The following is a 46,403-nucleotide window of genomic DNA, read 5'->3' on the forward strand; positions in this document are numbered from 1 at the left end:
CGTGCGCGGGCTGTGGCAGGACGACCCGTCGATGATCGTGCACCCCGAGGTCGGCAAGTGGCTGATCGGACTCGGCGGGAGGTTTGGGCCGGGTCGACGGGGCGACCGTAGAGTTCGGCGTCGTGAGCACCGACGCCCCCGAGCAGGCCCTGACCGACGGGGACGAGCGGGTGCAGCTCTCGCGCACCGCCGACGGGCGGGCCGTCCCCTCGGCCCAGGCGCGAGCCGGCGCGCGCGGCCGGCTGCGGGTCGAGGACCCGTTCGTGGGCTGGAGCGCCGCCGTCGGGCTCGGCCTGGTCGCGCTGTTCCTGCGGCTGTGGCGCCTGGGCACGCCCTCGGAGTTCCAGTTCGACGAGACCTACTACGCCAAGGACGCGTGGTCGCTGGTCAACAACGGCTACGTGCGCGGCTACGTGGAGGGCGCCGACCAGCAGATCCTCGACGGCACCGTGCGCGGGCTGTGGCAGGACGACCCGTCGATGATCGTGCACCCCGAGGTCGGCAAGTGGCTGATCGGACTCGGCGAGCGGCTCGTCGGGATGGACCCCACCGGCTGGCGGGTCTCCTCGGCCGTCGTCGGGGCGCTGATGGTCGTGGTGATGGCGCGCCTGGGCCGCCGCCTGACCGGCTCGACCGGCCTCGGCCTGGTCGCCGGCCTGCTGCTGATGCTCGACGGGCTGCACTTCGTGCTCTCGCGCCTCGCCCTGCTCGACATCTTCCTGGCCTTCTTCGTGCTCTGCGCGGTGGCCTGCCTGGTCGCCGACCGCGACTGGTACCGCGCCCGGATGGCGCGGCTGCAGACCACCGCCGTGACCGACCCCGCCTCATGGGGCCCGGTGCGCGGCCTGCTGTGGCGTCCCTGGCTGCTGACCAGCGGCGTGTGCTGGGGCCTGGCCATCGGCACCAAGTGGACCGCGCTCTACCCGCTGGCGGCCTTCGGCGTGCTGGTCTGGCTCTGGAGCGCCGGCGCGCGCCGCTCCTTCGGCGTACGACGCCCGGTGCTGCGCTCGGTGCTGGCCGACGGGCTGCCGGCCTTCGGCCACCTGGTGCTCGTGGCGTTCGCCGTCTACGTGGCCACGTGGACCGGCTGGATGGTGCACGCCGGCGACTACGAGCGCTCGCTCTCCTCGACGCAGTACACCCAGTTCGCCGGCGAGGGCGAGTGCCAGGACGAGTCGTTCGTGGCCAGCGACCCCGACACCGGCGCGCGCTGGCCGACCGCCGACGAGGCCGACGCGTCGGGCCCAGGCGAGGTGGTGCAGTCGCTGCGCTCGCTGTGGGCCTACCACCAGGACGTCTACGTCTTCCACACCCACTTCCTCAGCTGCTCGACGCACACCTACCAGTCGGACCCGCTCGGCTGGCCGCTGCTCTCGCGACCGGTCGGGGTCGCCGCCGACACCGGCATCCAGCCCGGCACCCGCGGGTGCGAAGCGCCCGAGGGCAGCGACTGCCTGCGCCAGGTGCTGCTGCTGGGCACCCCCGTGCTGTGGTGGGGCTCGAGCCTGGCGCTGCTCGCGGCCGTCGCGCTGTGGGTCGGGGTGCGCGACTGGCGCTACGGCGTGCCGGTCGTCGGCGCGCTGTCGACCTGGCTGCCCTGGCTGCTCTACGCCGACCGGCCGATCTTCCTCTTCTACGCCGCCGCGATGCTGCCGTTCATGGTGCTGGCCACGACCCTGCTGATCGGCAGGATCGTCGGCCCCTCCCGCGAGCCCAGCACCCGCCGCACGGTCGGCGTGGTGGCGGCGGGCTCGTTCGTGGTGCTGGTGCTGCTCAACTTCGCGTGGTTCTGGCCGATCTGGACCAACGAGCTGCTCACCCACTCGCAGTGGCTCGACCGGATCTGGTTCAGCCGCTGGATCTAGCCCTTCGCCCCCTGCGCCGCGGCGCACTCGTTGGCGAAGCGCACCACGTCGTAGGCGCTGTAGTGCGACGGGTCGTCGTGGGGGCCCTGCACGGTGCGCACCGAGACGTCGGCACCGAAGCCCTGCAGCGCCGCCGAGAGCCGACCGGTGTTGGCGTCGTAGGGCACGTAGGGGTCGTAGGGGCTGGCCACGAAGCGGAAGGTGGTGCCCGTCTGCGCCAGCCTGTACGCCGTGTCGACGGGGTTGCGCTCGCGCGGGTAGGGCCCGCCGCCGTAGGCCTTGCGGATGAACCCGTCGGCGCCGGGCACGTTGCCCATCGTGGACATGTCGACGGCCGCCTTCACGCCGTACCAGCACGGCGGCGCCTCGGCGCCGTGCAGCAGCGCGTTGAGCGAGGTGGTGCCGCCCATCGACGTGCCGAGGTACATCGTCACCTCGGCGCCGCCCTGGCGCTCGGCCCACTCCCAGACCCGGTCGGCGTCGTCGGTGGAGGCGGGGTTGCCCCAGGCCTCGCGGTGGAACATCGAGGAGGCCACCACCCAGCCGTCGCGGCGCAGCGCGTCGAGCCAGGGGCCCTCCATCTTGTCGTTGACGTTGCCGCCCTGGCCGTGGAAGAAGACGACGACGCCCTTGGGGTCGTTGGTGGGCGGCAGGTTGACCCGCACCTTCTGACCGGCGAGGTTGTCCTCGACCTTCTCGGCCGGGTGCTCGCCGCTCGCACCGGTGGTGCCCAGCACCAGGCCCACCGCGAGCAGCGCCGCGAGCACGACCTGGGTCAGCCTCTTGACCACGTCTCCCCCTCCTGCGGCCCCCTCCGGGCCGTTCCCACCAGACAACGAGCACGCCCGCCGGGGGTGACGCCCCGGTGATCGTGTCGCAATCGTGACCGCTGGTCGACCTCGCTGCCACACCGGCCCACTAGACAGGGTGCCGTGCCCCGTCCCCCCCGCCGCGCGCTCGTCGGCGTCGCCCTCGTCGTGCTCCTGGGGCTGGGCGGGCTGGGGGCCTGCCGCGACGACGCGAGCGAGCCCGACGACGAGTCGGGGGCACCCTTCACGCTGCCGGTGGGCTCGCCGCGCTACGACCACCGGGCACCGGCCTGGGCGGTCGGGCCGACCCTGCACGTGGGCGAGGTGACGATGGAGCTCGACCCGGCCCCCACCGCGTTCGTGGTGACCCGCTGGGGCGTGCACTACCTGGCCGAGGGGTCGTTGTGGTGGAGCGACGGCGGCGCTGCCGAGCGGGTGGCGAGGGTGGGCACGGACGAGCTGAGCCTCTCGGCCGACGGGCGCCACCTCGGGCTGCTGGACGCCGCGCGCGGACGCCAGGACCAGTTCGGCACCCACCTGGCCGTGCCGGTGGTCCTCGATGCCCGCACCGGCGAGCAGGTGCTGCGCGAGCCGGCGCCGGTGGAGGAGCTCGGCGACCTCGCGGACCTCTACGAGGACGCCGAGACGGGCTTCCTCGGCTTCGCCGACGACGCGGCGTACGCCGCCGATCCGGTCGCCGGCGGCACCCTGCGGCTGCCGCTCGACGGCTCCGAGCCCGAGCTGGTGCGCCCCGAGCGGGCCCTGGCCCTGGCCGGCGAGCGCGGCACCCCGGTGCGGCTGCGCGAGACCGCCGACGGCCGGCTGCGGGTGGCCCGGCCGCGCGAGCAGTCCACCGCGCAGGGCTGGCTCTCACCCGGCAGTGACGCGGTCGTCGCGGCCGAGCGCACCACCGGGGTCTGGTACGACGCCGTCGACGGCACCGCGCACGAGGTCGAGACCGGCGACCGGTTCTTCTACATGGGCGGCTGGGTCGACGACCGCACGTTCTACGGCGCGGCCAGCGCGAGGGGCAGCGCGCTGGGGCCCTCGGGACGCACCGTGGTGGTCGCCTGCACCCTGGGCGAGCGCCGCTGCGAGTCGGTGGGCACCGAGTTCGCGCTGCCGGAGCGTCCCCAGCTGCTCTTCGGCACGGGGCGCCCGGCCGGGCAGTGACGGCCCGCCCCCATGCCTCCGGGGCGGCTCAGGCGCTGTCGCCCAACCCTGCGCGAGCCGGCGAGCGTGGCGGCTGCGGCACCTGGTGGCCCAGCTCGCCGCCGACGCGCCCGCCGTGCGGCCGGCCGTGGTCGGCGAACTCCTCACGGGAGTAGACGAGGTGGTGCTCGCCGAGGTCGAGGCGGCTCCCGGTGCGCAGCAGCACCGGCTCGGTGACCGGGGCGCCGTGCACGCGGCTGAGGCCGGCGACCGCGTGGACGCAGAACTCGTCGCGCTCGTCGTGCACGACGCGGGCGTGCACCGGCTCGAGGCCGGGGAGCACGATGTCGCACGACTCGTCGGAGCCGATCGTCTGCGTCTCCTCGAGCCAGAACACCGGCTGGCGCTCGCCGGCCCAGACCTGCTCGCGCACCAGCACCAGGCGGGGGCTGCCGCCGCCGGCGGGGTCGTGGGTGGTGCTGACGCGGCGCCGGGCCTGCGGGTGCATCGTGGGGAACGGGGGCCACAAGGTGGCGGGCGGGCTCAGCTCGAGGCCGGGCAGCACGGGGCCGCGACCGGCCGCGCGCGAGCGGGCCGAGGTCCAGGCGCCCTTGAGGCTGCCCAGCCGGATGTGGCGCGAGCGGGTCACCCGGCGCTGCCACCAGGGGGCCCGCACCGCACCGAGGGTGACCAGGTGCGTCTCGCCCCGCACGACCCGCAGCACGATGTCGCGCGCGGCCAGCTCGCCGGCGACGCGACGGATGAGCGGGGCGTCGCCGGCCCCGGCGAACGCGCCGGGGTCGTCGACGTCGAGGGTGAGCCGGCTGCCGGCGCCGGTGAGGTGGCCGTGCAGGTCGTCCCTGCCCTCACGACCCAGGCTGAAGTGCAGGTCGGCGGAGACCTGGGTGGCCACGGGTCCTACCGTCCTTCGGCGGGCGCCGTGGGCTCGCCGCGGTCGGTGGTGGTGATGGTCAGGCGTCCGTCGACCTTCCAGGTGGCGCGGGGGGCGCGGGCCCCGGTGTCGCGGGGGACCTCGACGGTGATGTCCTCGAACGCGTAGTGGATGGCCGCCTCGCGACCGGTCAGGAACGTCCACATCCGGCGGCCGAGGTCGGTCCAGTCGACCACCTCGTCGTTGCGCGAGCCGTCCACGGCCTGGGTGCTGGTGTCTGCTGTCGGCGCCATGTCTCCTCCTTCATAGTGAAACAACTTGTTGAGGTTTTCTCTCTAGAGTTGAACACAGCTTGGACGCCGGCACAAGGGGTCGGCGGGCAGGAACCCGTCGCAGGCGCGACGGACCCGCCGCCCCCGCCTCGACGGCGGGGTGCGGCGGGTCCGTGGACGGCCGGGGCGTGCAGCCCGAGGTCAGCGGGCCTGCTCGGCCTCCAGCGCCTCGGTCAGCAGCGCGACCAGCGCCTCGAGCTGGACGTCGGCCGACGAGCCGACCTCCTCGTCGGAGCCGTCGAGCGCCGTGGCGGCCAGGCCGGCCTTGGAGTCGATGAGCTCGGCGATCTTGGTGTCGAGGGTCTGCGCGGCGATCACGCGCCACGCGGTGACCGGCAGCTCCTGGCCGATGCGGTGGATGCGGTCGATCGCCTGGGTCTGCTCGGCGTCGGTCCACGACAGCTCGGCCAGCACCAGGTTGGAGGCCACCTGCAGGTTGAGCCCCACGCCCGCTGCCGAGAGCGAGCAGACCACCACGGCGACGTCGGGGTCCTCCTGGAAGGCCTTGATGGCGGCCTCCCGGGCCTTGGGGGTCTGGTCGCCGCGGATCGAGGTGTAGCGCAGCTCGCGGCGCGCGAAGGTCTCCTCGGCCACGTCCATCACGTCGACGTGCTTGGCGAAGAAGACGACCTTGCCGACGCTGCGTGCCAGCTGGGCGGCGTAGTCGGCGGCCAGGCCCGCCTTGGCCTGGCCGATGCGGCGCATCATCGAGAAGACGTTCTCGCCGTTCTTGGCGCCGGCGGTGTCCTCGCGCTCCCACGTCGCGACGCGGCGTACGAGCTCGTGGTCGATGCCGTCGACGGTCACGCCGGAGGTGCGGGTCTCGAGCGCGGAGTGGTAGCGCGCGACCAGGCGGCGGGCCAGCTCGCGCTCGGCGTCGCGGATCGAGCGGCCCAGGGCGTCGTCGAGCTCGACGGGCAGGTCGGCGACCCGGCGGGCCGGGATGTCGGCGGCCACGTCGACCTTGCGGCGGCGCACGATGCCCATGTCGATGACCTTGGCGCGGGCGGCCCCGTAGAAGGCCGGCTCGGCCGGGGTCAGCCCGGTCTCCTCGAGCGCGTCCATCAGCGTGCCGAGCGGCTTGCGGTCGTCGATCCAGCCCAGGAACTGCCAGATCGCGCGGAAGTCCTCGAGGTCGTTGATCAGCGGCGTGCCGGTCAGCGCCATCAGCAGCGGGTGGGCGGTGCGCGAGCGGATCCGCTCGGAGAGCTGCAGCACGTGCTGGCTGCGCTGCGAGGTCTTGTTCTTGATGAAGTGCGCCTCGTCGACGACCATCCCCTTGAAGCCGAGGTCGCCGAGCCAGCCGACGTGGCGGTCGAGCACCTCGTAGTTGACCACCACGATGTCGGCGAAGCCGTCGATGTCGCTGCCGTCGCCGTGGATCACGGTGACCGGGCGGTGGGGGGTCCACAGGCCGGCCTCGCGCGCCCAGTTGGTCTTGACGACGTTGGGCACCACGCACAGCAGCGGGTAGGCGTCGGCGGCCTGCGCGGCCAGCAGCGCCTGCGCCGTCTTGCCCAGGCCCGGCTCGTCGGCGAGCAGGAAGCTGCGGTGCCCGGCGGCGGCCGAGGCGACCAGCTGAGCCTGGTGGGGCATCAGCTGCATGCCGTCGGGGGCCCGGAAGGCCGACGGGTCGGGCAGCGGCATGCACGCCGGGGCACCGCCGCCGGCGTACTCGAAGGAGCGGAAGAGCGGGCCGAGGAGCTCCCAGCCGGCCAGGCGACCGGTGCGCGGCCGGGTGGCGTCGGCGACCCCGAAGTCGGGCACCAGGAAGGGGTTGGCCAGCTGGCGCGAGACCACCGACGGCGGCACGACGCGCCGGTCGACCGGGGCGTCGGCACCCGGCTCGGGGGTCGGGGCGGGCTTCTCGACCTCGACCTCGAGGCCGGCCGCGCGCTGCATCTCCGCCTTCAGCTCCCGCGCGGAGTGCGAGAAGTCGGCGTCCTCGGCGAGCAGCGCGAGCATGCTGGTCTCGCGCGTGGAGGTCTTGGCCAGGATCGTCGCGACCCCGTCGAGGCGCTTGAGCTGGGCGGCCTTCTGGCCCTCCGAGGTCTCCTCGTCGGCCTTGATCCGCGCCCGCTCCTCGCGCACGAGATGGGCCACCACCTGGAACTTGGTGCGCACCGAGGGTCGTACGGCGCCGCGCTGGACCGCGCCCTCGACCTCGCGCACGGCCTTGGCCAGCACGGGGATGATGCCCTCGTTGTCGAGATCGCGGGTACGCCGCTGCGCGCGGGGCGCCGTGCGGGCGCCGCCGGACCGGCGCTGGCCTCGTTGAGCCACAAGCTCCTCCTCTGGAGTGACACCGGTGCACTCGCGCGGCGGGGCTGCTCACCACCGTCCGCGGACCCGTGCACCCGGGCGTGCACCGCCTCGTGGAGCCTGCTGGCGCACACGAGGACGACGCGTCCAGCACGTCCCGACGGCGACGGCGGACCGATCGGCGGGACCGAGGAACCTCGGGTCCGGGGCCCGCGACGACGGGATCGGTGCTGGTCGTGCCCGGACACGCGTCCAGGCACGCATCCACCGTACCGCGCCGCCGCGCCTTGCGGCGCATCGCCGTGCGGTGCGTCACCTGTACAGGTGAGGCCGCCCGCTCAACCGGGGAAGTGGGCGGTGACGCTGCCGAGCCCGCTGATCTCGGCGACCACGGTGGAACCGGGGCCCACCGGCCGCATCGGCCCCAGGGCCCCGGAGAGCACCACCTGCCCGGCGCGCAGCGGCTCCCCGAAGAGACGCGCCTGGTGGGCCAGCCACGCCACCGCCCGCAGCGGGTCGCCCAGGCAGGCCGCGCCGGTGCCGGTGGAGACCTCGACGTCGTCGATGCGCATCGACATCGTCACGTCCACGGGCTCGACCTCGGCCAGGGTGCACCGGCGCGAGCCCAGCACGTAGAGGCCCGAGGAGGCGTTGTCGGCGACGGTGTCGGCGAAGGAGATGTCCCAGTCGCGGATCCGCGAGTCGACGATCTCGATCGCGGCCACGGCGTGGTCGACCGCGGCCCGGACCTGCGCGAGGTCGAGGGGGCCGTCGTCGAGGTCCTCCGCGAGCACGAACGCCACCTCGGCCTCGACCCTGGGCTGCAGGAGACGGCCGGCCGGCACGCGGGCGCCGTCCTCGAGGCCCATGTCGTCGAAGAGCACGCCGAAGTCGGGCTGGTCGACCCCCAGCTGGGTCTGCACCGCCTCGGAGGTGGCCCCGATCTTGCGGCCCACCACGCGGGCGCCCGCCGCGGCCCGGCTGGCGTTGAGGTGCCCCTGCACGAGGTAGGCCGCCGCCACGTCGGTGCGGCCGATCAGGTCGCGCACCGGCTCGCAGGGCGTGGTGGTGGCCAGCGCCCGCACCAGCCGCTCGCCGGCCGCGGCCACGGTCGCCGCGTCGGCCTGCGAGCGCGGGCGCTCGACCCGGCCCGCGGGCACGTCGTACGCGTCGGGGCTCATGCGCCGTAGACCTTCTCGGGCGCGGGCGCCTGGGCGAGCAGCGCGCGCAGCCGCTCCCCCACCTCGTCGGTCCGCCACCGTCGACCCAGGTCGTCGGCCGGGCCGTGGGTCCAGCCGTTCTCGACGGTGACCTTGCCACCCTCGATCTCGATGACACGACCGGTGACGTCGCCGGCATCCTCGGAGGCCAGCCACGCGACCACCGGCGAGTTGTCGCCCGGCTCGGGCATCGCGGAGGTGTCGAAGGCACCCTCGGTCATCCGGGTCCGGGCGACCGGCGCGATGGCGTTGACGGTGACGCCGTACCTGCCCATCTCGGCGGCCGCGACCAGGGTCATCCCGGCGATGCCGGCCTTGGCGGCGGAGTAGGTCGTCTGGCCGATCGAGCCCTGCAGGCCGGCGCCCGACGAGGTGTTGACGACCCGCGCGGCGCGCTGGCGGCCCTCCTTGGCCTCGGCACGCCAGTAGGCCCCCGCGTGGCGCAGCGGCGCGAAGTGGCCCTTGAGGTGCACCCGCACGACCGCGTCCCACTCCTCCTCGGAGGTGTTGACCAGCATCCGGTCGCGCACGAAGCCGGCGTTGTTGACCAGGACGTCGAGGCCGCCGAAGGTGTCGACGGCCTGGCGCACCATCGCCTCGGCCTGCGCGAAGTCGGCGACGTCGGCGCCGTTGGCGACCGCCCGGCCGCCGGCGGCCTCGATCTCGGCGACCACCTGGTCGGCCGGGCTCGCACCCTCGCCCTCGCCCGCCAGCGAGACCCCGAAGTCGTTGACGACCACCGCGGCGCCCTGGGCGGCGAGCTCGAGGGCGTGCGCGCGGCCGATGCCGCGGCCCGCTCCGGTCACGATGGCGACGCGGCCGTCGAGGATCTTGGTCACGGGTGCTCCTGGGGTCTGGGGGATCGGGCTGTTCGAGCGTGGGTCAGGTGTCGTGGGCGGCGCTGAGGAACACCGGCGGCTCGCCGCCGCCGTGGCAGGCCACGCTGGCGCCGCTGACGTAGGAGGCCAGGTCGGAGCCGAGGAACAGCGCGACCGAGGCGACCTCGTCAGGCCGGGCCATCCGGCCCAGCGGGATGGTGGCCTCGATGGCCGCCACCTGGGCGTCGCCGCCGTAGTGGTCGCCGGTCAGCTCGGTGCGGCACAGCCCGACGTTGATGCTGTTGAGCCGCACCCTGGGCGCCCACTCGATGGCCAGCGACGCGGTGAGCGAGTCGAGGGCGGCCTTCGCGGCGCCGTAGACGGCCGAGCCGGGCGAGGGCCGCAGCGCGCTGATCGAGGAGATGTTGACGATCGCGCCGCCGTGGTCCTGGCCCTGCATCACCGCGTTGGCGGCCTGCGCGACGAGCAGCGGCCCCGAGAAGTTGAGGTCCAGCACCTTGGCGTGGAAGCGCGGAGAGGCGTCGGCGGCCAGGGCGTACGGCGCCCCGCCGGCGTTGTTGACCGCCACGTCGAGGCGGCCCTCGGTGGCCGCGACGTCGTCGACCATCGCGGCGACCGCGTCGGGGTCGCGCACGTCGCAGGTGACGTGGCGGGTGCCGGTCAGCGGCTCGGCCCCGGAGCGGGCGCAGGTGACCACCCGGGCGCCGGCGGCGACGTACGCCGCGGCGATGGCGCGACCGATGCCGCGGCTGCCGCCGGTGACCAGGACGACCCGGTCGCTCAGGTCGACGGTGACGCTCATGGGGAGTCCTTCGGTCAGGGACGGGGCGGACCAAGCAAGTGTTAGGGTACCAAGCAAATGCTAGGTCGTCTGCAGGAGAGGCACTCCATGGGCACCACCTCCGAGCTCCGTGACGACGGCGTCCGCGTCGTCACGATGGAGCACCCACCGGTCAACGCACTGACGGTGCAGGGCTGGTACGACGTCGCCGCGGCCCTCGACGAAGCGAGCCGCGACATGGACACGCACGTGGTGGTGCTGCGCGCCGAGGGCCGCGGCTTCAACGCCGGCGTCGACATCAAGGAGATGCAGCACACCACCGGGTTCGACGCGCTCATCGGCGCCAACAAGGGCTGCTACGCGGCCTTCAAGGCCGTCTACGAGTGCGCGGTGCCGGTCGTGGCGGCCGTCCACGGCCACTGCCTCGGTGGCGGGGTCGGCCTGGTCGGCAACGCCGACTGCATCGTGGCCAGCGAGGACGCCTACTTCGGCGTCCCCGAGGTCGACCAGGGGGCGCTCGGCGCCGCGACCCACATGGCGCGGCTCGTGCCGCAGCACCTGATGCGCACCCTCTACTTCACCGCCCGCACCATCAAGGCCGCCGACCTCGTGCAGTTCGGCTCGGTCCTCGAGGTCGTGCCGCGCGACGAGCTCGACGAGGCCGCTCTCGCCGTGGCCGGTGAGATCGCGGCGAAGGACACCCGGGTCGTCCGGGCTGCCAAGGAGGCCCTCAACGGCATCGACCCCGTCGACGTCAACAAGAGCTACCGGTTCGAGCAGGGCTTCACGATGGAGCTCAACCTCGCCGGGGTGGCCGACGAGCTCCGCGACGGGTTCGCGGGCACCGACAAGGCAGGGAGGGCGCGCCGGTGAGCCCGCACCGCAGAGAGCCCCGCGACAAGCGGATGAGCATCGACGAGGTGGTCGCCCAGCTGCGCGACGGCATGACCATCGGCATCGGCGGCTGGGGGCCGCGGCGCAAGCCGATGGCCCTGGTCCGCGCGATCCTGCGCTCGGACCTCACAGACCTCACGATCGTCAGCTACGGCGGCGCCGACGTCGGCCTGCTGCTGCGCGCCGGCAAGGTGCGCAGGCTGGTCTACGCGTTCGTCTCCCTCGACACCGTGCCGCTCGAGCCCAGCTTCCAGCGCGCCCGCCAGGGCAAGGAGATCGCGGAGGTCGTCGAGCTCGACGAGGGCATGTTCCAGACCGGGCTGCGCGCCGCCGCGCAACGGCTGCCGTTCCTGCCGATGCGCGCCGGGCTCGGCTCCGACGTGCTGGTCAACAACCCCGACATCCGCACCGTCACCAGCCCGTACGCCGACGCCGACGGCGTGCGCGAGGACCTGGTGGCCGTCCCTGCGCTGCACCTCGACGTCGCCCTGGTCCACCTCAACCGGGCCGACAAGCACGGCAACGCGACGTACCTGGGGCCCGACCCGTACTTCGACGACCTGTTCTGCCTGGCCGCCGACCGGGCGTACGTGTCGGTCGAGCAGGTCATCGACACCGCCGGCCTGACCGTCGACACCCCGGTCCAGCGGCTGCTGCTGAGCCGGATGATGGTCAGCGGCGTCGTCGAGACGCCGAACGGCGCCCACTTCACCACGTGCACCCCCGACTACGAGCGGGACGAGAGGTTCCAGAAGGCGTACGTCGCCGCGGCGTCCGGCTCCGACGAGGAGTGGGCCGCCTTCGAGCAGCGCTTCCTCGCCGGTGACGAGGACGCCTACCAGGCCGCCGTGCGGGCCTTCGCCCAGGAGGAGCAGAAGTGAGCGAGTCTTCTCGCGCCGAGGTCTGCGCCGCAGCCATCGCCGATGCGTTCCGTGACGACGGCGAGATCTTCGCAAGTCCCATGGGCATGCTGCCGATGCTCGGGGTCCGGCTGGCCAAGCTGACCTCGAACCCGGACCTGGTCATCTCCGACGGCGAGTCGCTGTTCCTGGCCGGCGTGCCCCCGCTGTTCGCCAAGGGCGACGTGGTCGAGGGCTGGATCCCCTTCCCGAAGGTCTTCGACGTGGTCGCCCACGGCACGCGGCACGTGATGATGGGCGCCACCCAGGTCGACCGGCACGGCAACCAGAACATCTCGGCCATCGGCGACTTCGCGCAGCCGACGCGCCAGCTCCTCGGCGTGCGCGGCGCGCCGGGCAACACGGTGAACAACCGCACGTCGTACTGGGTGCCCAAGCACTCTTCGCGGGTCTTCGTCGAGCAGGTCGACATCGTCTCCGGCGTGGGGCCCAGGAACGCGAAGGCGGCAGGCGCCGGGGCGTCGAAGTACAACGACGTCCACCGCATCGTCACCAACCTCGCGGTCCTCGACGTCAAGGGCGCCGGCGACACGGTGCGGCTGCTGTCGGTGCACCCGGGCGTCACGGTCGACGAGGTGCGCGAGGCCACGGGCTTCGCGCTCGAGCTCGACGCCGATGCCGACGCCGCCGTGCCCGAGACCCGCTCCCCCACGCCCGAGGAGCTCACCCTGATCCGCGAGGTGCTCGACCCCAGGACGCTGCGCGACCGCGAGGTCAAGCCGGTCTCCCCGGTGGAGGCGTCGTGATCGAGCAGCAGCTGCGCACCCCGCTCACCGACCTAGTCGGCGTACGCCACCCCGTCGTGCAGACCGGCATGGGCTGGGTCGCGGGTCCGCGGCTGGTCAGCGGCACCGCCAACGCCGGCGGCCTGGGCATCCTGGCCAGCGCGACGATGACCTACGAGGAGCTCGAGAAGGCGGTCGTCGAGGTCAAGGGCCGCACCGACCAGCCCTTCGGAGTCAACCTGCGCGCCGACGCGGGCGACGCCGCCGACCGCTGCGACCTGCTGATCCAGCACGGCGTCAAGGTGGCCTCCTTCGCGCTGGCGCCCAAGCAGGACCTGATCAAGAAGCTCAAGGACCACGGCATCGTGGTGATGCCGTCGGTCGGGCTGCCCCGCCACGCCGAGAAGGTGGCCTCGTGGGGCGCCGACGCGGTGATGATCCAGGGCGGCGAGGGCGGCGGGCACACCGGCTCGGTCCCGACCACCCTGCTGCTGCCCACCGTGCTCGACGCGGTCGACATCCCCGTCGTCGCGGCCGGCGGCTTCTTCGACGGCCGCGGTCTCGCGGCCGCACTGTCGTACGGCGCGGCCGGCATCGGGATGGGCACCCGCTTCCTGCTCACCGCCGACAGCGCGGTGCCGCAGGCGGTCAAGGAGCTCTACCTCTCCCACGACGTCAACGGCACCGTGGTGACCGCCAAGGTCGACGGGATGCCGCACCGGATGCTGCGCACCCCGCTGGTGGAGGAGATCGAGGAGACCAGCGCCGTCAAGCGCCTGGCCCCCACGGTGCGCCGCACGCTGGAGTTCAAGCGCAGCAGCGGCATGTCGTGGCTCGACCTGGCCAAGGACGGGCGGGCCATGAAGAGGACGCAGGGCCGCACGCTGGCCCAGATGACCCTGGCCGCCAACACCCCGACGATGCTCAAGGCCGGCCTCGTCGACGGCGACACGACCGCGGGCGTGCTCGCCTCCGGCCAGGTCGTCGGCGTCCTCGACGACCTGCCGACCTGCGAGGAGCTGATCAACCGCGTCGTCACCGAGGCCGCGGCCTGCCTGCGCCGCACCGCCGCCCACCTCACTTGACCCGGCCCAGATCTCACCCTGACCCGGCCTGGATCTCGCGCTGACCCGGCCCGAACTTCGCCTCGAGCCGGCCCGGATCGTCGGGTAGCTCGGTGTCCCTCGACCCACGGCGGCTCGGCGTGGTCCGGGTCCGTGTGCGCGATCTCTTGCACGGCCCGCGGAGGCAGGCGCACCCTGTGGAGGGAGTCTCCGACCGGCGCAGGAGGCAGCCGTGGACCGCACCCGATCCCGCCAGGAGCTGGACCCCGACGAGCGCTGGGCGGAGATCGCCGCCGCCCGCCACGCCCTGGCCGCGATGCTGGCCGACCTCACTCGCGACGAGTGGGAGCACGCGTCACTGTGCAGCGAGTGGCGGGTCAAGGACGTGGCCGCGCACGTAGCCATGACGCCGGCCGGCGAGCCGACCACCTGGGAGATGGTGACCGGGCTGATCCGGGCGCGCGGCGACCTGTGGGGCTTCGGGAGGGACGTCGCCATCGCCTGGGCGCAACGCCCCACCGCCGAGATCGTCCGGACGCTGCGCACGGGCGCGACGTCACGGTCCGTTCCGCTCGGGACGAACGCGGCGAACCTGCTGCTCGACGTGCTGGTGCACACGCAGGACATCGCGGTACCCCTGGGGCGGGTCCACCCGGTGCCTCCCCGGGCCGGGCTCGTCTCCCTGCGCCGGGCGTGGCGGATGGGGTGGCCCTTCCATGCCCGCAAGCGGCTGACCGGGATCTCGCTGGTCGCCAGCGACGCAGACGTGGTGCTCGGCTCGGGTCCCCCGGTCGAGGCCCCATTGGGCTCGCTGCTGCTGCTCACGACCGCGCGCGACCCGGCCTCGGTGCCCTCTCTCACCGGCCCCGGTGTGGCCCTGCTGCACCGCTGACTCAGCGGTGGATCTGGGCCGGCTGGGCGCGAGATCTGGGACGGGTCAGCGGGGGATGTGGGACGGGTCGGCGCTGCCGCCTGGGTCAGAGGCGCTCGATGATGGTGACGTTGGCCTGGCCGCCGCCCTCGCACATCGTCTGCAGGGCGTAGCGGCCGCCGGTGCGCTCGAGCTCGCCGAGCATGGTGGTCATCAGGCGGGCGCCGGTGGCGCCGATGGGGTGGCCCAGGGCGATGCCGCCGCCGTTGACGTTGACCTTGTCGTGCGGGGCGCCGGTCTCCTTCATCCAGGCCAGCACCACCGAGGCGAAGGCCTCGTTGCACTCGAAGAGGTCGATGTCGTCGATCGAGAGGCCGGTCTTGGCCAGCGCGTGCTCGGTGGCCCGGATCGGGCCGGTGAGCATCCACACCGGGTCGTCGCCGCGCACCGACAGGTGGTGCACCCGCGCTCGGGGGGTCAGCGAGTGCTCGGCCACGGCGGCCTCGGAGGCCAGCAGCAGCGCCGCCGAGCCGTCGCAGATCTGCGAGGCCACCGCCGCGGTGATCCGCCCGCCCGGGGCCAGCGGCTCGAGGCCGGCCATCTTCTCCAGCGAGGTCTCGCGGGGGCACTGGTCGGTGTCGACGACGGTGCCGTCGGGCAGCGTCACGGGCTCGATCTCGTCGGTGAACCGGCCCTCCGCGATCGCGGTGCGCGCCCGCTCGTGGGAGGCCAGCGCGAAGCGCTCCATCTCCTCGCGGCTGATGTCCCACCTCTCCGCGATCATCTCGGCCGAGCGGAACTGGCTGACCTCCTGGTCGCCGTACCGCGCCTGCCAGCCGGGGCTCTCGGCGAAGGGGGTGGAGAAGCCGTGGGGCTGGCCGGCCAGCATGGCCGCCGAGATCGGGATCGCCGACATGTTCTGCACCCCGCCGGCGACCACCAGGTCCTGGGTGCCCGACATGACGCCCTGCGCGGCGAAGTGCACGGCCTGCTGCGAGGAGCCGCACTGGCGGTCGATGGTCACGCCCGGCACGTGGTCGGGCAGGCCCGCCACCAGCCACGCGGTGCGCGCGACGTCGCCGGCCTGCGAGCCGATGGTGTCGCAGCAGCCGAGGACCACGTCGTCGACGGCACCCGCGTCGATGCCCGTACGCCGCACCAGCGCGGCCAGCGAGTGGGCGGCCAGGTCGGCGGAGTGCACGCCGGCCAGGGCTCCCCCGCGCCTGCCGACCGGGGTGCGGACGGCGTCGATGATGTAGGACTCGGGCACGTCAGGGCCTTTCGGTGGAGATCCCGTCGAGCAGGATCGTGAGGTACTGGTCGGCGATCTCGACGTGGCTGTGCTTCCCGCCGGGGCGGTACCACTTCACCGCCACCCAGACCGTGTCGCGGATGAACCGGTAGGTGAGCTCGATGTCGAGGTCGTCGCGCAGCGCCCCGCTCTCGACGCCCTCGGTGAGCAGCGCGACCCACACTCCGCGCGACTGGGCGTTGCGCTCGGCGAGGTAGCCGAAGCGCTCGAAGCCGCCGAGGTAGCCGGCGTCGTTCTGGAAGATCGCCACCTCGTGCGGGTGCTGGTCGATCGCCTCGAACGACAGCCGCACCGCCCGGTCGATCTTGGTGCGCGCGTCGTCGTCGCTGGCCAGCACGGCGTCGTACGCCGCGAAGAGCTCCTCCTGGAAGGTCGAGAGGATCTCGTCGACCATCGACTCCTTGGAGTCGAAGTGGTGGTAGAGGCTGCCGGAGAGGATGCCGGAGGCCTCGGCGATGTCGCGCACCGTGGTGTTCTTGAAGCCCCGCTCGGCGAAGAGCCCGGCCGCGATGCCCAGCAGCTCGGTACGACGGGTGGGCGCGGTGGGTGCGGTGCTCACGGGCGGCTCGGTGCTCATGGACCCAGTCTCCTAGGCCTGCTGGCTGCTGACGGCGACGACCTCGCCGGTCATGTAGGAGGCGTAGTCGCTGGCCAGGAAGACCATCACGTTGGCGACCTCCCACGGCTCGGCGGCGCGACCGAAGGCCTCGCGCTGCTTGAGCTCGTGGAGCAGCTCGTCGGAGGTGACCTTGGCCAGGAACGGGTGCATCGCCAGGCTCGGCGAGACGGCGTTGACGCGGATGCCGTGCGGGGCCAGGTCGATCGCGGAGCAGCGGGTCAGCGCCATCACCCCGGCCTTGGCGGCGGCGTAGTGGGCCTGGCCCTCCTGGGCGCGCCAGCCGATCACCGAGGCGTTGTTGACGATGACGCCCCTCGTGCCGGCGGCGGCCATCCGCTGCCCCGCGGCCCGCACGCAGCGGAAGGTGCCGGTCAGGGTGATGTCGAGGACCCGGCTCCACTGCTCGTCGGTCATCTCGAGCACCGACGCGGTGCCGCCGAGCCCGGCGTTGTTGATCATCACGTCGACGCCGCCGAGCTCGTCGGCGACGTCGAGCAGCGCGGCGACCTGGGCCTCGTCGGTGACGTCGCAGACCTGCTGGCGCACCCGGTCGGCGCCGAAATCGGCGGCCAGCGCCTCCTCGGCCTCCGCCAGCCGCCGCGCGTGGGTGTCGCTGAAGACGACGGCCCGCGCGCCCTCCTCGAGGACGCGACGCACGACCGCGGCGCCGATGCCGGCGCCCGCCGCGGCGGTGACCACGACGACCTTGCCGGCCAGCAGGTCGTGGCCCGGCACGTAGTCGGGGACGGGCTGCTCGGGGCGTTCGGCGGTCATCGGGCTCCCTGCGTCGAGGTGGTCGGGCTCGTGGGTCGGGGTTCGCGGGGCAGGCCGAGCACGCGCTCGGCGAGGATGGTGCGTTGCACCTCGTCGCTGCCGCCGTAGATCGTGTCGGCGCGGCTGAAGAGGAAGAGCCGCTGGTGCGGGTCGAGGTCGTACGTCGCTCCGCGCGCGGTCAGCCCGTCGGCGCCCGCGACCTGCATCGCGAGCTCGCCGAGCCGGCGGTGCCAGCCGCCCCAGACCAGCTTGGCGATCGAGGCGGCACCGCCGGCGGCGGCGGAGTCGGAGCCGGCGGTGACCGCGGAGAGACCGCGCAGCGCGTTGACCCGCATCACCTCGAGCTCGACGGTGGCGCGGGCGATCCGGTCGCGCAGCACCGGGTCGTCGTAGGAGCCGTTGGCGCGGGCCCGCTCGACGACGGTCTCGAGCTCGCGGGCGAAGCCGACCTGCTGGCCGAGCGTGGAGACGCCCCGCTCGAACCCGAGCAGGCCCATCGCCACGCCCCAGCCCTGGCCTGGCTCGCCGACCACCATGCTCGCGTCGGTGCGGGCCCCGGTGAAGAAGACCTCGTTGAACTCCGACCCGCCGGTGATCTGCTCGATCGGACGCACCTCGACGCCCTCCTGGTCGAGCGGCACCATCAGGAAGGAGAGACCCTGGTGGCGCTGCGAGCCCGGCTCGGTGCGCGCGATGACGAAGCACCACTGCGACAGGTGTGCCAGCGACGTCCAGACCTTCTGCCCGTCGACGACCCACTCGTCGCCCTCGAGGCGGGCCCTGGTCTGCACGGCCGCGAGGTCGGAGCCGGCGCCGGGCTCTGAGTAGCCCTGGCACCACAGCTCGGTGGCTGCGACGATCGGCGGCAGGAAGCGCTGCTGCTGCTCGGGGGTGCCGAAGGCGATCAGGGTGGGGCCGAGCAGCTCCTCGCCGAGGTGGTTGACGCGGGCGGGGGCGTCGGCGCGGGCGTACTCCTCGTGGAAGATCACCTGCTCCATCAGGCTCAGGCCCCGGCCACCGTGCTCGACCGGCCAGCCCAGCGCGGTCCAGCCGTGGGCGGCGAGGTGCTGGTTCCAGGCCAGCCGCTCGTCGTGCGCCTCGTGGTCGCGGCCGGGTCCACCGAGGCCGCGCAGCGCGGCGAAGTCGCCGGTGAGGTGGTCGCCGAGCCACGCCCGCACCTCGGCACGGAAGGACTGCTCCGCGGCGGAGTAGGTCAGGTCCATGGTGTTCCTCTCGACGACCAGGCGCTACGGTAGCCTACCAAGCACTTGTTTGGTCGAGAGGAGCACGTGGTGACGACACCAGGGACGGTGCCGGCGGCGCTGCGCGCGGCGGCCACGACGTACGCCGACCGGGTCGCGCTGGTCGACGGGTCGACCACGCTGCGCTTCACCCAGCTCCACGACGCCGTGCGCGCCACCGCACGTGGCTACCTGGCCCTGGGCCTCGAGCCCGGCGACACGGTCTGCGTGTGGGCGCCCAACTCCTGGGAGTGGGTCGTGGCCGGGCTCGCCGTCTCGTACGCCGGCGGCGTGCTGGTGCCGGTCAACACCCGCTACAAGGGCGACGAGGTCGCCGACGTCGTCGAGCGCTCCCGCGCCCGGCTGTGCGTGGTGGCCGACGGGTTCCTGGGCCGCAGCCAGGTCGACGAGCTGCGCGCGGCCGCGGCGGCCCGGGGCACCGAGGGCGACGCCCTGCCCGGGCTCGACCGGGTCGCCGTCGTGACCATCGGCGCCACCACGGCGGACGGCACGACCGCGTTCGCCTCGCTGGGCGACCTCGGCGCCGCGGTCGAGGACATCGACGCGGTCGCCGCCGCCGTGCGCCCCGACGACATCGCCGACATCCTCTTCACCTCCGGCACCACAGGTCGCTCCAAGGGCGTGCTGAGCACCCACGAGCAGACGCTGGCAGCGGCACGCGTGTGGACGCGCACCTGCCGGGTGACCGAGGCCGACCGCTACCTGGTCATCAGCCCGTTCTTCCACTCCTACGGCTACAAGGTCGGCATCGTGGCGAGCCTGGTCAGCGGTTGCGCGCTGCACCCGATGGCCGCCTTCGACGCCGAGGAGGCGCTGGCGATGATCGAGCGCGACCGGCTCACGATCGTGCCCGGCGCCCCCACGATCTTCCACTCGCTGCTGGAGTCGCCGGCCTTCGCGACCACCGACACCTCGTCGCTGCGCCTGGCCAACACGGGCTCGGCCAGCATCCCCCCGCGCCTGGTCGAGCGGATGCTCGGCGAGCTCTCCTTCGAGCTGGTGATCACCGCCTTCGGCATGACCGAGTGCGTGGTCGCCACGATGGCCCGCCCCGGCGACCCCGACGAGGTCGTCACCACCACCAACGGCCGCGCCGTCGAGGGCCTCGAGATGCGGGTGGTCGACCCGGCCACCGGCGAGGTCTGCGAGGCGGGCACCGCCGGCGAGATCCAGCTGCGGGGGCCGATGGTGATGCAGGGCTACCTCGACGACCCGGTCGCCACGGCCGAGGCGATCGACCCCGACGGCTGGCTGCACACCGGCGACGTCGGCACCGTCGACGCCGACGGCAACATGCGCATCACCGACCGGCTCAAGGACATGTACGTCTGCGGCGGCTTCAACGTCTACCCCGCCGAGGTCGAGGCCGCCCTGGCCCGCCTCGACGGCGTGGTCGAGGCCGCCGTGGTCGGGGTCCCCGACGAGCGGATGGGCGAGGTCGGCGCCGCCTTCGTCGTACGCCGCGCCGGCAGCGACCTCACCGGCGAGCAGGTGGTCGCGTTCCTGCGCGAGCGGATCGCCAACTTCAAGGTGCCGCGCCACGTCGAGCTGGTCCCCGAGCTGCCCCGCAACGCCGCCCACAAGGTGCTCAAGCCCGAACTGCGGGCGCGCGCGACCACGAAGGACGCCTGATGGACCTCACCCTCGGCCCCGACGAGCTGGCCTTCCAGGCCGAGGCGCGGGCGTGGTTGACCGCCAACGTGCCCACCACCCCGCTGCCCTCGATGGACACCGAGGCCGGCTTCCGCGCCCACCAGGAGTGGGAGGCATGCCTCGCCGAGGCCCGCTGGTCGGTCGTCTCGTGGCCCGAGGAGCTCGGTGGCCGTGGTGCCTCGCTGGTCGAGTGGGTGGTCTTCGAGGAGGAGTACTACCGCGCCGGCGCGCCCGGCCGGGTCTCCCAGAACGGGATCTTCCTGCTCGCGCCGATCATCTTCGACCACGGCACCCCCGAGCAGCAGCAGCGCTTCCTGCCCTCGATGGCCAGCGGCGAGAAGGTCTGGGCGCAGGCGTGGTCGGAGCCCGAGGCCGGCTCCGACCTGGCGTCGCTGACGTCGACCGCCCGCCGCGACGAGAGCCGGGGCGGGTGGGTCCTCAACGGCCAGAAGACCTGGTCCTCGCGCGCGGCGTACGCCGACTGGGGCTTCGGGCTCTTCCGCTCCGACCCGCAGGCGCAGCGGCACGCGGGGCTGACCTACTTCCTCTTCCCGCTCGACGCCGAGGGCGTCACGGTGCGCCCGATCGCCCAGCTCGACGGCGAGCCGGGCTTCGCGGAGATCTTCTTCTCCGACGTCTTCGTCCCCGACGCCGACGTGCTGGGCGCGCCGGGCGACGGGTGGCGGGTCGCGATGAGCACCGCCGGCAACGAGCGCGGCCTCTCGCTGCGCTCCCCCGGCCGCTTCTGCGCCGCGGCCGACCGGCTGGTCGACCTGTGGCGCGAGCACGGCGAGGCCGTGCCCTCGGCCGGGCACGGCGTGGTCGACGCCTGGGTCCGGGCCCAGGCCTACCGGCTCTACACCTGGGGCACCGTCACCCGCCTCGCCGGCGGCGGCGAGATGGGCGCCGCCGGGTCGGTGAACAAGGTCTTCTGGTCCGAGCTCGACATCGCCCTGCACGAGACGGCGCTCGACCTGCTCGGCCCCGGCTCCGAGGTCGACTCCCGGTGGCTGGACGGCTACCTCTTCTCGCTGTCCGGGCCGATCTACGCCGGCACCAACGAGATCCAGCGCAACATCGTCGCCGAGCGCATCCTCGGCCTGCCGCGCGAGCCGAAGGGAGCAGGTCGATGAGGTTCGTCCCCACCTCCGAGCAGGAGGACTTCACCGCCTCGCTCGACCGGCTGCTGGCCGGGGCCGACAGCGTCGGCGCCGCTCGCTCGTGGGCCGCGGGCGACCACGTCCCCGGGCTGGCGCTCTGGCGCCGCCTGGCCGAGCAGGGCGTGCACGCGCTGCTGGTGCCCGAGGAGCACGGCGGCATGGGCGCGACGCCCGTCGAGCTGGTGCTGGCCCTCGAGCTGGTCGGCCGCCACGCCGCCCCCGGCCCCTGGGTCGAGTCGGTCGCCTTCCTGCCCGTGGCGCTGGGCTCCGGCCCCGTCGTCGAGGCCCTCGCCGAGGGTGACGTCGGCACCGTCGCCCTCGCCCCGCACGTGCCCTACGCGCTCGACGCCGACCTCGCCGAGCACCGGTACGTCGTGGTCGACGGCGCGCTGCAGGGCGCGGAGGTCGGCGAGGAGCACACCTCGGTCGACGCGACCCGCCGGCTCTTCTCGGTCACGCCCACCGGCGCCGGGCAGAGCAGCGCGCAGGGCACCGGCGACCTGGACCGGGCCTTCGACACCGCCGTGCTCGCCTGCGCCGCGCAGCTGCTCGGCGCCGGCGAGCGGCTGCTCGACGACGCCGTGGCCTACGTCAAGCAGCGTCGTCAGTTCGGTCGGGAGATCGGGTCCTACCAGGCGATCAAGCACCAGCTGGCCGACGTGCGGATCGCGCTCGACTTCGCCCGCCCGCTCGTCCACGGGGCGGCCCTGGGCGACCCGGCGACCATCGGCCGCGACGTCTCGGCCGCCAAGCTCGCCGCCGCCGACGCGGCGTACCTCGCGGCGCGGGTGGCGCTGCAGGTGCACGGCGCGGTCGGCTACACCCTCGAGCTCGACCTGAGCCTGTGGATCACCAAGGTCCGCGCGCTGGTCGCCGCGTGGGGCACCACGGCGTACCACCGCGACCGGGTGCTCGCCGCCCTGGTGGCCGAGCGGGAGCAGCGGACGGAGGTGGCGGGCTGATGGAGCTGGCGCTGAGCGAGGAGCAGGTCGAGCTGGCCTCCACCCTGCGCGCGCTGCTGGCCAAGCGGGCCGGCAGCGCGGCCGTCCGGGCCGCCGCCGACTCCGACGAGGGCTTCGACCGGGCGCTGTGGGAGCTGCTGTGCGAGCAGGTCGGGGTCGCCGCGCTGGCGGTGCCCGAGGAGCACGACGGCGCGGGCTTCTCGGCGTTCGAGACGTGCGTGGTGCTCGAGGAGCTGGGCCGCTCGCTGGCCCCGTCACCGCTGCTGGCCACGCTGGTGGCCTCCGAGACGCTGCTGGCCAGCGGGTCCGCCGACGCCTGCGCCCGGCTGCTGCCGCGCGTCGCCGCGGGCGAGGTCGCCAGCCTGGCCTGGGCGGGGCTGACCGGGCCGGGCCGCACCGAGCCGGTGCGCGTCGACGGCTCCCGGCTCAGCGGCACGGTCGGGCCGGTGCTCCTCGGCGACGTCGCGGAGGTGCTCCTGGTCGCGGCCCGCACCGCCGACGGGCCGGACTCGATCGGGCTCTTCGAGGTCGACCCCGACGCGCCCGGCCTGACCCGCACCCGCACACCCGCCATGGACACCACCCTGCGCCTGGCCACCCTCGAGCTCGACGGCGTCGAGGCCGTGCCGGTGGTCGCCGACGCCCGCGCCGCGCTCGCCCGGGCCCACCTGGTCGGCACCGCCTCGGTCGCGGCACTGCAGGTCGGCGGCGCCCAGCGCGGGCTCGACATGACGGTGGCCTACGCGAAGGAGCGGGTGCAGTTCGGCCGCCCGATCGGCTCCTTCCAGGCCCTCAAGCACCGGATGGCCGACATGTTGGTGCTCGTCGAGACCGCCCGCTCGATCGCCTGGGCGGCGGCGTACGCCGTCTCCGTCGGCAGCGACGACGCCGCACGCCTGGCGGCCAGCGCGGGGTCGTGGTGCTCCGACGCGCTGGAGCAGGTGGCGGCCGAGACCGTGCAGATGCACGGCGGCATCGCGATCACCTGGGAGCACGACGCCCAGCTGGTCTTCAAGCGCGCCCACGCGCTGGGCCAGCTCTTCGGCCAGGCCCACGAGCACCGCCGCACCCTCCTGGGCTGAGCGCGCCGCGCCGGGAGTTTCATCGGGCGCCCGATGAACCTCGCGGCGGGACGATGAAACTTCGTCGTCCCGGCAGGAGTTCTGTCGGCCGGCCGATGAAACTCTCAGCCCCGCATCGGGACAGCCACCCCCCGCTCGTCGGCCACCTCGGCGGCGCGGTCGTAGCCGGCGTCGACGTGGCGGATGACGCCCATCGCGGGGTCGTTGGTCAGCACCCGCTCGATCTTCTGCGCGGCCAGGTCGGTGCCGTCGGCGACGCAGACCTGTCCGGCGTGGATGGAGCGGCCCATCCCGACGCCGCCGCCGTGGTGGATGGAGACCCAGGTGGCGCCGGAGGCGGTGTTGACCAGCGCGTTGAGCAGCGCCCAGTCGGCGATCGCGTCGGAGCCGTCGAGCATCGCCTCGGTCTCGCGGTAGGGGGAGGCGACCGAGCCGCAGTCGAGGTGGTCGCGCCCGATCACCACGGGCGCCGAGAGCTCGCCCGAGGCCACCATCTCGTTGAACTTCAGCCCGGCGCGGTGCCGCTCGCCGTAGCCCAGCCAGCAGATCCGCGCCGGCAGGCCCTGGAAGGAGACCCGCTCGCCGGCCATCGTGATCCACTTGTGCAGCCGCTCGTACTCCGGCTTCTCGTGGGCCGGGAAGAGCTCGAGGATGGCGCGGTCGGTGGCGGCGATGTCGGCGGGGTCGCCCGACAGCGCGGCCCAGCGGAACGGCCCCTTGCCCTCGCAGAAGAGCGGGCGGATGTAGGCGGGCACGAAGCCGGGGAACTCGAAGGCCCGGTCGTAGCCGCCCTTGCGGGCCTCGTCGCGGATCGAGTTGCCGTAGTCGAAGACCTCGGCACCGGCGTCCTGGAAGCCCACCATCGCCCGCACGTGCGCGGCCATCGAGGCCTGCGCGGCTTTGGTGAACCCCGCCGGGTCGGCGGTGCGCTCGCGCTCCCAGTCCTCGAAGGCCACCCCGGCGGGCAGGTAGTAGAGCGGGTCGTGCGCGGAGGTCTGGTCGGTGACCACGTCGATCGGGGCGCCCCGCTCGAGCAGCTCGGGCAGCACCTCGGCGGCGTTGCCGAGCACCCCGATCGAGAGCGGGCGGCGCTCGTCGCGCGCGGCGACGGCGAGCTCGAGGGCGTGGTCGAGGGAGTCGGCGCGCACGTCGAGGTAGCGGTGCTCGATGCGCCGCTCGATGCGGGCCGGGTCGCACTCGACGCAGATCGCGACCCCGTCGTTCATGGTGACCGCGAGCGGCTGCGCGCCACCCATCCCGCCGAGCCCGGCGGTGAGGGTGATCGTGCCGGCCAGGGTGCCCCCGAACCGCTTGTCGGCGACCGCGGCGAACGTCTCGAAGGTGCCCTGCAGGATGCCCTGGGTGCCGATGTAGATCCACGAGCCGGCGGTCATCTGGCCGTACATCGTCAGACCGAGGTCCTCGAGCCGGCGGAATTCCTCCCAGTTCGCCCAGTCGCCGACCAGGTTGGAGTTGGCGATCAGCACCCGCGGCGCCCACTCGTGGGTGCGCATCACGCCGACGGGCTTGCCCGACTGCACCAGCAGGGTCTCGTCGTCAGCGAGGTCGCGCAGGCTGCGCACGAGGGCGTCGTACGCCGCCCAGCTGCGCGCCGCCTTGCCGGTGCCGCCGTAGACGACGAGGTCCTCGGGTCGCTCGGCGTTGGCGGGGTCGAGGTTGTTCATCAGCATCCGCAGCGGCGCCTCGGTCTGCCACGAGCGGGCCGAGAGCTCGGTGCCGGTGGCGGCGTGGATGGGCAGGCGGGGGTTGGCGGCGCTCATGCGAGGGCTCCGATCTGGTGCTCGACGGCGGACAGGACGGCCCCGGAGGCGACCAGGCCGACGGTGGTCTCGATCTCCGGGGACAGGTGGCGGTCGGGGCCGGGCCCCTCCACCCCGGCCTCGCGCAGCAGCGCCACGACGGCGGCGGTGGCCGGGGCGGGCGCCAGCGGGGCGCGCAGGTCGAGGGCGCGGGCGGCGGTGAGCACCTCGATGGCCACCACGCGGCTCAGCCCGTCGACGGCGCGGCGCAGCTTGCGCGCGGCCGCCCAGCCCATCGAGACGTGGTCCTCCTGCATGGCGCTGCTGGGGATGGAGTCGACCGAGGCCGGCGCGGCCAGGCGCTTCATCTCCGAGACGATCGCCGCCTGGGTGTACTGCGCGATCATCAGCCCGGAGTCGACGCCGGGGTCGTGGGCCAGGAAGGGCGGCAGCCCGTGGTTGCGGGCCTTGTCGAGGAAGCGGTCGGTGCGCCGCTCGCTGATGGAGGCGACGTCGGCGGCGACGATGGCCAGGAAGTCGAGGACGTAGGCGACCGGCGCCCCGTGGAAGTTGCCGTTGGACTCCACCCGACCGTCCTGCCCGTCGTCGGCGGCCAGCACCACCGGGTTGTCGACGGCGCTGGCCAGCTCGCGCGAGGCGACCAGGTCGCAGTGCGCGAGGGTGTCGCGAGCCGCGCCGTGCACCTGCGGCGAGCAGCGCAGCGAGTAGGCGTCCTGCACCCGGTGGCACTCGGGCCCGCGGTGCGAGGCCACGACCGCCGACCCCTCGAGCAGGCGCACCAGGTTGGCGGCCGAGGCGGCCTGCCCCGGGTGCGGGCGCAGCGCCTGCAGCTCGGCGGCGAAGACCCGGTCGGTGCCGAGCTGGCCCTCGACCGACATCGCCGCTGCCACGTCGGCGGTGCGCAGCAGCACCCGCAGGTCGGCGATGGCCATCAGCAGCATCGCCAGCATCCCGTCGGTGCCGTTGATCAGCGCCAGCCCCTCCTTGGCGGCCAGCTCGACCGGGTGCAGCCCCGCGGCGGCCAGCGCGTCGGCGGCCGGCACCAGCGCGCCGGCGGCGTCGCGCACCGGCCCCTCCCCCATCAGCGCCAGCGCGCAGTGCGAGAGCGGCGCGAGGTCGCCCGAGCAGCCGAGCGAGCCGTGCTCGTGCACGACCGGGGTGATCCGGTGGGTGAGCAGGTCGGCGAGCAGCTGGGCGGTCTCGAGGCGGATGCCGGTGTGGCCGGTGGCCAGCGTGGAGAGGCGCAGCAGCATCAGCCCGCGGGTCACCTCGGTCTCGACCTCGGGGCCCGAGCCGGCCGCGTGCGAGCGCACGAGCGAGCGCTGCAGCTGGGCGCGCAGCTCGGTGGGGATGTGCCGGGTGGCCAGCGCCCCGAAGCCGGTCGAGATGCCGTACGCCGGCGTGGGGGCCGCGGCGAGCTCCTCGACGACCGCGCGGCCCCGCTCGATCGCGGCGACGGCGTCGTCGCCGAGCCGGACCCCGCCACCGTGACGGGCCACCGCCAGCAGCTCCTCGGGACTGACCGGGCCGACCCCGACGACGGTGGCGGCCGGTGCGGTGCGCGCGTTGCTCTCGTGCTGGTGCATGGTTCTATGCTCCGACCGCCGCACCACCGGGCGCCATGGCCGCACCCGACCCCTCGTCTCGGATCTGAGACTTGCCGACCGGACGGGTGGCCGCCGTTTCGGTCCCCGGCGCCACGGGTACCTGGGCCGGACCGACCCGAAGGGAGTACCGCATGCCCTCCAGCACGCCCCCCACCCCCGCCGCCGGCCGAACTGAGGCACCAGACCACGCACGAGGTCGCGCAGGGGCGCCGAGCCTCACCGCTCCCGGACTGCTCCTGGGCGCAGGCCTCGGCGGCTTCGTCGACGGCATCCTGATCCACCAGGTCCTGCAGTGGCACCACATGCTGACCTCGACCGACACCGACAACATCGGGGTGCCCTACTACCCCGACACCACCGTGCACGGCCTCGAGATCAACACGCTGTGGGACGGCTTCTTCCACACCGCCACCTGGCTGCTCGTCCTGGGCGGGCTGGCCCTGCTGTACTCCCGGGTGCAGCACTCGCGCGGGCGCGTGTGGACCTCGCGCGCCCTGTGGGGCTGGGTGCTGGCCGGGTGGGGCGTCTTCAACCTCGTCGAGGGCGTCGTCGACCACCACCTCCTCGGCATCCACCACGTGCGCAGCGGGCCGCACCAGACCTGGTGGGACCTGGGCTTCCTGGCACTCGGCCTCCTGCTGCTCGTCGGCGGCTGGCTGCTGCAGCGGGGCGCCCGGGTCCACGACGCCCCGTGAGCGGCCGGTGATCGACCTGTGATCGACCTGGCCGCGCGACTGCTGGGCTGGGCGCCGCTGCTGCTGGCCGGCCTGGCCGGAGCGGGCTACGCCTGGGCGGCGGCGCTCGAGCGGGGGCGGCGCGGCTGGCCGTCGCGGCGTACGGCCTCGTTCCTGGCGGGCACCACCATGGTGGTCCTCGCCCTGTCGCCGGACGTCGACGCCTGGGCCGACCGCGACTTCGCCGGCCACGCCGCCCAGCACCTCCTGCTGGCGATGCTGGCGCCGCTCCTGCTCGTGCTGGGGGCGCCCACGACGCTGCTGCTGCGCCGGCTGCCGCACCACACCGCCCGCCGCCTGGGTCGGCTGCTGCACGGGCCGGTGGGACGGGTGCTGGCCCACCCGGTGCCGGCCCTGGTGCTCAGCAGCGGGGGGCTGGTGGCGCTCTACCTGACCCCGCTCTACGAGCTGAGCACCCGCCACGAGCTGGTGCACGCCCTGGTGCACGTGCACCTGCTCGTGGCCGGGCTGCTGTTCACCTGGGCGATCGCGGGGCCCGACCCCGCGGCGGGGCGGGCCTCGGTGCGGGCCCGGCTGGTCGCGCTCGGCGTCGCGGTGGCCGTGCACGCCACGCTCTCCCAGCTGCTGCACGCCGGCGTGCTGGTGCGGGTCGACGAGCCGGTGCGCGAGATGCGGGCGGCCGGCTCGTTGATGTACTTCGGCGGCGACCTCATCGAGCTGCTGCTCGCGCTCGCCCTGCTGGCCACGTGGCGCCCGGCCCCTCGGCGGGCGGACGCCCAGGTTCCTCACAGGTCGGCCGGAGCCGGGTGACAGGTCGGGCCCGCAGGCTGGTCCCGACCCACCCACAGCACCGAGGAGGCGCGACATGCGTCGCACAGCAACGTTCACCGCGGGGGTCGTCCTGGCCGCCACCGCCGGCACCGGTCTGGCCGCCTGGGGCGTGCCGGCCCTGGCCCAGGACACCGAGGACCAGGGCTCCCAGGTCGCAGGACAGGGAGCCGACGACGACGAGGACGCCGAGGACCGCCGCGACGAGGTGCAGGCCGCGCTGGCCGAGGCCCTGGCCGCCGAGCTCGGCCTCGACGCCGACGAGGTCGCGGCCGCGCTGGAGAAGGTGCAGACCGACCTGCGTGACGAGATGCGGACCGAGCACCTCGAGCGCCTGGAGGAGCGTCTCGCCGAGGCCGTCGAGGCGGGCGAGCTGACGCAGGAGGAGGCCGACGAGGCGCTCGAGCGCGCCGGGTCCGGCGAGCTGCGGGGCCCCGGGCGCCGCGGCGGGCACGGCGGCCCCCTCGGTCGGGGCAGCGGGGCGGAGGACAGCACCACCAGCCTCTGACCGGCTCCCGACGCCACGAGGCCCGCCCCGGCACTGCCGGGGCGGGCTTCCTGCGCGGGCGGGCGGCTCAGACGGCGACCGGTGCGCCGTCCCAGGCGAACTTCTGGAAGGGCTCGTCGACCGGGGTGCGGGCCAGGTGGTTGGTGTAGTTCGACATCACCTTCTGCGAGACGCCGAGCACCACCTCGAGGACCTGGCGCCGGGTGAACCCGGCGCCGAGGAACGCCTGCACGCCGGCCTCGTCGACGTCACCGCGGTCGCGCACGACGGCCAGGGTGAAGGTCCGCAGCGCCTCGAGGCGCTCACTGGGCAGCGGTGTGCCGTCGCGCAGCGCGTCGGTGATCGCCGCGTCGACCTTCATCGCGAGCGCGATGGCGGTGTGGGCGGGCACGCAGTAGTGGCAGGCGTGCTCGACGTTGACCGACTGCCACACCACGGTGGTCTCGTCCTTGTCGAAGCTGGAGTCGAGGAAGAGCTGGTGCACCTGCTGGTAGGCCTCGAGCAGGCCGGGCGCCTCGGCCATCGTGGCGTGCAGCCCCGGGATCATCCCGTTCTGCTTGCGCGAGCGCGCCAACAGCTCCGCGCTGCCCTCGGGGGCGGTGGTCTCGTCGTGCAGCGTGAACTCGGTCATCGGGTGCTCCGTCTCGTCGTCCGGCCGATGGGCGGGCTGGTCCGTCCATCGCTTCAGTACCGAACGGTACACAACACCTGATTACTTTGCTACCGATCGGTGTCAATCCAGCCTCGGACGGCGTAGGATGCGACCATGAGCTCGACGACGAAGGCCCCCGTCGGCCGCCCTCGGCGCTACGACGAGGAGAGCGTGCTGGAGGCGCTGACCGCGCTCTTCTGGCGGCAGGGCTACACCCAGACGTCGATGGCCGACATCGTGGAGACCAGCGGGGTGCACAAGCCGAGCCTCTACCGCACCTTCGGCTCCAAGGAGGAGCTCTTCACCAAGGTGCTGCACCGCTACCTCGACCAGCGGATGAGCATGTTCACCGACCTGATCGAGGGCGTCGGCGAGGGCGCCGGGGCCGTGCACCGCTTCCTCGAGGCCTTCGAGGCCGACTCGCTCTCCGAGCGCGGTCGTGACGGCTGCCTGATGGTGATGGCCTCCAACGAGCTGCGCGGCCGCCTGCCCGGCTACGACTTCGCCACCGACTACCGCGGCCGGATGCGCGAGGTGCTCGGACTGCTCGTCGCCCGCGCCACGCCGGATGCCGACGCCGCACTGGCCGCGACCCGCACCGATCTGCTGACCACCTGCCTGCTCGGCCTGCACGTCATCCTGCGCTCCGGCGCGGGCGCCGAGGAGGTGCACCGCTACCTGGCGGCGCTGCACGCCACGGTCGACACCTGGTGATCCCGGGCAGGTGATCCAGGGCCTGACGACCAAGGACCACCGCCCCTGCCGGGGCGGTGGTCCAGGGAGAGGCGGTGCGCCCCGTGGAGGGCGCGCCCGGATCAGGGAGTGACGGAGCCCGGCGCGGAGGCGCCGGCGACCCGGTTCTCGGCGTCGACCATCCACGCCAGCTGCTCGATGCGCTCGAGGATCGCGTGCAGCAGGTCGGCCGAGGTCGGGTCCTCCTGGTCGACCTCGTCGTGCACCCGGCGCGCGGTGCCGGCGACGGCGTACAGCGCGGCGGCGATGCGGTCGACGGTCTCGGCGGTGTCGACCTCGGTGGCCGGGAACTCCGGCAGCGAGGACTGCGCCGCGACCGTCTTGGCGCGGGCGTCGGGCAGCGCGTAGACCGCGCGCATCCGCTCGGCGACGTCGTCGGAGAAGCCGCGCGCGGCGTCGACGATCTCGTCGAGCTGCAGGTGCATGTCGCGGAAGTTCTTGCCCACGACGTTCCAGTGCGCCTGCTTGCCCTGCACGTGCAGGTCGGTCAGGTCCACGAGCACGGCCTGCAGGTGGGTGGCGAGCCGCTCCGAGGCGCGGAACGCGGCCGGGGCGGTGTGGGTCGCGGTGGGGGTGGCGGTGTCGAGGGTCTCGGTCATGAGAGCACTCCTTCGTGGTCGCTGTCGGGGATGCTCCCCATCCTGGCAGGCTTTCTTGAACGTTTCCAGAAAGGGGAGGCTGCCCTCACCGGATCGGCAGCCCGTGCGCCGCAGCGGCGTCGGCGAGCCGGGCCACGGGGCCGCCGGGGTGGGGCAGCCGGTGGCTGCGCACGCCCTCGGCGTCGAGCACCTGCACGGTCAGGGCGTCGCGGTCGACCGCGCTCGCGACGAGCACCGACCCCGCGGCCGGCCCGACCGGCAGCGCGGCGGCCAGCTCGGGCCGGTGCCGCGCACCCCAGTGCCGCAGCAGGCGCGGCGCGGCGGCGAAGGGGTCGAGCTCGGCCGCCGTGAAGTCCTCGACGGGCACCGCCCGGCGCTCGCGACCGACCACGCAGACGAAGAGCAGGGTGGGGCGGAAGACGCGAGCGCCGGGACGCTCGCAGGGCACCGGCCGGTACGACGCCACGACGTGCAGCGCCGGTCCGCCGTCGTGGCCGGGCACGACGAGGGTGGCCACCGGGGAGCGCTGCAGGCGCGCGACGACCGGTGAGCCGGCGTCGGCGACGACGAGCGGGCGGCCACCGTCCTGCTCCTCGAGCCGGACCCGGGCGGGGAGCGCCGGAGCCCGGTGGCACTCGCGGGTCAGCAGGGTGGCGCTGCTCGCCGCGGCCAGGAGCGCTCGGGCCTCCCGCGCGTGGGTCGCCTGCGTGTCCGCGCCCTCGGCCGGTCGCACGACCTGTGCCTCTCGACCTGGCTGCACCTGCACTCCTCCGCGCCGACGACGTCCCGCTTCTCCGCGGATCGTTAGGTTAGCCTAACCTGCCGCGCAAGGCCCGACGTCGGCGCGGAGCCGCTAGTCGTCGTGCTCGACCCCGTCGAGCTCCTCGAACGGCTCGAGGGCGTTGCCCACGGTGCGGGGGTCCAGCTCGGTCTGGCTGCGGTAGGCCGCCCGCCCCAGCAGGTTGCTCGCCACCGACGACACGACCAGCGCGGCCCCGACGGCCAGGGCCGCCTTGACCCCGTCGAGGACGGTGAGGTCGCCGGCGGACAGGTCGTGCACCGCCGCGCCGATGATCACGAGCGGCAGCCCGGCGCCGGTGGCGGGACTGAGGTTGTTGACCCGGCTGATGGCGTCGCGCGAGCGCAGCATGCCCAGCGCCGTGACGAGGAAGAACAGCGAGCCGAGCAGCATCAGCAGCCCCGCCACCACCGATCCGACGTCGCCGGCGCTCATCGCTCGCCCCTGGTGAGCATCCGGGCGAAGGCCGCCGTGGCCAGGATGCCGCAGAGCGCCGCGAGCAGCGCCACGTCGTAGAGGACCGGGATCGAGCCGAGCACGCCGACCAGCACGAACACCGCTGTCGCGCAGAAGAAGAGCAGGTCGCCCGCGACCGCGCGGCTCGCGTCGTCGGGACCCCGCAGGACCTGCACGGTGCCGAGGGCGGAGGCGACGACCACCACGACGATCGCGGCGACCACGAGCACGCTCATCGCGCCCTCCTCCCCCGGGTGGCGGCCAGCACGCGGGCACGCATCGCGACCAGGTCGGCGTGCACGTCCTCCTCGTCCTCGCCGAAGAGCGCCTGCACGAACGCCGCGGCCGGCTGCTCGCCGGCCGCCGGGGACACCCCGAGCACCAGCGTCCCGGGGGTGATGGTGATCGAGCTGGTCAGCAAGGTGACCTCCAGGTCGGTGAGGTCGTCGAGCGGGAGCTTGACGATCCTGGGTCGCTGGGCGGAGCCGGGGGTGCCCACGTCGGCGGCCAGCCGCAGGACGGAGACGGTCAGCTGCCAGACCAGCCAGGGTGCGTAGACCAGGGCGAGGCGCAGGAGCGTCATGGCGCGGTCACCGCCTCGACGTACGCCGTGACGTCGAGCAGGCCGTCGGCGGCCTGCAGGCACAGCTCCCACAACGGCCCCGGCACCACGAAGATCGCGAGCGAGACCAGCAGCAGCGCGCCGGCGGGCGCCAGGCTCCACGTCTGCATCCGGGTCTCGGCGTCGACGGGCGGCAGGTCGGTGTGGCCCTTGCCCCGGGACGGGGACTCCTCCAGCGGGGGCCCCCAGAAGACGTCGGCCCACAGCCTGGTCATCGCCAGCAGGGTGCCGATGCTGGCCACGACCAGGACGCCGAGCACCACCCAGATCCAGGCACCGTCGAGGTCGGCGGCGGCGCGGGCGATGCCGACCTTGCCGAAGAACCCGGACGAGGGCGGGAAGCCGACGAGCGACATCATCGCGAGCGCCACGACCACCGCGAGCAGCGGCTCGCGGCGCATCAGGCCGGAGAGCCCGACGAACTGGTGGGTCAGGTACGCGCGCTCGACGGCCCCCGAGCTGAGCAGCAGCGAGCCCATCACCAGGATGTGGTGGACCATGTAGAACAGCCCGGCGGCGAGCCCGAGCTGGGTCCCGATCGCGAGCCCGAGGAGGATGTAGCCCACGCCGGCGATCATCTGCCAGGCCAGGCTGCGTCGGATCATGCGTTCGCCGAGGGAGCCGTAGGCACCGACGAGCATGGTCACGCCGAAGAGCACCAGGAGCGGCACCATCCACGAGGTGGCCCCGTCGAGCACGGTCTGGTGGATCCGGAAGATCGCGTAGATGGCGACCTTGGTGTGCAGGGCCGAGAAGAGCGCCATCACGGTGGCCGAGGTGGCCGGGTAGGCCCGGGGCAGCCAGCCGTGCAGGGGGACGACGCCGGCCTTGACGGCCAGGGCGAGCAGGACCACGCCCACCGCCAGCCGGAACCGCGGGTCGTCGGCGTCGACGCCGGAGAGGACCGCCATGTTCACCGAGCCGGCGACGCCGTACACCAGGCCGATGCCGACCAGCAGGATCGTCGACGTCACCAGGTTGACCACCACGAAGAGGCGGCCGATGCCCAGCCGCCGCCAGGTGCCGGTCATCGCGACCAGCGCGTACGACGGCAGCAGCATCACCTCGATGAAGACGAAGAGGTTGAAGACGTCGCCGGTGAGCAGCGCCCCGTTGACGCCGGCGGACAGCATCATCACCAGGGTGGGGAAGAACCGGAGCCGGGCCTCCCCCGTGACCAGTGCGAAGGCGATGCACGCGGTGGTGGTGAGTCCGGTGACGGTGATCATCACGGCGGTGAGCGTGTCGGAGACCAGGGGGATGGCGATCCCCGGGACGAAGCCACCGACGCCGTGGGCCAGCACGGGGGTCTGTGCGTGCTCGACCACCAGGGCGACACCGCCGGCGGTGGTCGCCACCGGGACGAGCACGAGCAGGACCCGCGCGAGGCGCCCCGGGACGAGCGCACCGAGCGCGGCGCCCAGCAGGGGCACCACGACGAGCAGCGGGAGGAGGGAGCCGGTCATGCGTGGTGGTCCTCTCCGGTGTCGGGGACGTGGCGGGTGTCGTCGTCGTGGCCGATGCGGGCGAGCGCGAGCATGAAGACGGTGACGGCCAGGGTGATGACGATGGCGGTGAGCACGAAGGCCATCGGCAGCGGGTCGCCGGCGTCGGCCGGGTCCCCCGCGCCGGTCAGGGGCTCGCCCCGCCAGGCGGAGACACCGGAGGCGAGCAGGACCAGGTTGGCCCCGTGCGAGAGCAGCGTGATCCCGAAGACGATGCGCACCAGGCCCGGCTGGCAGAGCAGGTACACACCGCCGGCGACCAGGATCCCGATGGTGATCGGCAGGACGGTCATCCGGTCCCCTCCTCGCCCTGCGAGGTGCCCGGCGACTCGGCGGCACCCTCCAGGATCGCGGGCCCCTCGGTGGGCCCCTCGGTGGACTCCTCCGCGGCGGAGCGGTCCGGTGGCGCGGCCCCGAGCCGGTCGAAGGCCACCATCACCAGGCCGAGCACCGCGGCGTAGACCCCGACGTCGAAGATCAAGGAGGTGCTGAGCTTGGTGCCGGCGACGGTGCCGTAGAGCGGCTGCAGGAACGAGGAGTCGGCGTAGCCCAGCAGTCCGCTGACCAGGGCCGTCAGCACACCTCCGCCGATCAGTGCGAGGTGCAGCCGCGAGGGGCCCACGGCCCGGTCCTCGGGGCGGGACAGGTAGACCTGGGCCACGACCACCGAGGCGACGAGGGCCGCGATGAACCCTCCGCCCGGGGCGTTGTGGCCGCGCCAGAAGATGACGGCCGACAGCACGACGAGGACGGGGGCGACCACCCGGAGCAGCAGCTGCAGCGCGCGCAGGTTGCTCTGCGCGTCGAGCAGCGCCGCCCGGGCCTGCGGGTCCCGCAGGGTCGCGACGGGGCGCAGGGGGATCCGCTCGGCGCGGTCGGTCCAGCCGGGCGGGTCGAGGGTCCGCGGGGGGACGGTGGTGAGGACGGCGAGGATCGCGACCCCGGCCAGGCCCAGCACGGCGAGCTCGCCCAGGGTGTCCAGGGCCCGGAACTCGACGAGGATGACGTTGACCAGGTTGTCGCCGCCGGTCTCCTCGGTGCCCTCGGCGAGGTAGTACTCGGCCGGCCCGGACCGCTCCCGCCGGCCGGTCAGCACCCAGGTCGCCAGGCCGGCGGCGACGCCGAGGCCCGTGGCCAGGACGAGGGGGCCGGCCCCGCGGCGGCGCGGCGTGCGCCCGAAGCGGCGCGGGAGCTGGCGCAGCACCAGCATGATCACCACCACGGTCAGCACCTCGACCATCAGCTGGGTCAGGCCCACGTCGGGCGCGCCCAGCGCGAAGAGCTGGACGGTGACGGCGATCCCCACGCCGCCGAGGGCGACCGTGGCGGCGATCCGGGAGTCGGCCAGGCAGGTGGCGACGACACCGAGGGCGATGAGGGCGAGCAGCCCGACGTCGATCGGCCGCCACAGGTCGGGCTGGGTCGCGGGCAGGTCACCGACACCGAGGACCGTGAGGCTGCCGGCCCCGAGGACGAGGGTCAGCACGACGAGCGGCGGGACGACGTGGCGGCGCGGGTGGTCGGCGGCGACCGTCCAGGCGATCCGGCGGCCCACGCGTGCGGCGCCGGCGAAGATCCGCTCGAGCGCGTCGGCGCCGGTGCCGGGCAGCAGGTCGGCCTCGAGCCGGCGGTAGAGCGCCCTGCGCCGCGTCATCAGCGCGGCGCCGGCAGCGATCGCGGCGGCGCTGACGAGGAGCTCGGGAGCCAGCCCGTGCCACAGCTTCAGCTCGTACGCCGACTCCGCGCCCATCGCCTGGACGGCGCGCTCGACCGGGACGTCGAGGACCCAGACGGCGAGCCCGATCGGCAGGCCGGCCCAGATCGGGGCCGCGGCGGGCAGGAACAGCCCGGCGCTGGGACCGTGGCAGGTCTTGGCCCGCTCCCCGTCGACGAACCCCCCGAGCACGATCTTGGCGCTGTAGGCGACGGTGAGGACCGACCCGAGCCCGGCGGCGGCCAGGGCGAGGAACCCCACCCAGTCGGGGCCGGGGGCCTCCAGCATCGAGCCGAGGATCGTCTCCTTGCTCACGAAACCGAGCATCGGCGGGATCCCGGCCATGCTCGCCGTGCCGACGACGACGGTCGCGAAGCTCCACGGCATCACCCGTCGCAGCTCGGGGAGACGTCGGATGTCGCGGGTGCCGGCGGCGTGGTCGATGACGCCGACCATCATGAAGAGCCCGGACTTGAACAACGCGTGGGCGATCGTGTGGATCACGGCTGCGGTCAGCGCCTTCTCGGTGCCGACGCCGATCGCCGCGGTGATCAGCCCCAGCTGGCTCACCGTCGAGTAGGCCATCAGCCGCTTGAGGTCGTGCTGCTGGAAGGCGAAGAGCGCCGCCATCGCGGCGGTGAAGAGGCCCACGCTGATCAGCAGCGCGTTCCAGACCGGCACCTCGGAGAACGCCTCGGAGAAGCGCAGCATCAGGTAGATGCCGGCCTTGACCACCGCGGCGGCGTGCAGGTAGGCGCTCACCGGGGTGGCGGCGGCCATCGCGTCGGGGAGCCAGGGGTGGAAGGGGAACTGAGCGGCCTTGGTGAAGCCCGCGACCGCCACCAGGACGGCGACCACGGCGGTGAGGCCGGGGCGCTCGGCCCACACCTCGGAGGACAGCGCCTGCGAGAGCGACGTCGTGCCGGTGGCGACGACCATCAGCACGACCGCCAGCAGCAGCGTGAGCCCGCCGAAGAAGGTCATGAACAGCGTGCGCGCCGACGCCGACTCGGCTCCCGAGCCGGACCGGGCGATCAGCAGGAAGGAGGCCAGGGAGGTGATCTCCCAGCACATGAAGAGCAGGACGAGGTCGTCGGCCAGGACGAGGCCGACCATGCCGAGGGCGAAGACGGTCATCCACAGGTAGAAGCCAAGCTGGCGGCCCTCGTCGAGGTACTCCACGGAGTAGACGAGCACCGCCGCGCCGATGACCAGGGCGATCATCACGAAGACCAGGCCGAGCCCGTCCAGGCGCAGCGCCAGGTCGACGTCGAGGGCGGGCAGCCAGGCGGCCGTCCAGGTGGTCTCGCCACCGTCGAGGACCTCTCGCGCGGCGGGCACCATCGCGACGGCGAGGACGAGGAAGGCGATCGCGATCGGCCACCCGGCCCGACGCCCCAGGGCGCCGGTCAGCGGAACCGCCAGGACGGGCACCGCCGCGAGGGCGGCCAGCAGCCACATCAACGTCATCGCGGACCCTTCCTCGACCGGGCACAGCACCCCGCACGAGTCGAGCCGGCGCAGCACTGAGCAGGAGCGATGCCCGCGGGACGGCCGAGCCTAGCAATCGCCGGTGAGCCCGCGCGGAGGTGGCGGAGGCCCCTTGCGGGGGCCGGCGAGCGGCTGGTGACGACCGGCGCCCGGGAGCGATGCAGGCATTCGCACCGGCGTGCTCTGCCGTCGTGCGGACCCGCGTGTGGTGGAGCTGAGGGGATTCGAACCCCTGACCTTCTCATTGCGAACGAGACGCGCTACCAACTGCGCCACAGCCCCATCGCGCCCGAAGACGCTCGAGAAACGCTAGCACCCGGCCCGGTCGGTGCCGAATCGGGACCCCCGGGTGGTGGACCCGGGCGGACGGCTCAGGTGCCGACCGCGCGACCCTCGTCGCCCTGGTCGCGCCGGGCCCGGCGCTCCCGCTCGGCCTGGTCGCCCTCCCGGGCGAGCGCGGCGTCGACCTCGGTGCGCCCCGACGTCCACACCCCGGTGGAGTCGAGGTCGATGGTGCGCACCGTGCGGCGCTCGGCCGCCGGCTTCGTGACGTACGTCGGCAGGGTCACCGGCACGGGGTCCCAGCCGGCCGCGGGTGCCTCGGCAGCCACCTCGGGCTGCACGACCGGCACCTCCTCGGTCTGCGGCCCCTCCGCGGCGTCATCGGTCACGTCGGTCATGTCGGCCTCGTCCGCGGCGGGGACCTCGGTCTGCGCGCCGTCGTCGTCGAGCGGCACGGCGGGGATCCGCGCCAGCGGGCCGGCGAGGCCGGTCTCGCGGCGCACCATCAGCCGGCAGGCCACCAGCCAGGCCACCAGGAGCCCACCCGGGACGCCCAGGTAGGCGGGGCCGAGCAGGCCTGCGATGCTCAGCACGCCGACGGCCGCCAGGGCGCCCAGCAGGGCGACGAGCACGCGGCGGCGACGGCGCGCGGCGCGGTTGGCCGCGGCCCGGCGCTGGGCCGGGGTCCGCACCGGCGGCAGCGCGGAGGCGTCGAGGCTGGTCTCGACCGCCGGAACCGGGGCCGGGGTCGAGGCCGGGGCCGGCTCGCTGCCGACCGAGGCGCTGCTGGCCTTGGTGACCACCACGGGCGGCGCGGACGCCCGCCCGGGGGTGACCACCAGCCGCGCGGAGCGGCGGCTGACCGGCTCGCGGCGGGCCAGCACCCGCATCGTCTGGGAGAAGCGGTCGACCGAACGGCTGCGCACCACGTCGTCGTGGTGCTTGAGCGCCTTCGGGACCAGGTAGACGGCCCACGCCACAGCGAGGGCGACGAAGATCAGTGCGCTCAGGTCCACGGGCTCGACCCTAGGTTCGCTAGCGCAGGATGGGGTGGATGTCCACCAGTGTGTCGCAAATTGCTGGTGTGACTCGTGGGGTTCAGCTGTCCGTGACCAGCCCGACCAGCCCGCCCGGAGGCACGTCCTCGGCGGTGATCGCGTAGAGCCGGTGGTCGCGCCAGGCGCCGTCGATGTGCAGGTAGCGGGGGGCGTAGCCCACCTCGTGGGCGCCGAGCTTCTCGACGACGCGCAGCGAGTTCGAGTTCTCGGGACGGATCGCGATCTCGACGCGGTGCAGGCCGAGCTCGGCGAAGGCGTGGTCGACGACCATCGCGACCGCCAGCGGGATGATCCCCCGCCCGGCGAAGCGCCGGTCGATCCAGTAGCCGACCGATCCGAACTGGGCGGAGCCGCCGACGACGTTGTTGAGCGTCACCTGCCCGGCGAACTGGCCGCCGACCTCGACGACGAACGGGTAGGTCGTGCCCTGCCGGGCCTGGCGGCGCATCCGCCACACCAGCGCCCGGAAGGTCGTGGGCCGAGGGTCTCCCCCGGGCGGCACGGTCGCGTCCCACGGCACCAGCCACGCGGCGTTCTGCTGGCGCGCCCGGCGCCAGGCCTCGGCGTCGGAGACCCGCATGGGGCGCAGCAGCACCTCACCGTGGCGCAGCCGCACCGGCCAGCCGCGTCGCACAGCCGGGCGCGGACGGCTCAATGGTCGCTCCCGACGACCTGCTCCACGGCGTGCACCAGCACCGGCGCGAGCACCTCGAGGCCGTCCTTGACCCCGCCCCGCGACCCCGGCAGGTTCACCACCAGGCAGGAGCCGACGACCCCGGCGAGGCCCCGCGACAGCATCGCCGTCGGCACGCCCTTGGCCAGCCCGTGGGCGCGGATCGCCTCGGCGATGCCGGGCACCTCCCGCTCCAGCAGCGCCCGGGTGGCCTCGGGGGTGCGGTCGGTGGGGGTCAGCCCGGTGCCGCCCGTGGTGAGCACCAACCGGGCGCCGGCCGCGACCGCGGCGGCGATCGCCTCGCGCACCGGGTCGCCGTCGGGCACCACGACCGGCTCGTCGACGACGAAGCCCAGGTCGCGCAGGGCGGCGACGATCAGCGGGCCGGTGGTGTCGTCGTACACCCCGGCCGCCGCGCGGTTGGAGGCGACGACGACGCCGGCGGGCAGGCTCACGGCCGGGCCCAGTCGCCCGAGCGGCCGCCGCTCTTGGTCTCGACGCGCACGTCGGTGATCACGGCGGCCTTGTCGACGGCCTTGACCATGTCGACGACGGTCAGCGCCGCCACCGAGACGGCGGTCAGCGCCTCCATCTCGACGCCGGTGCGGTCGGTGGTGCGCACCGTCGCGGCGATCTCGACCGCGTCGTCGGCCACGGCGAGGTCGACCTCGACGCCCGAGAGCGCCAGCGGGTGGCACAGCGGCACCAGCGACGGCGTCTGCTTGGCGCCCATGATCCCGGCCAGCCGGGCCACCGCGAGCGCGTCACCCTTGGGCACCCCCTCGCCGCGCAGCAGCCCCACCACCTGCGCCGAGACCAGCACCCGGCCGGAGGCCCGGGCGGTGCGGGCGGTGACGGCCTTGTCGGAGACGTCGACCATGCGGGCCGCGCCGTGCTCGTCGACGTGGGTCAGCCGGTCAGCCATCAGTGACCGCCCTCCAGCCCCGAGTCGAGGTGGATCACGTCCACCTCGGCCCCGGCGGGCAGCCGGGTGACGTCCTCGGGCACCACGACCAGCGCGTCGGCCTCGGCCAGGTCGCCGACCAGGTGCGAGCCGGGCCCGCCGACCGGGCTGACGCGGCCGTGGCCGGGCTCGGTGGTGGCGCGCAGGAACTGGCGCCGCCCCGGGGGCGAGGTGATCGCGTGGGTCAGCCGCATCGGCACCAGCGGCCGCGAGACCGGGGTGAGCCCCATCATCGCGCGCAGTGCCGGCAGCACGAACAGCTCGAAGGACAGGTACGACGAGACCGGGTTGCCGGGCAGCGTGAAGATCAGGGTGTCGTCCTCGCCGACCGTGCCGAAGCCCTGCGGCTTGCCGGGCTGCATCGCCACCGGCCCGAACCACACGGTGCCCAGGGGCGACAGCGCCTCCTTGACCACGTCGTAGTCGCCCATCGAGATGCCGCCCGAGGTGACCACGACGTCGGCGCGCACCAGCTGGTCCTCGAGGGCGTCGAGGAACGCGCGCGGCTGGTCGGGGACGATCCCGACCCGGTAGGCCAGGGCGCCGGCGCGGCGTGCCGCGGCTGCCAGCAGGTAGGAGTTGCCGTCGTAGATCGAGTCGTGGCCCAGCTGGGTGCCCGGCTCGCGCAGCTCGGTGCCGGTGGAGAGGATCACCACCCGCGGGCGCGGGCGAACTGCGATGGTGGCGCGCCCCACCGAGGCCAGCAGGCCCAGGTGGCGCGGGCCGAGCACGGTGCCCTCGTCGATGAGGAGGTCGCCGACGGAGACGTCCTCGCCCGAGCAGCGCACGTGCTGTCCCTCGGTGGGCGCCCGCTCGATGCGCACCCGGGCCACGCCGCGGTCGGTCCACTCGTAGGGCACCACCGCGTCGGCACCGGCCGGCATCGGGGCACCGGTCATGATCTTGGCCGCGGTGCCCGGCGAGAGCGCCAGCAGCCGCGCGTTGCCGGCCCCGATCTCGCCGACCACGGGCAGCTCGACCGGCTCGTCGGGCCCGGCGCCGACGACGTCGGCCCGATGCACGGCATAGCCGTCCATCGCGGAGTTGTCGAAGGGCGGCAGGGCGATGGGCGAGACCACCGACTCGGCGGCCGAGAGACCCAGCGACTCCATCAGCGGCTGCTGGTAGGCCGGCAGCGGGCGGACCGCGGCGAGGACGTGCTCGAGGTGCTCCTCGACGCTGATCGGCTCGGGCGCGTCAGGCATCCGGGTCGCCGCTCAGCACGGCGCCGGGATCGACGCGCTGGGCCGAGCGGCCGCCGACGGTGACGTCGCCGACCACCGAGACCCCGTGCCCGAAGGTGACGTCGCCCTCGATGGTCAGGCGCTCGGCGCGCTTGAGCGAGGGGGCACCCTCGGGGAAGCGCTTGTCGAACTCGCCGACCAGCTTGTAGTAGGCCTCGTCGAGCTCGACGTAGGGCACCTGCTCGGCCTCCTGGTCGAGCACGAAGTCGGAGCCGATCGCGTAGACGTCGGAGCGCAGCACCAGCAGGTCGTTGGTGGTCTTGACCGGCACGAACCGGTCGCGGCCGACCTCGATCAGCCGGGCGCCCTCGAAGACCTCGATGGCGGCACCCATCGCGGTCTCGACCTGCACCACCTTCGGCGACGAGGCGTCGCCGGGGTCGACGTTCTTGACGTTCTTGATCAGGGGCAGGCCCAGGATGCCCTCACGCTGGTCGAGAGCGTCCTTCATCGCCTGCAGGTCGAACCACAGGTTGTTGGTGGAGCAGTAGCGGTGCCGGTCGAGGTCGCCGAGGGCGGCCTTGTCCTCGTCGAGGGTCTGCGCGGTCTCACGCAGCACCAGGCGCCCGTCGCTCTTGCGGCGCGCGAAGTGCCCGCCCTTGCGGTCCGAGGCGGTGCGGCGCACGGCCTCGATCGCGAACGGCGCGCCCGAGGAGGCGAACCAGCCGGCGACGCGGGGGTCGGGCACCGCACCCAGGTTGTCGGAGTTGGAGACGAAGACGTAGCGGTAGCCCGCCTCGATCATCTGGTCGAGCAGCCCGGTGCCGCGCAGCGCGGTGTAGAGGTCGCCGTGGCCCGGCGGGCACCACTCGAGGTCGGGGTCCTTGGGCCAGCTGACCGGCGAGAGGTCCTTGGCCAGGAGCTTGGGCTCCTTGTTCTGCAGGAACTCCAGCGGCAGGCCCTCGACGGCGAGGTCCTCGTAGCGCGCGACGGCGGCCATGGTGTCGCCGGAGGTGCGGAAGGAGTTCATGAAGATCAGCGGCAGCGTGGCGCGGTGCTGCTGGCGCAGGTGCAGCACCTGGCGGGCGATGATGTCGAGGAAGGACAGCCCGCGGCGCACGCACAGCAGCGACTTGGCGCGGTCCATGCCCATCGAGGTGCCCAGACCGCCGTTGAGCTTGATGACGACCGTCTTGGCGATCGCCTCGGCGGCGGTCTCGTCTGCCACCTCGACGTCGGCCAGCGACTCCATGTCGACCGGCTCGATGCTCGACTCGGGGATCATCCCGGTCTCGCCGTGCTCGAGCAGGCGGTAGTAGTGCGCGAACGTCTCGATGGCGACCTCGTCGACACCTTCGGCCTTCATCTTCTCGCGGGCAGCGCGCAAGCCAGGGGAACCCATACCACCGATCGTAGGCTCGACCCGTGCGGTGCGAGCAAACCCCCTCCACAGGGCAGGACGATCCAGGGCGGCGCGAGCCGTGAGCGCGGCCAAGACCGCCCTGCGAGACCGGGTGCTCACCGCCCGTCGCCGCCGCCCGCTCCTGGAGCGCCAGGAGGTCGCCCGGGCGGTCGCCGAGCACCTGCTGGCCAGCCCCGAGGTACGCCGCGCGGCCACCGTGGGGGCGTACGTCTCGGTGGGCGGCGAGCCCGGCACCGCCCTCCTCCTCGAGGCGCTGCGCGCCTCGGGCCGCCGGGTGCTGCTGCCGGTGCTGCTGCCCGACGGCGACCTGGACTGGTCGCGCCACGAGGGCGACGGGCACCTGCGCCCGGCCACGCGTGGCCTGCTCGAGCCCGACGGTGAGCGCCTGGGCCCCGACGCGGTGGCGGGCGCCGACGTGCTGCTGGTGCCGGGCCTCGCGGTGGCCGCCGACGGGATGCGGCTCGGCCGGGGCGGCGGCTCCTACGACCGGGCGCTGGCGCGGGTGCCCGTCGACACCTTCACCTGCGTGCTGCTGCACGACGACGAGGTGGGCCTCGACGTGCCCCGCGAGCCGCACGACCGTCCGGTCACGGCGGTGGTCTCCCCCGCCGGCCTGCGGCGGCTTCGCCCGACCGGGCGACCCTGCCCGGGAGGGTGAACCGGGTCCGTCGGAGCCCCGGGTAGTCGTCGGGGTGGTCCCCTCGTCGACCCGAGGACGCGGGGGCCGCGACGAGAGGAGCCCCCATGACCACGACCGCGCCCCCGACCACGGCGCCGCCGTTGACGTGTCGGTTGCTGGACCACCGCCACCGCTTCCGCAGCGAGGGGGCGGTGATGACCTGGGCCTGCGAGCGCGGCTGCGGGGCGGGCGGCTCCAAGGAGTACGCCTCCGCCCGGGCCGCCGCCCACTACGCCGCGGCCTTCGACCGCCCGGCCTCCGGCGACCTGGGCCGCAAGGCGCCCCTGCTGGGGATGTTCCCGCTGCGGGTGTGGCGCTGGCTGCGCCAGCGCCGTGAGGGCGTCGCGGCGACGGGGGTGGCCCGATGAGCAGCACGGCGGAGCTCGGGCGCATCGAGACCAAGGTGCCGGCCCGGATGGACCGGCTTCCGTGGTCGAGGTTCCACTGGCGCGTCGTCTTCGGCCTGGGCCTGGTGTGGATCCTCGACGGGCTCGAGGTGACCATGGTCGGCAACGTGGCCGCCCGGCTCACCGAGGACGGCTCGGGCATCGACATCGGCGCGGGCCAGATCGGCCTCGCTGCGGCCATCTACATCGTGGGCGCCACTCTGGGAGCGCTCTTCTTCGGCCAGCTCACCGACCGGTGGGGCCGCAAGAAGCTCTTCCTGATCACGCTGGCGGTCTACATCGTCGCGACGGTCGCCACGGCGTTCGCGACCACGCCGCTGTTCTTCTACGTCACCCGGTTCTTCACCGGTGCCGGGATCGGTGGTGAGTACGCCGCCATCAACTCGGCCATCGACGAGCTGATCCCGGCTCGCGTGCGCGGGCGCGTCGACCTGACCATCAACGGCTCCTACTGGCTCGGCTCCGCGGCCGGCTCGGCGCTGGCGCTGGTGCTGCTCAACACCTCCATCTTCGCCGCCGACCTCGGGTGGCGCCTGGCCTTCGGGCTGGGGGCGGTGCTCGGGCTGACCATCCTCGTGGTGCGCCGCCACGTCCCCGAGAGCCCTCGCTGGCTGTTCATCCACGGGCAGGAGGACGAGGCCGAGCGCATCGTCGGCGACATCGAGGACGACGTGCGCGAGGAGACCGGGCAGGAGCTCGAGGAGCCCGAGGACACCCTGGTCGTCCGCCAGCGCAAGGCGATCCCGTTCCGCGAGATCGCCAAGGTGGCCTTCACCAGGTACCCGAAGCGGGCGGTGCTGGGCCTGGCGCTCTTCGTGGGCCAGGCGTTCATCTACAACGGCGTCACGTTCAACCTCGGCACCCTGCTCAACGGCTTCTACGACGTCTCCTCGGGAATGGTGCCGCTCTTCGTCATCGTCTGGGCGCTGGCGAACTTCGCCGGACCAGTGACCCTGGGCCGCCTCTTCGACACCGTCGGCCGCAAGCCGATGATCGCCGGCACCTACCTGGGCTCGGCGGTTGTCGCGGTGGTGCTGGGTCTCTACCTCACCGGCACCGAGGGCAACCGCTGGATCTTCCTGGCCATCCTGGCCGCGGCCTTCTTCCTGGCCTCCTCCGGCGCGAGCGCGGCGTACCTGACGGTCAGCGAGATCTTCCCGATGGAGACGCGGGCCCTGGCGATCGCGTTCTTCTACGCCGTCGGCACCGCCGTGGGCGGCATCACCGGCCCGCTGCTCTTCGGGCGCCTCATCGAGTCCGGCGACCGCAGCCTGGTGGCGCTGGCCTTCTACATCGGTGCCGGCGTGATGGCGATCGGCGGGCTCGTCGAGCTCGCCTTCGGCGTCAAGGCCGAGAAGAGCGACCTCGAGAGCCTCGCCGCGCCGCTGACCAGCGACGAGGAGACGGACTCCGGCGAGGAGTCCGCGGACGACGGGTCCGAGGACGACGGGGACCGCGAGGACCCCGGGGCCGTCGAGCGCCGCGAGCGCGACGCGCGCATCCGGGATCGTCGGGCCCGACAGCTGGCGGGTAGCACCGGCAGCCGGCGCTACCGCCCGGGCCCCGGCCGAGGGGTCGGCTCGCCCTGGCTCCCACCCGCCCCCGACGAGCCGTCCGAGCGGGCGCTGGACTCCGAGATCGAACTGATCAGCGCGGCGATGGCCGAGCACGAGGAGATGGCGGTCGCCGATCTCGCCGACGCCGTCAACGCCCACTTCTGGGGTCCGGGCCGCTTCCCCCGCGCGCTGCGGGTGGCCGCCGACGAGGGTCGCGTCGTGCGCGTCTCCCGTGGTCGGGTGCGGGCGCCGGACCGGGTGGCCGCCCGCTGAGGGCCCGCCGTTGGTCGAGCAGCGAGGGCCGAAGGCTCGAGCGACGCCGAGACCCAGCAAGCCCACGGCGTACGGCGAGCACGACGGTCACCGGGTCTCGGCGACGCTCCTCGCTGGCGCTCGTCACTGCTCGACCAACGGCACCCGTTGGTCGAGCAGCGAGGGCCGAAGGCTCGAGCGACGCCGAGACCCAGTGAGCACACGGGGTACGGCGACCACGACGGTCACCGGGTCTCGGCGACGCTCCTCGCTGGCGCTCGTCACTGCTCGACCAACGGCAACCGTTGGTCGAGCAGCGAGGGCCGAAGGCTCGAGCGACGCCGAGACCCCGCAAGCCCATGGCGTACGGCGCGTGGGCACGTCACCGGGTCTCGGCGACGCTCCTCGCTGGCGCTCGTCACTGCTCGACCAACGGTGGCCACCGCTGCAGTGGTCACGAACGAC

At 73.8% G+C, this 46,403-nt stretch carries 46 protein-coding genes and 1 tRNA gene; 18 read left to right on the plus strand and 29 right to left on the minus strand.

Translation table 11 applies throughout. From position 1 onward, the window contains the following. Positions 1–122: 122 nt before the first annotated feature. The gene (locus ABKW28_RS12560; RefSeq protein ID WP_348610004.1) at positions 123–1,865 is read left to right on the plus strand and encodes a phospholipid carrier-dependent glycosyltransferase; all 1,743 of its coding nucleotides are present in this window, start codon (positions 123–125) and stop codon (positions 1,863–1,865) included. Here ABKW28_RS12560 and ABKW28_RS12565 read toward each other — a convergent pair. Continuing rightward, positions 1,862–2,656, minus strand: a complete 795-nt coding sequence (locus ABKW28_RS12565) for a hypothetical protein (RefSeq protein WP_193668560.1) — start codon at positions 2,654–2,656, stop codon at positions 1,862–1,864. The genes ABKW28_RS12560 and ABKW28_RS12565 overlap by 4 nt on opposite strands. 141 nt (positions 2,657–2,797) lie before the next feature. Here ABKW28_RS12565 and ABKW28_RS12570 point away from each other — a divergent pair, with 141 nt between their 5' ends. Then, positions 2,798–3,847 (plus strand): hypothetical protein, encoded by a 1,050-nt coding sequence (locus tag ABKW28_RS12570; protein WP_348610007.1) that lies wholly within the window; start codon positions 2,798–2,800, stop codon positions 3,845–3,847. Positions 3,848–3,875: 28 nt separating this feature from the next. On the opposite strand, the gene ABKW28_RS12575 is transcribed toward ABKW28_RS12570, so the two are convergent. From ABKW28_RS12575 to ABKW28_RS12600, 6 genes are all read right to left on the minus strand, one after another. Then, entirely contained in the window at positions 3,876–4,739 is an 864-nt protein-coding gene (locus ABKW28_RS12575; protein WP_348610010.1) for an FHA domain-containing protein, read from the minus strand. Between the two features lie 5 nt (positions 4,740–4,744). Then, positions 4,745–5,011 carry a hypothetical protein gene (locus ABKW28_RS12580; RefSeq protein ID WP_348610013.1) on the minus strand — a complete coding sequence of 89 codons (267 nt, stop codon included), beginning with the start codon at positions 5,009–5,011 and terminating at the stop codon, positions 4,745–4,747. A 180-nt stretch (positions 5,012–5,191) separates the two neighbouring features. Continuing rightward, entirely contained in the window at positions 5,192–7,333 is a 2,142-nt protein-coding gene (locus tag ABKW28_RS12585) for a DEAD/DEAH box helicase (protein ID WP_348610016.1), read from the minus strand. A gap of 317 nt (positions 7,334–7,650) precedes the next feature. After that, positions 7,651–8,493 carry a fumarylacetoacetate hydrolase family protein gene (locus tag ABKW28_RS12590; RefSeq protein WP_348610024.1) on the minus strand — a complete coding sequence of 281 codons (843 nt, stop codon included), beginning with the start codon at positions 8,491–8,493 and terminating at the stop codon, positions 7,651–7,653. Next, a complete protein-coding gene (locus ABKW28_RS12595) occupies positions 8,490–9,371 on the minus strand; it encodes an SDR family oxidoreductase (RefSeq protein WP_348610027.1) in 882 nt (293 codons plus the stop codon). The genes ABKW28_RS12590 and ABKW28_RS12595 overlap by 4 nt, the downstream gene beginning before the upstream one ends. 43 nt (positions 9,372–9,414) lie before the next feature. Next, entirely contained in the window at positions 9,415–10,173 is a 759-nt protein-coding gene (locus ABKW28_RS12600) for an SDR family oxidoreductase (RefSeq protein ID WP_193668567.1), read from the minus strand. A gap of 87 nt (positions 10,174–10,260) precedes the next feature. On the opposite strand from ABKW28_RS12600, the gene ABKW28_RS12605 reads away from it, so the two are divergent. From ABKW28_RS12605 to ABKW28_RS12625, 5 genes are all read left to right on the plus strand, one after another. After that, entirely contained in the window at positions 10,261–11,025 is a 765-nt protein-coding gene (locus ABKW28_RS12605) for an enoyl-CoA hydratase family protein (RefSeq protein ID WP_193668568.1), read from the plus strand. Continuing rightward, a complete protein-coding gene (locus ABKW28_RS12610; RefSeq protein WP_348610030.1) occupies positions 11,022–11,927 on the plus strand; it encodes a CoA-transferase in 906 nt (301 codons plus the stop codon). Before ABKW28_RS12605 ends, ABKW28_RS12610 begins: the two co-directional genes overlap by 4 nt. Beyond that, a complete protein-coding gene (locus ABKW28_RS12615) occupies positions 11,924–12,712 on the plus strand; it encodes a CoA-transferase (RefSeq protein WP_348610033.1) in 789 nt (262 codons plus the stop codon). Before ABKW28_RS12610 ends, ABKW28_RS12615 begins: the two co-directional genes overlap by 4 nt. Then, entirely contained in the window at positions 12,709–13,776 is a 1,068-nt protein-coding gene (locus ABKW28_RS12620) for a nitronate monooxygenase (protein WP_348610036.1), read from the plus strand. Before ABKW28_RS12615 ends, ABKW28_RS12620 begins: the two co-directional genes overlap by 4 nt. A 211-nt stretch (positions 13,777–13,987) precedes the next feature. Next, positions 13,988–14,647: a maleylpyruvate isomerase family mycothiol-dependent enzyme gene (locus ABKW28_RS12625; RefSeq protein WP_348610038.1), complete on the plus strand. Its 660-nt coding sequence runs from the start codon at positions 13,988–13,990 to the stop codon at positions 14,645–14,647. A gap of 85 nt (positions 14,648–14,732) precedes the next feature. Here ABKW28_RS12625 and ABKW28_RS12630 read toward each other — a convergent pair whose 3' ends face one another. Genes ABKW28_RS12630 through ABKW28_RS12645 form a run of 4 tightly spaced genes read right to left on the minus strand, consistent with a single transcriptional unit; the run spans position 14,733 to position 18,554 of the window. Continuing rightward, on the minus strand, positions 14,733–15,896 hold the full coding sequence (locus tag ABKW28_RS12630; RefSeq protein WP_348610041.1) for an acetyl-CoA C-acetyltransferase: 1,164 nt from the start codon (positions 15,894–15,896) through the stop codon (positions 14,733–14,735). A 1-nt stretch (position 15,897) separates the two neighbouring features. Continuing rightward, on the minus strand, positions 15,898–16,515 hold the full coding sequence (locus ABKW28_RS12635) for a TetR/AcrR family transcriptional regulator (RefSeq protein WP_348610044.1): 618 nt from the start codon (positions 16,513–16,515) through the stop codon (positions 15,898–15,900). Between the two features lie 12 nt (positions 16,516–16,527). Next, complete coding sequence (locus ABKW28_RS12640) at positions 16,528–17,331, minus strand: SDR family oxidoreductase (RefSeq protein ID WP_348610047.1); 804 nt, start codon at positions 17,329–17,331, stop codon at positions 16,528–16,530. Then, positions 17,328–18,554 carry an acyl-CoA dehydrogenase family protein gene (locus tag ABKW28_RS12645; protein WP_348610050.1) on the minus strand — a complete coding sequence of 409 codons (1,227 nt, stop codon included), beginning with the start codon at positions 18,552–18,554 and terminating at the stop codon, positions 17,328–17,330. Before ABKW28_RS12645 ends, ABKW28_RS12640 begins: the two co-directional genes overlap by 4 nt. 69 nt (positions 18,555–18,623) lie before the next feature. On the opposite strand from ABKW28_RS12645, the gene ABKW28_RS12650 reads away from it, so the two are divergent. Genes ABKW28_RS12650 through ABKW28_RS12665 form a run of 4 tightly spaced genes read left to right on the plus strand, consistent with a single transcriptional unit; the run spans position 18,624 to position 23,450 of the window. Beyond that, the gene (locus tag ABKW28_RS12650; protein ID WP_348610053.1) at positions 18,624–20,225 is read left to right on the plus strand and encodes a FadD3 family acyl-CoA ligase; all 1,602 of its coding nucleotides are present in this window, start codon (positions 18,624–18,626) and stop codon (positions 20,223–20,225) included. After that, complete coding sequence (locus tag ABKW28_RS12655) at positions 20,225–21,379, plus strand: acyl-CoA dehydrogenase family protein (protein ID WP_348610056.1); 1,155 nt, start codon at positions 20,225–20,227, stop codon at positions 21,377–21,379. Before ABKW28_RS12650 ends, ABKW28_RS12655 begins: the two co-directional genes overlap by 1 nt. Beyond that, complete coding sequence (locus ABKW28_RS12660) at positions 21,376–22,368, plus strand: acyl-CoA dehydrogenase family protein (protein WP_348610059.1); 993 nt, start codon at positions 21,376–21,378, stop codon at positions 22,366–22,368. Before ABKW28_RS12655 ends, ABKW28_RS12660 begins: the two co-directional genes overlap by 4 nt. Further along, positions 22,368–23,450 (plus strand): acyl-CoA dehydrogenase family protein, encoded by a 1,083-nt coding sequence (locus tag ABKW28_RS12665; protein WP_348610062.1) that lies wholly within the window; start codon positions 22,368–22,370, stop codon positions 23,448–23,450. Before ABKW28_RS12660 ends, ABKW28_RS12665 begins: the two co-directional genes overlap by 1 nt. A gap of 104 nt (positions 23,451–23,554) precedes the next feature. Here ABKW28_RS12665 and hutU read toward each other — a convergent pair whose 3' ends face one another. Then, positions 23,555–25,231 (minus strand): urocanate hydratase, encoded by a 1,677-nt coding sequence (gene hutU / locus ABKW28_RS12670; RefSeq protein ID WP_348610065.1) that lies wholly within the window; start codon positions 25,229–25,231, stop codon positions 23,555–23,557. After that, positions 25,228–26,817 carry a histidine ammonia-lyase gene (gene hutH, locus ABKW28_RS12675; protein ID WP_348610068.1) on the minus strand — a complete coding sequence of 530 codons (1,590 nt, stop codon included), beginning with the start codon at positions 26,815–26,817 and terminating at the stop codon, positions 25,228–25,230. The genes hutU and hutH overlap by 4 nt, the downstream gene beginning before the upstream one ends. Positions 26,818–26,969: 152 nt before the next feature. Here hutH and ABKW28_RS12680 point away from each other — a divergent pair, with 152 nt between their 5' ends. From ABKW28_RS12680 to ABKW28_RS12690, 3 genes are read left to right on the plus strand one after another with little or no spacing between them, the layout of a single operon-like run. After that, a complete protein-coding gene (locus tag ABKW28_RS12680) occupies positions 26,970–27,533 on the plus strand; it encodes a DUF2243 domain-containing protein (protein WP_348610071.1) in 564 nt (187 codons plus the stop codon). An 18-nt stretch (positions 27,534–27,551) separates the two neighbouring features. After that, the gene (locus ABKW28_RS12685; RefSeq protein WP_193668582.1) at positions 27,552–28,343 is read left to right on the plus strand and encodes a cytochrome c oxidase assembly protein; all 792 of its coding nucleotides are present in this window, start codon (positions 27,552–27,554) and stop codon (positions 28,341–28,343) included. A 55-nt stretch (positions 28,344–28,398) separates the two neighbouring features. Further along, positions 28,399–28,869, plus strand: coding sequence for a hypothetical protein (locus tag ABKW28_RS12690; protein WP_348610074.1), 471 nt, complete (start codon positions 28,399–28,401; stop codon positions 28,867–28,869). Positions 28,870–28,936: 67 nt separating this feature from the next. Here the strand turns inward: ABKW28_RS12690 and ABKW28_RS12695 are convergent, their stop codons facing one another. Continuing rightward, a complete protein-coding gene (locus ABKW28_RS12695) occupies positions 28,937–29,500 on the minus strand; it encodes a hypothetical protein (RefSeq protein WP_348610077.1) in 564 nt (187 codons plus the stop codon). Positions 29,501–29,635: 135 nt separating this feature from the next. On the opposite strand from ABKW28_RS12695, the gene ABKW28_RS12700 reads away from it, so the two are divergent. After that, on the plus strand, positions 29,636–30,235 hold the full coding sequence (locus ABKW28_RS12700) for a TetR/AcrR family transcriptional regulator (protein ID WP_348610079.1): 600 nt from the start codon (positions 29,636–29,638) through the stop codon (positions 30,233–30,235). 101 nt (positions 30,236–30,336) lie between these two features. Here the strand turns inward: ABKW28_RS12700 and ABKW28_RS12705 are convergent, their stop codons facing one another. From ABKW28_RS12705 to ABKW28_RS12775, 15 genes are all read right to left on the minus strand, one after another. Beyond that, a complete protein-coding gene (locus ABKW28_RS12705; RefSeq protein ID WP_193668586.1) occupies positions 30,337–30,873 on the minus strand; it encodes a DNA starvation/stationary phase protection protein in 537 nt (178 codons plus the stop codon). 85 nt (positions 30,874–30,958) lie between these two features. Further along, the gene (locus tag ABKW28_RS12710; protein ID WP_193668587.1) at positions 30,959–31,633 is read right to left on the minus strand and encodes a hypothetical protein; all 675 of its coding nucleotides are present in this window, start codon (positions 31,631–31,633) and stop codon (positions 30,959–30,961) included. Between the two features lie 93 nt (positions 31,634–31,726). After that, entirely contained in the window at positions 31,727–32,107 is a 381-nt protein-coding gene (locus tag ABKW28_RS12715) for a monovalent cation/H(+) antiporter subunit G (protein WP_193668588.1), read from the minus strand. Continuing rightward, a complete protein-coding gene (locus ABKW28_RS12720; protein WP_193668589.1) occupies positions 32,104–32,364 on the minus strand; it encodes a monovalent cation/H+ antiporter complex subunit F in 261 nt (86 codons plus the stop codon). The genes ABKW28_RS12715 and ABKW28_RS12720 overlap by 4 nt, the downstream gene beginning before the upstream one ends. Next, positions 32,361–32,711, minus strand: a complete 351-nt coding sequence (locus ABKW28_RS12725) for a Na+/H+ antiporter subunit E (protein ID WP_348610082.1) — start codon at positions 32,709–32,711, stop codon at positions 32,361–32,363. The genes ABKW28_RS12720 and ABKW28_RS12725 overlap by 4 nt, the downstream gene beginning before the upstream one ends. Then, on the minus strand, positions 32,708–34,216 hold the full coding sequence (locus ABKW28_RS12730) for a monovalent cation/H+ antiporter subunit D family protein (RefSeq protein ID WP_348610085.1): 1,509 nt from the start codon (positions 34,214–34,216) through the stop codon (positions 32,708–32,710). Before ABKW28_RS12730 ends, ABKW28_RS12725 begins: the two co-directional genes overlap by 4 nt. Further along, positions 34,213–34,548: a sodium:proton antiporter gene (locus ABKW28_RS12735; RefSeq protein WP_348610088.1), complete on the minus strand. Its 336-nt coding sequence runs from the start codon at positions 34,546–34,548 to the stop codon at positions 34,213–34,215. The genes ABKW28_RS12730 and ABKW28_RS12735 overlap by 4 nt, the downstream gene beginning before the upstream one ends. After that, positions 34,545–37,439 carry a DUF4040 family protein gene (locus ABKW28_RS12740; protein ID WP_348610091.1) on the minus strand — a complete coding sequence of 965 codons (2,895 nt, stop codon included), beginning with the start codon at positions 37,437–37,439 and terminating at the stop codon, positions 34,545–34,547. Before ABKW28_RS12740 ends, ABKW28_RS12735 begins: the two co-directional genes overlap by 4 nt. 227 nt (positions 37,440–37,666) lie before the next feature. Further along, positions 37,667–37,742 (minus strand) — tRNA-Ala (locus ABKW28_RS12745). Between the two features lie 89 nt (positions 37,743–37,831). Continuing rightward, complete coding sequence (locus tag ABKW28_RS12750; RefSeq protein WP_348610094.1) at positions 37,832–38,758, minus strand: hypothetical protein; 927 nt, start codon at positions 38,756–38,758, stop codon at positions 37,832–37,834. A gap of 82 nt (positions 38,759–38,840) precedes the next feature. Beyond that, on the minus strand, positions 38,841–39,455 hold the full coding sequence (locus ABKW28_RS12755; RefSeq protein ID WP_227491589.1) for a GNAT family protein: 615 nt from the start codon (positions 39,453–39,455) through the stop codon (positions 38,841–38,843). Further along, positions 39,452–39,928 carry a molybdenum cofactor synthesis domain-containing protein gene (locus tag ABKW28_RS12760; protein WP_341229670.1) on the minus strand — a complete coding sequence of 159 codons (477 nt, stop codon included), beginning with the start codon at positions 39,926–39,928 and terminating at the stop codon, positions 39,452–39,454. The genes ABKW28_RS12755 and ABKW28_RS12760 overlap by 4 nt, the downstream gene beginning before the upstream one ends. Then, positions 39,925–40,398: a cyclic pyranopterin monophosphate synthase MoaC gene (gene moaC, locus ABKW28_RS12765; protein ID WP_193668596.1), complete on the minus strand. Its 474-nt coding sequence runs from the start codon at positions 40,396–40,398 to the stop codon at positions 39,925–39,927. Before moaC ends, ABKW28_RS12760 begins: the two co-directional genes overlap by 4 nt. Continuing rightward, entirely contained in the window at positions 40,398–41,642 is a 1,245-nt protein-coding gene (gene glp, locus ABKW28_RS12770; RefSeq protein ID WP_348610097.1) for a gephyrin-like molybdotransferase Glp, read from the minus strand. The genes moaC and glp overlap by 1 nt, the downstream gene beginning before the upstream one ends. Beyond that, a complete protein-coding gene (locus ABKW28_RS12775) occupies positions 41,635–43,023 on the minus strand; it encodes a UTP--glucose-1-phosphate uridylyltransferase (RefSeq protein ID WP_193668598.1) in 1,389 nt (462 codons plus the stop codon). The genes glp and ABKW28_RS12775 overlap by 8 nt, the downstream gene beginning before the upstream one ends. A 79-nt stretch (positions 43,024–43,102) precedes the next feature. Here ABKW28_RS12775 and ABKW28_RS12780 point away from each other — a divergent pair, with 79 nt between their 5' ends. From ABKW28_RS12780 to ABKW28_RS12790, 3 genes are all read left to right on the plus strand, one after another. After that, positions 43,103–43,702, plus strand: coding sequence for a 5-formyltetrahydrofolate cyclo-ligase (locus ABKW28_RS12780; protein WP_348610100.1), 600 nt, complete (start codon positions 43,103–43,105; stop codon positions 43,700–43,702). Between the two features lie 86 nt (positions 43,703–43,788). Then, complete coding sequence (locus tag ABKW28_RS12785; RefSeq protein WP_193668600.1) at positions 43,789–44,091, plus strand: hypothetical protein; 303 nt, start codon at positions 43,789–43,791, stop codon at positions 44,089–44,091. Continuing rightward, the gene (locus tag ABKW28_RS12790; protein WP_348610103.1) at positions 44,088–45,959 is read left to right on the plus strand and encodes an MFS transporter; all 1,872 of its coding nucleotides are present in this window, start codon (positions 44,088–44,090) and stop codon (positions 45,957–45,959) included. The genes ABKW28_RS12785 and ABKW28_RS12790 overlap by 4 nt, the downstream gene beginning before the upstream one ends. The last annotated feature ends 444 nt before the right edge of the window (positions 45,960–46,403 follow it).

Origin of the sequence: Nocardioides sp. 31GB23 (assembly GCF_040012395.1) — a bacterium.
Lineage (GTDB): Bacteria > Actinomycetota > Actinomycetes > Propionibacteriales > Nocardioidaceae > Nocardioides > Nocardioides salarius.

Excerpts from the sequence above, each read along its gene's own strand:
- ABKW28_RS12785 (WP_193668600.1), top strand. The coding sequence starts at position 43,789 with ATGACCACGACCGCGCCCCCGACCACGGCGCCGCCGTTGACGTGTCGG.
- glp (WP_348610097.1), bottom strand. The coding sequence starts at position 41,642 with ATGCCTGACGCGCCCGAGCCGATCAGCGTCGAGGAGCACCTCGAGCAC.
- ABKW28_RS12655 (WP_348610056.1), top strand. The coding sequence starts at position 20,225 with ATGGACCTCACCCTCGGCCCCGACGAGCTGGCCTTCCAGGCCGAGGCG.
- ABKW28_RS12775 (WP_193668598.1), bottom strand. The coding sequence starts at position 43,023 with ATGGGTTCCCCTGGCTTGCGCGCTGCCCGCGAGAAGATGAAGGCCGAA.
- moaC (WP_193668596.1), bottom strand. The coding sequence starts at position 40,398 with ATGGCTGACCGGCTGACCCACGTCGACGAGCACGGCGCGGCCCGCATG.
- ABKW28_RS12580 (WP_348610013.1), bottom strand. The coding sequence starts at position 5,011 with ATGGCGCCGACAGCAGACACCAGCACCCAGGCCGTGGACGGCTCGCGC.
- ABKW28_RS12735 (WP_348610088.1), bottom strand. The coding sequence starts at position 34,548 with ATGACCGTCCTGCCGATCACCATCGGGATCCTGGTCGCCGGCGGTGTG.
- ABKW28_RS12705 (WP_193668586.1), bottom strand. The coding sequence starts at position 30,873 with ATGACCGAGACCCTCGACACCGCCACCCCCACCGCGACCCACACCGCC.
- ABKW28_RS12725 (WP_348610082.1), bottom strand. The coding sequence starts at position 32,711 with ATGACGCTCCTGCGCCTCGCCCTGGTCTACGCACCCTGGCTGGTCTGG.
- ABKW28_RS12635 (WP_348610044.1), bottom strand. The coding sequence starts at position 16,515 with ATGAGCACCGAGCCGCCCGTGAGCACCGCACCCACCGCGCCCACCCGT.
- ABKW28_RS12660 (WP_348610059.1), top strand. The coding sequence starts at position 21,376 with ATGAGGTTCGTCCCCACCTCCGAGCAGGAGGACTTCACCGCCTCGCTC.
- ABKW28_RS12695 (WP_348610077.1), bottom strand. The coding sequence starts at position 29,500 with ATGACCGAGTTCACGCTGCACGACGAGACCACCGCCCCCGAGGGCAGC.
- ABKW28_RS12690 (WP_348610074.1), top strand. The coding sequence starts at position 28,399 with ATGCGTCGCACAGCAACGTTCACCGCGGGGGTCGTCCTGGCCGCCACC.
- ABKW28_RS12740 (WP_348610091.1), bottom strand. The coding sequence starts at position 37,439 with ATGACGTTGATGTGGCTGCTGGCCGCCCTCGCGGCGGTGCCCGTCCTG.
- ABKW28_RS12700 (WP_348610079.1), top strand. The coding sequence starts at position 29,636 with ATGAGCTCGACGACGAAGGCCCCCGTCGGCCGCCCTCGGCGCTACGAC.
- ABKW28_RS12720 (WP_193668589.1), bottom strand. The coding sequence starts at position 32,364 with ATGAGCGTGCTCGTGGTCGCCGCGATCGTCGTGGTGGTCGTCGCCTCC.
- ABKW28_RS12730 (WP_348610085.1), bottom strand. The coding sequence starts at position 34,216 with ATGACCGGCTCCCTCCTCCCGCTGCTCGTCGTGGTGCCCCTGCTGGGC.
- ABKW28_RS12645 (WP_348610050.1), bottom strand. The coding sequence starts at position 18,554 with ATGGACCTGACCTACTCCGCCGCGGAGCAGTCCTTCCGTGCCGAGGTG.
- ABKW28_RS12665 (WP_348610062.1), top strand. The coding sequence starts at position 22,368 with ATGGAGCTGGCGCTGAGCGAGGAGCAGGTCGAGCTGGCCTCCACCCTG.
- ABKW28_RS12715 (WP_193668588.1), bottom strand. The coding sequence starts at position 32,107 with ATGAGCGCCGGCGACGTCGGATCGGTGGTGGCGGGGCTGCTGATGCTG.
- ABKW28_RS12590 (WP_348610024.1), bottom strand. The coding sequence starts at position 8,493 with ATGAGCCCCGACGCGTACGACGTGCCCGCGGGCCGGGTCGAGCGCCCG.
- ABKW28_RS12790 (WP_348610103.1), top strand. The coding sequence starts at position 44,088 with ATGAGCAGCACGGCGGAGCTCGGGCGCATCGAGACCAAGGTGCCGGCC.
- hutH (WP_348610068.1), bottom strand. The coding sequence starts at position 26,817 with ATGCACCAGCACGAGAGCAACGCGCGCACCGCACCGGCCGCCACCGTC.
- ABKW28_RS12600 (WP_193668567.1), bottom strand. The coding sequence starts at position 10,173 with ATGAGCGTCACCGTCGACCTGAGCGACCGGGTCGTCCTGGTCACCGGC.
- ABKW28_RS12640 (WP_348610047.1), bottom strand. The coding sequence starts at position 17,331 with ATGACCGCCGAACGCCCCGAGCAGCCCGTCCCCGACTACGTGCCGGGC.
- ABKW28_RS12680 (WP_348610071.1), top strand. The coding sequence starts at position 26,970 with ATGCCCTCCAGCACGCCCCCCACCCCCGCCGCCGGCCGAACTGAGGCA.
- hutU (WP_348610065.1), bottom strand. The coding sequence starts at position 25,231 with ATGAGCGCCGCCAACCCCCGCCTGCCCATCCACGCCGCCACCGGCACC.
- ABKW28_RS12605 (WP_193668568.1), top strand. The coding sequence starts at position 10,261 with ATGGGCACCACCTCCGAGCTCCGTGACGACGGCGTCCGCGTCGTCACG.